At 72.4% G+C, this 56,143-nt stretch carries 55 protein-coding genes (1 of these 55 running past the window's edge); 38 read left to right on the forward strand and 17 right to left on the reverse strand.

Going from position 1 to position 56,143, the window contains the following annotated elements; translation table 11 throughout:
• The first annotated feature begins 13 nt into the window (after positions 1-13).
• On the forward strand, positions 14-1,435 hold the full coding sequence (locus HGAM_RS09805; protein ID WP_019145312.1) for an aspartate ammonia-lyase: 1,422 nt from the start codon (positions 14-16) through the stop codon (positions 1,433-1,435).
• Positions 1,436-1,439: 4 nt separating this feature from the next.
• Here the strand turns inward: HGAM_RS09805 and HGAM_RS09810 are convergent, their stop codons facing one another.
• Positions 1,440-2,114, reverse strand: a complete 675-nt coding sequence (locus HGAM_RS09810) for a hypothetical protein (RefSeq protein WP_019145313.1) — start codon at positions 2,112-2,114, stop codon at positions 1,440-1,442.
• Positions 2,111-3,157: an NADP-dependent oxidoreductase gene (locus tag HGAM_RS09815; RefSeq protein ID WP_019145314.1), complete on the reverse strand. Its 1,047-nt coding sequence runs from the start codon at positions 3,155-3,157 to the stop codon at positions 2,111-2,113. Before HGAM_RS09815 ends, HGAM_RS09810 begins: the two co-directional genes overlap by 4 nt.
• 172 nt (positions 3,158-3,329) lie before the next feature.
• Here HGAM_RS09815 and cimA point away from each other — a divergent pair, with 172 nt between their 5' ends.
• Positions 3,330-4,892 carry a citramalate synthase gene (gene cimA, locus HGAM_RS09820; RefSeq protein ID WP_019145315.1) on the forward strand — a complete coding sequence of 521 codons (1,563 nt, stop codon included), beginning with the start codon at positions 3,330-3,332 and terminating at the stop codon, positions 4,890-4,892.
• A 22-nt stretch (positions 4,893-4,914) separates the two neighbouring features.
• Here the strand turns inward: cimA and HGAM_RS09825 are convergent, their stop codons facing one another.
• Positions 4,915-5,346, reverse strand: coding sequence for a GNAT family N-acetyltransferase (locus HGAM_RS09825; protein ID WP_019145316.1), 432 nt, complete (start codon positions 5,344-5,346; stop codon positions 4,915-4,917).
• 125 nt (positions 5,347-5,471) lie between these two features.
• Between HGAM_RS09825 and lpdA the strand changes: the two genes are divergently transcribed.
• Entirely contained in the window at positions 5,472-6,875 is a 1,404-nt protein-coding gene (gene lpdA / locus HGAM_RS09830; RefSeq protein ID WP_019145317.1) for a dihydrolipoyl dehydrogenase, read from the forward strand.
• 56 nt (positions 6,876-6,931) lie between these two features.
• On the opposite strand, the gene HGAM_RS09835 is transcribed toward lpdA, so the two are convergent.
• From HGAM_RS09835 to HGAM_RS09855, 5 genes are all read right to left on the reverse strand, one after another.
• A complete protein-coding gene (locus tag HGAM_RS09835) occupies positions 6,932-7,813 on the reverse strand; it encodes a hypothetical protein (RefSeq protein ID WP_020691704.1) in 882 nt (293 codons plus the stop codon).
• A gap of 110 nt (positions 7,814-7,923) precedes the next feature.
• Positions 7,924-8,313: a Fur family transcriptional regulator gene (locus HGAM_RS09840; protein WP_020691703.1), complete on the reverse strand. Its 390-nt coding sequence runs from the start codon at positions 8,311-8,313 to the stop codon at positions 7,924-7,926.
• Entirely contained in the window at positions 8,306-9,148 is an 843-nt protein-coding gene (locus HGAM_RS09845; RefSeq protein ID WP_038951709.1) for a metal ABC transporter permease, read from the reverse strand. The genes HGAM_RS09840 and HGAM_RS09845 overlap by 8 nt, the downstream gene beginning before the upstream one ends.
• Positions 9,148-9,921 carry a metal ABC transporter ATP-binding protein gene (locus HGAM_RS18695; RefSeq protein WP_019145321.1) on the reverse strand — a complete coding sequence of 258 codons (774 nt, stop codon included), beginning with the start codon at positions 9,919-9,921 and terminating at the stop codon, positions 9,148-9,150. Before HGAM_RS18695 ends, HGAM_RS09845 begins: the two co-directional genes overlap by 1 nt.
• Positions 9,918-10,901, reverse strand: coding sequence for a metal ABC transporter substrate-binding protein (locus HGAM_RS09855; protein WP_019145322.1), 984 nt, complete (start codon positions 10,899-10,901; stop codon positions 9,918-9,920). Before HGAM_RS09855 ends, HGAM_RS18695 begins: the two co-directional genes overlap by 4 nt.
• Positions 10,902-11,092: 191 nt before the next feature.
• Between HGAM_RS09855 and HGAM_RS09860 the strand changes: the two genes are divergently transcribed.
• Genes HGAM_RS09860 through dusB form a run of 3 tightly spaced genes read left to right on the forward strand, consistent with a single transcriptional unit; the run spans position 11,093 to position 14,295 of the window.
• Entirely contained in the window at positions 11,093-12,478 is a 1,386-nt protein-coding gene (locus HGAM_RS09860; RefSeq protein ID WP_019145323.1) for a glycine--tRNA ligase, read from the forward strand.
• Between the two features lie 24 nt (positions 12,479-12,502).
• A complete protein-coding gene (locus HGAM_RS09865) occupies positions 12,503-13,108 on the forward strand; it encodes a hypothetical protein (RefSeq protein ID WP_019145324.1) in 606 nt (201 codons plus the stop codon).
• Between the two features lie 41 nt (positions 13,109-13,149).
• The gene (dusB, locus tag HGAM_RS09870; protein WP_019145325.1) at positions 13,150-14,295 is read left to right on the forward strand and encodes a tRNA dihydrouridine synthase DusB; all 1,146 of its coding nucleotides are present in this window, start codon (positions 13,150-13,152) and stop codon (positions 14,293-14,295) included.
• Between the two features lie 12 nt (positions 14,296-14,307).
• On the opposite strand, the gene HGAM_RS09875 is transcribed toward dusB, so the two are convergent.
• Both HGAM_RS09875 and HGAM_RS09880 read right to left on the reverse strand, forming a co-directional pair.
• Positions 14,308-15,687: a PH domain-containing protein gene (locus HGAM_RS09875; protein WP_019145326.1), complete on the reverse strand. Its 1,380-nt coding sequence runs from the start codon at positions 15,685-15,687 to the stop codon at positions 14,308-14,310.
• Positions 15,680-16,177 carry a PH domain-containing protein gene (locus HGAM_RS09880; RefSeq protein WP_019145327.1) on the reverse strand — a complete coding sequence of 166 codons (498 nt, stop codon included), beginning with the start codon at positions 16,175-16,177 and terminating at the stop codon, positions 15,680-15,682. Before HGAM_RS09880 ends, HGAM_RS09875 begins: the two co-directional genes overlap by 8 nt.
• Before the next feature lie 134 nt (positions 16,178-16,311).
• Here HGAM_RS09880 and HGAM_RS09885 point away from each other — a divergent pair, with 134 nt between their 5' ends.
• The 4 genes from HGAM_RS09885 (at position 16,312) to HGAM_RS18700 (ending at position 22,280) form a co-directional block, all read left to right on the forward strand.
• Positions 16,312-16,509: a hypothetical protein gene (locus HGAM_RS09885; protein WP_019145328.1), complete on the forward strand. Its 198-nt coding sequence runs from the start codon at positions 16,312-16,314 to the stop codon at positions 16,507-16,509.
• A 94-nt stretch (positions 16,510-16,603) separates the two neighbouring features.
• On the forward strand, positions 16,604-20,215 hold the full coding sequence (smc, locus tag HGAM_RS09895) for a chromosome segregation protein SMC (protein WP_019145329.1): 3,612 nt from the start codon (positions 16,604-16,606) through the stop codon (positions 20,213-20,215).
• Positions 20,212-20,664, forward strand: a complete 453-nt coding sequence (locus HGAM_RS09900; RefSeq protein WP_019145330.1) for an acyl-CoA thioesterase — start codon at positions 20,212-20,214, stop codon at positions 20,662-20,664. The genes smc and HGAM_RS09900 overlap by 4 nt, the downstream gene beginning before the upstream one ends.
• Before the next feature lie 32 nt (positions 20,665-20,696).
• Complete coding sequence (locus HGAM_RS18700; protein ID WP_020691697.1) at positions 20,697-22,280, forward strand: SIR2 family protein; 1,584 nt, start codon at positions 20,697-20,699, stop codon at positions 22,278-22,280.
• On the opposite strand, the gene HGAM_RS09910 is transcribed toward HGAM_RS18700, so the two are convergent.
• Complete coding sequence (locus HGAM_RS09910) at positions 22,277-22,843, reverse strand: 1-acyl-sn-glycerol-3-phosphate acyltransferase (protein ID WP_019145332.1); 567 nt, start codon at positions 22,841-22,843, stop codon at positions 22,277-22,279. The two genes, HGAM_RS18700 and HGAM_RS09910, sit on opposite strands and share 4 nt — an antisense overlap.
• Before the next feature lie 78 nt (positions 22,844-22,921).
• Positions 22,922-24,232 (reverse strand): HNH endonuclease signature motif containing protein, encoded by a 1,311-nt coding sequence (locus HGAM_RS09915; protein ID WP_019145333.1) that lies wholly within the window; start codon positions 24,230-24,232, stop codon positions 22,922-22,924.
• Between the two features lie 318 nt (positions 24,233-24,550).
• On the opposite strand from HGAM_RS09915, the gene HGAM_RS18705 reads away from it, so the two are divergent.
• Positions 24,551-25,078 (forward strand): ribonuclease H family protein, encoded by a 528-nt coding sequence (locus HGAM_RS18705; protein ID WP_019145334.1) that lies wholly within the window; start codon positions 24,551-24,553, stop codon positions 25,076-25,078.
• 88 nt (positions 25,079-25,166) lie between these two features.
• Here the strand turns inward: HGAM_RS18705 and HGAM_RS09925 are convergent, their stop codons facing one another.
• Positions 25,167-26,057: a M56 family metallopeptidase gene (locus HGAM_RS09925; RefSeq protein ID WP_019145335.1), complete on the reverse strand. Its 891-nt coding sequence runs from the start codon at positions 26,055-26,057 to the stop codon at positions 25,167-25,169.
• On the reverse strand, positions 26,054-26,422 hold the full coding sequence (locus HGAM_RS09930) for a BlaI/MecI/CopY family transcriptional regulator (protein WP_019145336.1): 369 nt from the start codon (positions 26,420-26,422) through the stop codon (positions 26,054-26,056). Before HGAM_RS09930 ends, HGAM_RS09925 begins: the two co-directional genes overlap by 4 nt.
• A gap of 118 nt (positions 26,423-26,540) precedes the next feature.
• Here HGAM_RS09930 and HGAM_RS09935 point away from each other — a divergent pair, with 118 nt between their 5' ends.
• The 4 genes from HGAM_RS09935 to cydC are packed head-to-tail and all read left to right on the forward strand — an operon-like array spanning position 26,541 to position 32,209.
• On the forward strand, positions 26,541-27,953 hold the full coding sequence (locus HGAM_RS09935) for a cytochrome ubiquinol oxidase subunit I (protein WP_019145337.1): 1,413 nt from the start codon (positions 26,541-26,543) through the stop codon (positions 27,951-27,953).
• A gap of 11 nt (positions 27,954-27,964) precedes the next feature.
• On the forward strand, positions 27,965-28,978 hold the full coding sequence (gene cydB / locus HGAM_RS09940) for a cytochrome d ubiquinol oxidase subunit II (RefSeq protein ID WP_019145338.1): 1,014 nt from the start codon (positions 27,965-27,967) through the stop codon (positions 28,976-28,978).
• Between the two features lie 16 nt (positions 28,979-28,994).
• A complete protein-coding gene (cydD, locus tag HGAM_RS09945; RefSeq protein ID WP_019145339.1) occupies positions 28,995-30,620 on the forward strand; it encodes a thiol reductant ABC exporter subunit CydD in 1,626 nt (541 codons plus the stop codon).
• Positions 30,617-32,209, forward strand: coding sequence for a thiol reductant ABC exporter subunit CydC (gene cydC, locus HGAM_RS18710; RefSeq protein ID WP_019145340.1), 1,593 nt, complete (start codon positions 30,617-30,619; stop codon positions 32,207-32,209). The genes cydD and cydC overlap by 4 nt, the downstream gene beginning before the upstream one ends.
• A 46-nt stretch (positions 32,210-32,255) precedes the next feature.
• Here cydC and HGAM_RS18715 read toward each other — a convergent pair whose 3' ends face one another.
• Complete coding sequence (locus tag HGAM_RS18715; protein WP_081591909.1) at positions 32,256-32,846, reverse strand: phosphatase PAP2 family protein; 591 nt, start codon at positions 32,844-32,846, stop codon at positions 32,256-32,258.
• Positions 32,847-32,999: 153 nt separating this feature from the next.
• Here HGAM_RS18715 and ftsY point away from each other — a divergent pair, with 153 nt between their 5' ends.
• From ftsY to HGAM_RS09995, 8 genes are all read left to right on the forward strand, one after another.
• The gene (gene ftsY, locus HGAM_RS09960) at positions 33,000-34,175 is read left to right on the forward strand and encodes a signal recognition particle-docking protein FtsY (protein WP_019145342.1); all 1,176 of its coding nucleotides are present in this window, start codon (positions 33,000-33,002) and stop codon (positions 34,173-34,175) included.
• Positions 34,176-34,319: 144 nt separating this feature from the next.
• The gene (locus HGAM_RS18720; protein WP_019145343.1) at positions 34,320-35,549 is read left to right on the forward strand and encodes an ammonium transporter; all 1,230 of its coding nucleotides are present in this window, start codon (positions 34,320-34,322) and stop codon (positions 35,547-35,549) included.
• Position 35,550: 1 nt separating this feature from the next.
• The gene (locus tag HGAM_RS20620) at positions 35,551-35,889 is read left to right on the forward strand and encodes a P-II family nitrogen regulator (protein WP_019145344.1); all 339 of its coding nucleotides are present in this window, start codon (positions 35,551-35,553) and stop codon (positions 35,887-35,889) included.
• Positions 35,886-38,156 carry a [protein-PII] uridylyltransferase gene (locus HGAM_RS18725; RefSeq protein WP_261794760.1) on the forward strand — a complete coding sequence of 757 codons (2,271 nt, stop codon included), beginning with the start codon at positions 35,886-35,888 and terminating at the stop codon, positions 38,154-38,156. Before HGAM_RS20620 ends, HGAM_RS18725 begins: the two co-directional genes overlap by 4 nt.
• Before the next feature lie 46 nt (positions 38,157-38,202).
• Entirely contained in the window at positions 38,203-39,756 is a 1,554-nt protein-coding gene (gene ffh / locus HGAM_RS09980) for a signal recognition particle protein (RefSeq protein ID WP_019145346.1), read from the forward strand.
• A gap of 9 nt (positions 39,757-39,765) precedes the next feature.
• Positions 39,766-40,590, forward strand: a complete 825-nt coding sequence (locus HGAM_RS09985; RefSeq protein ID WP_019145347.1) for an MBL fold metallo-hydrolase — start codon at positions 39,766-39,768, stop codon at positions 40,588-40,590.
• A gap of 13 nt (positions 40,591-40,603) precedes the next feature.
• Positions 40,604-41,113 carry a gluconokinase gene (locus HGAM_RS09990; protein WP_019145348.1) on the forward strand — a complete coding sequence of 170 codons (510 nt, stop codon included), beginning with the start codon at positions 40,604-40,606 and terminating at the stop codon, positions 41,111-41,113.
• Positions 41,110-42,504 carry a GntP family permease gene (locus tag HGAM_RS09995; RefSeq protein ID WP_019145349.1) on the forward strand — a complete coding sequence of 465 codons (1,395 nt, stop codon included), beginning with the start codon at positions 41,110-41,112 and terminating at the stop codon, positions 42,502-42,504. The genes HGAM_RS09990 and HGAM_RS09995 overlap by 4 nt, the downstream gene beginning before the upstream one ends.
• Here HGAM_RS09995 and HGAM_RS18730 read toward each other — a convergent pair.
• A complete protein-coding gene (locus HGAM_RS18730) occupies positions 42,501-43,616 on the reverse strand; it encodes a VanZ family protein (protein WP_019145350.1) in 1,116 nt (371 codons plus the stop codon). The genes HGAM_RS09995 and HGAM_RS18730 overlap by 4 nt on opposite strands.
• A gap of 201 nt (positions 43,617-43,817) precedes the next feature.
• Between HGAM_RS18730 and rpsP the strand changes: the two genes are divergently transcribed.
• The 14 genes from rpsP to HGAM_RS10070 all read left to right on the forward strand — a co-directional run bounded on the left by rpsP (position 43,818) and on the right by HGAM_RS10070 (position 54,793).
• Positions 43,818-44,282: a 30S ribosomal protein S16 gene (gene rpsP, locus HGAM_RS10005; protein WP_020691690.1), complete on the forward strand. Its 465-nt coding sequence runs from the start codon at positions 43,818-43,820 to the stop codon at positions 44,280-44,282.
• A 2-nt stretch (positions 44,283-44,284) separates the two neighbouring features.
• Positions 44,285-44,536: an RNA-binding protein gene (locus tag HGAM_RS10010; RefSeq protein WP_019145352.1), complete on the forward strand. Its 252-nt coding sequence runs from the start codon at positions 44,285-44,287 to the stop codon at positions 44,534-44,536.
• 4 nt (positions 44,537-44,540) lie between these two features.
• Positions 44,541-45,068 (forward strand): ribosome maturation factor RimM, encoded by a 528-nt coding sequence (gene rimM, locus HGAM_RS10015; RefSeq protein ID WP_019145353.1) that lies wholly within the window; start codon positions 44,541-44,543, stop codon positions 45,066-45,068.
• A 1-nt stretch (position 45,069) separates the two neighbouring features.
• Positions 45,070-45,765, forward strand: a complete 696-nt coding sequence (trmD, locus tag HGAM_RS10020; RefSeq protein ID WP_019145354.1) for a tRNA (guanosine(37)-N1)-methyltransferase TrmD — start codon at positions 45,070-45,072, stop codon at positions 45,763-45,765.
• A 138-nt stretch (positions 45,766-45,903) separates the two neighbouring features.
• Positions 45,904-47,121, forward strand: coding sequence for an ammonium transporter (locus tag HGAM_RS10025; RefSeq protein WP_020691689.1), 1,218 nt, complete (start codon positions 45,904-45,906; stop codon positions 47,119-47,121).
• 211 nt (positions 47,122-47,332) lie between these two features.
• Positions 47,333-47,683: a 50S ribosomal protein L19 gene (gene rplS / locus HGAM_RS10030; protein ID WP_019145356.1), complete on the forward strand. Its 351-nt coding sequence runs from the start codon at positions 47,333-47,335 to the stop codon at positions 47,681-47,683.
• A 33-nt stretch (positions 47,684-47,716) separates the two neighbouring features.
• A complete protein-coding gene (gene lepB, locus HGAM_RS10035) occupies positions 47,717-48,391 on the forward strand; it encodes a signal peptidase I (RefSeq protein WP_019145357.1) in 675 nt (224 codons plus the stop codon).
• Positions 48,388-49,128 (forward strand): ribonuclease HII, encoded by a 741-nt coding sequence (locus HGAM_RS10040; protein WP_019145358.1) that lies wholly within the window; start codon positions 48,388-48,390, stop codon positions 49,126-49,128. The genes lepB and HGAM_RS10040 overlap by 4 nt, the downstream gene beginning before the upstream one ends.
• A gap of 54 nt (positions 49,129-49,182) precedes the next feature.
• Entirely contained in the window at positions 49,183-49,491 is a 309-nt protein-coding gene (locus HGAM_RS10045; RefSeq protein ID WP_019145359.1) for a DUF2469 domain-containing protein, read from the forward strand.
• A gap of 1 nt (position 49,492) precedes the next feature.
• The gene (locus HGAM_RS10050; protein ID WP_019145360.1) at positions 49,493-50,644 is read left to right on the forward strand and encodes an acyl-CoA dehydrogenase family protein; all 1,152 of its coding nucleotides are present in this window, start codon (positions 49,493-49,495) and stop codon (positions 50,642-50,644) included.
• Between the two features lie 90 nt (positions 50,645-50,734).
• Positions 50,735-51,097, forward strand: coding sequence for a YraN family protein (locus HGAM_RS10055; RefSeq protein ID WP_038951717.1), 363 nt, complete (start codon positions 50,735-50,737; stop codon positions 51,095-51,097).
• The gene (locus tag HGAM_RS10060) at positions 51,097-52,668 is read left to right on the forward strand and encodes a YifB family Mg chelatase-like AAA ATPase (RefSeq protein ID WP_019145362.1); all 1,572 of its coding nucleotides are present in this window, start codon (positions 51,097-51,099) and stop codon (positions 52,666-52,668) included. The genes HGAM_RS10055 and HGAM_RS10060 overlap by 1 nt, the downstream gene beginning before the upstream one ends.
• Complete coding sequence (locus tag HGAM_RS10065; RefSeq protein WP_019145363.1) at positions 52,665-53,822, forward strand: DNA-processing protein DprA; 1,158 nt, start codon at positions 52,665-52,667, stop codon at positions 53,820-53,822. The genes HGAM_RS10060 and HGAM_RS10065 overlap by 4 nt, the downstream gene beginning before the upstream one ends.
• Before the next feature lie 47 nt (positions 53,823-53,869).
• Positions 53,870-54,793 carry a tyrosine recombinase XerC gene (locus HGAM_RS10070; RefSeq protein WP_019145364.1) on the forward strand — a complete coding sequence of 308 codons (924 nt, stop codon included), beginning with the start codon at positions 53,870-53,872 and terminating at the stop codon, positions 54,791-54,793.
• 1 nt (position 54,794) lies between these two features.
• On the opposite strand, the gene HGAM_RS18735 is transcribed toward HGAM_RS10070, so the two are convergent.
• Entirely contained in the window at positions 54,795-55,676 is an 882-nt protein-coding gene (locus HGAM_RS18735) for a M23 family metallopeptidase (protein WP_049798231.1), read from the reverse strand.
• Positions 55,677-55,978: 302 nt separating this feature from the next.
• Here HGAM_RS18735 and rpsB point away from each other — a divergent pair, with 302 nt between their 5' ends.
• On the forward strand, positions 55,979-56,143 hold the start of the coding sequence (gene rpsB / locus HGAM_RS10085; protein WP_019145365.1) for a 30S ribosomal protein S2. It continues 756 nt past the right edge of the window; 165 of the gene's 921 nt are visible here — the first part of the coding sequence; its start codon is at positions 55,979-55,981; its stop codon lies beyond the right edge, outside the window.

Raw genomic sequence — 56,143 nt, forward strand, 5'->3', positions numbered from 1 at the left:
GGGAGATCCCGCGATGGACTCGGCCGTCCGCCTCGAGCACGACCTGATCGGTGACCGGGAGGTCCCCGCCGGCGCGTACTGGGGGGTGCACACGCTCCGGGCGCTGGAGAACTTCCCGATCACCGGCATCCCGATCGGCATCAGCCCGTACCTGGTCGAGGCGCTCGCGGCGGTGAAGCAGGCGGCCGCGGAGACCAACCACGACCTGGGCCTGCTCGACGACCAGCGGCACGCCGCGATCGTCCAGGCGTGCGAGGAGATCCGCGCCGGGGAGCTGCGCGACGAGTTCGTCGTCGACGTCATCCAGGGCGGCGCGGGCACGTCCTCGAACATGAACGCCAACGAGGTCATCGCCAACCGGGCGCTGGAGATCCTCGGCCACCCGCGCGGGGCGTACGAGCACGTGCACCCCAACGAGCACGTCAACCTCAGTCAGTCGACCAACGACGTCTACCCGACGGCGGTCAAGATCGCCGTCATCATGGCGGCGCGGTCGCTGCTCGAGGCCATGGAGATCCTCCAGGACAGCTTCGCGCGCAAGGCCGACGAGTTCCACGACGTGCTCAAGATGGGCCGCACCCAGCTGCAGGACGCCGTCCCGATGACCCTCGGGCAGGAGTTCGGCGCCTTCGCGGTGATGATCGGCGAGGACCGCAGCCGCCTGCAGGAGGCGGTGATGATGCTGCACGAGATCAACCTCGGCGCCACGGCCATCGGCACGCAGCTCAACGCCCCGACCGGCTACGTGCCCACGGCGTGCGCGCACCTGGCCCGCATCACCGGCCTGCCGCTGGTCAGTGCCGTCGACCTCATCGAGGCCACGCAGGACTGCGGCGCGTTCGTGCACGTCAGCGGCGTGCTCAAGCGGGTCGCGGTCAAGCTCAGCAAGATCTGCAACGACCTGCGGCTTCTGTCGTCCGGCCCGCGCGCCGGGCTCAACGAGATCAACCTGCCCGCCGTCCAGGCGGGGTCGAGCATCATGCCGGGCAAGGTCAACCCGGTCATCCCCGAGGTCGTCAACCAGGTCGCGTTCCAGATCGTCGGGCACGACGTGACGGTCTCGATGGCCGCCGAGGCCGGGCAGCTGCAGCTGAACGCCTTCGAGCCGATCATCTGCTACTCGCTGTCGTCGGGCCTGTCGCGGCTGCGCGAGGCCGTGCTGGTGCTGGCCGAGCGCTGCGTCGACGGGATCACCGCCAACGCCGAGCTGCTCGCCCGCGAGGTGGCCGACTCGATCGGCCTGGTCACCGCGCTCAACCCCTACATCGGCTACGCGGCCGCGACCGAGGTCGCCAAGGAGGCGCTGCTCACCGGCCGCGGCGTCGCCGAGCTCGTGCTCGAGATGGGCCTCATGGACGCCGATCGCCTCGCCGAGGTGCTGCGTCCGGAGGTGCTGGCCAACCTGGCCCCGCGCGAGAGCGCGCGCAAGGGCTGAGCGGCTAGCCGAACAGCGCCGTCGCGGGGTCGTCCGCGAGCTCGACCACGAGCTCGTGGGCGTCCTCGGCGTAGTCGATCAGCAGCGCGACGCGTCGCTCGGACGTCGTGCTCGCGGCGTCGGGCTCGGCGTAGCCCTCGGCGATGTCGCGCAGGGTGACCGCCGCCGGGCCGACCGGGTCGTGCGCCGGCCACTCGGTGAGCAGCCGGCTGACCAGCCCCACCACCACGGCGTCGAACATCGGCCGGCGGGCGTCGTCGACCCCGACCAGGCGCAGCTCGGGCAGGCCGAAGGCCTCCAGCCCGTGCGTGGCCACGTCGTCCGGACGCGTGGGGTCGACGTCGAAGGCGAACCACTGGGTGACGGCGCCCGGCCGCGCCTGCGCCTGGACGACGCGCGGCACCTGCAGGTCGAGCACGAGGCCGTCGTGCGCCTCGGCCAGCGCCAGCGCCTCGGCCCGCAGGCGTCCGGTCTCGCGCCGGGCGTCGGTCGGGGAGTACGTGCCGCTGACCAGCATCCGCGCCGGCCGCGCCCGCAGCTGCTCGACGAGCGCCTCGGACGTGCCGCGCAGCCGCAGCAGCCCCTCGTCGGGCAGCGGCAGGTCGTCGACGCGGTCGAGCGGCCGCTCGGTCAGGACCACGTAGGCCGCGCGGACCCGTTCGGGGACGGGGACCGTCACGCGGTGGGGTCCTGGCCGACGCGCACGAGCTGCTTGCCCAGGTTGCGCCCGCGCAGCATGCCGGCGAACGCCTCGGGCGCGCTGGCCAGACCCTCGGCGACGTCCTCGCGGTAGCGGACGCTGCCGTCGCCGATCCACTGCGTCATGTCGCGGCGGAACGCCTCGGTGTGGGTCTTGACGAACTCGTCCTGGATGAATCCGCGCAGGGTCAGGCTGCGGGTCAGGACCGCATTCATGAGCGCCGGCGCACGGTCCGGGCCGTCGGGGCGCTCGGTCAGGTTGTACTGCGACACCAGGCCGCACACGGGCACGCGGGCGTAGGTGTTGAGCCGGCGCAGCACGGCGTCCCACACCGGGCCGCCGACGTTCTCGAAGTAGACGTCGATGCCGTCGGGCGTGGCGGCGGCGAGCTGGTCGCGGAAGTCGTCGGCGCGGTGGTCGATCGCCGCGTCGAAGCCGAGCTCGAGCAGGTGCTCGACCTTGCGCTGGCCGCCGGCGATGCCCACGGCGCGGGCGCCCTTGACCTTCGCGACCTGGCCGACGGCCGAGCCGACCGGTCCGGCGGCCGCGGCCACGACGACCGTCTCGCCCGGCTGCGGACGGCCGATCTCGAGCAGGCCGGCGTAGGCGGTGAAGCCAGGCATGCCGAGCACGCCAAGGGCGGTCGAGACCGGCGCGGTGGCCGGGTCGAGCCGGCGCGTGTGGCGCGCCGGCACCACGCCGTACTCGCTCCAGCCGGTGTAGGCCAGGACGACGTCGCCGACCTGGCGCGAGTCGTCGCTCGAGGCGACGACCTCGCACACCGTGCCGCCGACGACGACGTCGCCGACCTGCATCGGCGCGGCGTAGGACTTGGCGTCGCTCATGCGTCCGCGCACGTACGGGTCGAGCGAGAGGTAGATGGTGCGCAGCAGCACCTCGCCCTCGGCGGGCTCGGGCAGCGGGAGCGTCTGGGTCTCGAAGTCGTCGGCCACGGGCTCGCCGTGCGGGCGCCGGGCCAGGACGATGCGGTCGAAGGACGTGGGCAGGGTGGTGGCATCCATGGTGCCGCCGAGTCTAGACTCGGAGCCATGCAGCAGATCACGCTCATTATCGACGGGCGCGCCGGAGTCTGACCTCGACTCCAGCGCGCAGCCTCCCGCACCTCCGGGGGGCTTTTTTGTTGCACCGACCCGCGTACCCGGACGCGGGCAGACCCCCGAACGAGGACGACCAGTGACCAGCGACGACTTCCACGTCTACGACACGACGATGCGCGACGGCGCGCAGCAGGAGGGGCTCAACCTCTCGGTGCAGGACAAGCTGCACATCGCGCGCCACCTCGACGAGCTCGGCGTGGGCTTCATCGAGGGCGGCTGGCCCGGCTCGAACCCCAAGGACACCGAGTTCTTCGCCCTCGCGGCCAAGGAGCTCGACCTCAAGAACGCGACCCTCGCCGCGTTCGGTGCGACCCGGCGGGCGGGGGCCGTCGCGGCCGACGACGTGCTGGTCGGCGCGCTGCGCGACTCCGGCGCGCCCGTCGTGACGCTCGTGGCCAAGAGCCACGACCGGCACGTCACCGACGCGCTGCGCACCACGCTCGAGGAGAACCTTGCGATGATCCGCGACACCGTCGCGCATCTGCGCGGCGAGGGGCAGCGGGTCTTCGTCGACTGCGAGCACTTCTTCGACGGCTACCGGGCCAACCGCGACTACGCGCTGGAGGTCGTCCGCACCATCGGCGAGTCCGGCGCCGACGTCGCCGTCCTGTGCGACACCAACGGCGGCATGCTGCCGCACTGGGTGGGCGAGGTCGTCACCGACGTGCTGGACGCGACCGGCGTCCGGCTGGGCATCCACGCGCACAACGACACGGGCTGCGCCGTCGCCAACAGCATCGCCGCGGTGCAGGCCGGCGCCACCCACCTGCAGGGCTGCGTCAACGGGTACGGCGAGCGCACCGGCAACGCCGACCTGGTCGCGTCCGTCGCGAACCTCGAGCTCAAGCTCGGCATGGACGTCGTCCCGGCCGGGTCGCTGGCCGAGGCGACGCGCATCGCGCACGCGATCAGCGAGGTCACCAACTACCCGCCGGCCGCCCGCCAGCCGTACACCGGCGTCTCGGCGTTCGCGCACAAGGCGGGCCTGCACGCCAGCGCCATCCGGGTCGACCCCGACCTGTACCAGCACATCGACCCCGCGCTCGTCGGCAACGACATGCGGCTGCTCGTCTCGGAGATGGCCGGCCGCGCCACGATCGAGCTCAAGGGCAAGGAGCTGGGCTACGACCTGGCCGGTGACACCGAGCGGCTGACCCGGGTGACCGAGCGGGTCAAGACGCTCGAGCAGTCCGGCTACACGTTCGAGGCCGCCGACGCGTCCTTCGAGCTGCTGCTCGCGGAGGAGATGGAGGGCGTGCGCCCGTCCTACTTCGAGGTCGAGTCGTGGCGCGTCCTCACCGACAGCGCGGGCGCGGAGGCCACCGTCAAGCTCGTCGCCGGTGGCCAGCGCGTCGTGGTGGTGGGGGAGGGCAACGGCCCGGTCAACGCCCTCGACCACGCGATGCGCCAGATCATCGAGCAGGTGTACCCGCAGGTCGGGCGCTTCCACCTGATCGACTACCGGGTGCGCATCCTGGACTCCAGCCACGGCACGGACGCCGTCACGCGCGTGCTCATCGAGACCACCGACGGGCAGGACTCGTGGGTGACCGTCGGTGTCGGCGCGAACATGGTCGAGGCGTCCTGGCAGGCGCTCGTGGACGCGGTGACGTACGGCCTGCGCAAGCACGTCGCCTAGGCGACGGCGATCCCGCGTCCCTCTACGAGGCGGGGCGGTCCATGGGGACGTGGGGGATGCCGCCGTCGTCGTACTCGTCGCCGCTGACCGCGAAGCCGAAGCCGCCGTACCAGTGCTCGAGGTACTTCTGCGCGCCCAGGTGCAGCGGCCGGTCGCCCCAGCCGGCCAGCACCTCGCGCAGCAGCGTCCCGGACAGGCCCCGCCCCCGGACGTCCTTGCGCGTGCAGACGCGGCCGACCGCGACCGGGTCGACGTGCTCCAGCACGCGCAGGTAGCTGGTGAGCCCGGCGTCGTCGGACAGCCACAGGTGCGTCGTGGTGGGCAGCAGGTCGAACCCGTCGACGTCCACGTCGTCGACGTGCTGCTCGAAGGCGAACACCGCGTCGCGGAGACGCCACACCTCGTACACCTGGGCCGCGGACAGCCGGTCGCCGCGGACGATCTCGATGGCCATGGGGCAGACGCTATCCGGCGGGTGCCGTGGTGGGCCTGCGTGGGAGCATGGGTAGCGTGGGGGCGCGCGCCACGAGCGCGCACACGGCAGCCGCGCGCGACCGGCGCGCAGAGGAGGAGTGCTTGATGTCCAACCGCTTTGACGTCGTCGTGCTGGGCGCCGGACCCGGCGGGTACGTCGCCGCCATCCGTGCCGCGCAGCTGGGCAAGAGCGTCGCGATCATCGAGGAGAAGTACTGGGGCGGCGTGTGCCTCAACGTCGGCTGCATCCCCTCGAAGGCGCTGCTGCGCAACGCCGAGCTCGCGAACATCTACGCGCACGACGCGAAGAAGTTCGGCATCAGCGGCGAGGTCTCGTTCGACTACGGCGTGGCCCACAGCCGCTCGCGCGACGTGGCCAACGGCCGCGTCCAGGGCATCCACTACCTCACCAAGAAGAACAAGATCACCGAATTCGAGGGCCGCGGCACCTTCACCGGCCCGAACGCCATCGAGGTCACCCTGAGCAAGGGCGGCACCGAGACGATCGAGTTCGAGAACGTCATCATCGCGACCGGTTCGCGCGTGCGCATGCTGCCCGGCGTCGAGAAGAGCCAGAACGTCGTGACGTACGAGGAGCAGATCCTCGATGCGGACCTGCCCGGCTCGATGGTCATCGTCGGCGCCGGCGCGATCGGCATGGAGTTCGGCTACGTCCTCAACGCGTACGGCGTCGACGTGACGATCATCGAGTTCCTCGACCGCGCGCTCCCCAACGAGGACGCCGAGGTCTCCAAGGAGATCGCCAAGGCGTACAAGAAGCTCGGCATCAAGGTGCTCACCGGCACCGGCGTCAAGACGGTCACCGACAACGGCTCGGACGTCACGGTCACCTACGCGGCCAACAACGGGGGCGACGAGCAGTCGCTCACCGTCGACCGCGTCATGGTCTCGGTCGGCTTCGCGCCGAACGTCGAGGGCTTCGGCCTGGAGAAGACCGGCGTCGAGCTGACCGACCGCGGCGCGATCGCGATCGACGACCACATGCGCACCAACGTCGAGCACATCTACGCGATCGGCGACGTCACGTCCAAGCTGCAGCTGGCGCACGTCGCCGAGGCGCAGGGCGTCGTCGCGGCCGAGACGCTGGCCGGCGCCGAGACCATGACGCTCGGCGACTACCGCATGATGCCGCGCGCCACGTTCTGCTCGCCGCAGGTCGCCTCGTTCGGCCTCACCGAGCAGCAGGCCAAGGACGAGGGCTACGACGTCAAGGTCACCAAGTTTCCGTTCACCGCGAACGGCAAGGCCCACGGCCTCGGCGACGCGGTCGGCTTCGTCAAGATCATCGCCGACGCCAAGCACCTGGAGCTGCTCGGCGCCCACATGATCGGCCCGGACGTCTCGGAGCTGCTGCCCGAGATGACGCTGGCCCAGAAGTGGGACCTCGGCGCGCTCGAGCTGGCCCGCAACGTCCACACCCACCCGACGCTGAGCGAGGCCCTGCAGGAGGGCTTCCACGGCCTCGCGGGACACATGATCAACTTCTGATCCCCGTCACGAGGGCCCCGCGACCGACCCGGTCGCGGGGCCCTCGTGCGTCCGGCTCACACCCGGGCGAGGAGGGCGTCGACGTCGGCGAGCAGGCGCTCGCGCAGGACGTTGGCCCGCTCGCTGAAGCCGCGCTGCCGGCGGACGTACTCGGCCTTGCCCTCAGGGGTCTCGACCGGCAGCGGCTCGTAGCCGAACGCGGTGAGGTCGTAGGGGGAGGCCTCCATGTCGGTCGTCCGGATCTCGCGCGCCAGCTCGAAGCAGTCCAGCACGACGGTCGCCTCGACGAACGGCAGCAGCCGGTGGGCGACCTTGTACAGGTCCATGTTGGCGTGCAGGCAGCCCGGCTGCTCGTGCTCGAGCTGGTTCTCGCGCGTGAGCTGCACGGGGTTGCGCGGCGCCGCGGCGGAGGTGAAGAAGCGGAACGCGTCGGTGTGCGTGCAGGCGAGCTGGTGGGACTCCACGACGTCCGCCGTGCCGTCGGCGCCGAGTCGCAGCGGGTGCGGGTGCCGCGGGGCGTCGGTGCGGTAGACCATCGCCCACTCGTGCATCCCGAAGCAGCCGAAGCGTCCCGGACGTGACGCGGTGCGCGACAGCAGCTCGCGCGTCCAGGTGAGTCCGCGCAGGCGCTTGGCCAGGCGGGCCGGGTCAGCCGTGACGCGCCCGTCGCCGAGGTCGAGGTAGGCACCCAGCGCCGCATACTCCGCGGTGGCCGGCCCCTCAAGGACGACGTCGAGCCCCGGGTGCCAGCGGGCGAGCTTGGACGGCGCGAGGTCGTAGTAGTCGAACAGGAAGTCCTCGACCGGGTGCTTCTCGCCCCGGTCGCGCCGCTCGAGGTGGGGGAGCGTCCACCGCTCGGCCCGTTCGCGGTGCGCCTGCGCACGGGGCAGCCACACGTCCTGCGGCAGCACGGTCAGCGTCTCGGGCACGTGCTCCATGGTCCCACGTCCGGCGAGCCGCTCACCCACCCGCTGAGCGTGACGTTCTGTACGCGACACGCCGTGCGAGGCGTGCACAACGTCACTCCCAGCGCGAACCGGAACCGACGTCAGGCGCGGCAGGTGGAGCAGGTGCCGAAGATCTCCAGCGTGTGGGAGACGTCGGCGTAGCCGTGCGCGGCGGCGACCGAGTCGGCCCAGCGCTCGACGGTCGGGCCCTCGACCTCGACGGTGCGACCGCACTGGCGGCACACCAGGTGGTGGTGGTGCCCGGTGCTGCAGCGGCGGAACCGGGTCTCGCCGTCGTCGGCGCGCAGGGCGTCGAGCTCCTCGGCGTCCACGAGTGCCTGCAGCGTGCGGTAGACGGTCGACAGGCCGACCGACTCGCCGCGCTGCGACAGGACGTCGTGGATCTCGCGGGCGCTCGCGAAGCCGTCCAGGTCGTCCAGGATGGCGGTCACAGCGCGACGCTGGCGGGTGTTGCGGGGGATCTCAGGCATCGGCCACCTCCGGGGTGCGACGGCCCCGGACGAGCAGCACGCCGGTGCGCAGCAGCGCGGCGACGAGGAAGCTGGCCAGGGCGAGCAGGACGATCGTGGGTCCGGGCTGGGTGTCGACCTCGTAGCTGACGACGACGCCGGAGACGGCCGCGAGCAGGCCGAGGCCCATCGCGGCGACGTGGGTCGAGCGGAAGCTGCGGGTCAGCTGCTGGGCGGTCGCGACGGGCACGACCATGAGCGCGGAGACGAGCAGCAGGCCGACCGTGCGCATCGCGACCGTGATGGTCACGGCGGCCAGCACGGCGATGAGGATGCTGTAGAAGCGCACCGGCAGGCCGCTGACCCGGGCGTGCGCCTCGTCCTGGCAGACCGCGAACAGCTGCGGGCGCAGCCCCACGGCGAGCACCAGGACGACGACGCCGAGCGCGGCGACCAGCCACAGGTCGGACTCCGAGATCGTCACGATCGAGCCGAACAGGTAGGAGTTGAGCGCGGCGCCGCTCTCGCCGGCCAGGCCGGCGAGCAGCACGCCACCGGCGATGCCGCCGTAGAACAGCAGCGCCAGCACGACGTCGCCGGGCGTCTTGCTCCAGGCGCGCAGCGCCTCGACCAGGATCGCGCCCAGCACGGCCACGACCACGGCCGTGACGAGCGGGGCGACGTTGGTCAGCAGGCCGAGCGCGACGCCGGTCAGGGCGACGTGGCCGAGGCCGTCACCGAGCAGCGAGAGCCGCCGCTGCACCAGGTAGGTGCCGATGGCCGGCGCGGTGAGGCCGGTGAACAGCGCGGCGACGAGGGCCATGCGCATGAACGGGTAGTCGAGCAGCTCGAGCATCACCAGACCCCCTTCGTGGGCACGACGTCGGCCGGGTCGACCACCTTGGGGTGGGCGTGGTGCGCGTGGTCGTGGTGCATGTCGTCGCGGACGCCCCCGCAGGACCCGTCGTAGACGACGTGGCCGTCACGCAGGACGACGGCCCGGTCGACGTACGGCTCGACCGGGCCGAGGTCGTGGGCGACCAGCAGCACCGCGGTGCCGGACGCCGTGAGCTCGCCGACGAGCTCGGCGATCGCGGCGGTGTGGTGCCGGTCGACGCCTGCGGTGGGCTCGTCCATGACCAGCAGCTCGGGCTCGCCGGCCAGGGCGCGTGCGATGAGGACGCGCTGGTGCTGGCCGCCGGAGAGCTCGGCCACCGGACGCCGGCTGAGCTCGGCCATGCCGACCTGCTCGATGGCCCGCTGGGCCGCCGCGCGGTCGGTGCGTCCCGGACGGGTCATGAGCCGGCGCCGCGAGAGGCGTCCGCTCAGCACGACCTCGGTGACGGTGGCCGGGACGCCGGGCGCCGCGCCGGAGCGCTGCGGGACGTAGCCGAGGCGCGCGTGGTCGTGGAAGCGCGACAGCGGCGTGCCGAACAGCTCGACCGAGCCGCCGGAGGCGGGCAGCAGGCCGACCGCGGTCTTGACCAGGGTCGACTTGCCCGAGCCGTTCGCGCCCAGGAGCGCGACGAGCTCGCCGGAGCCGACCGTGAGGTCGACGCCGGCGAGCACCGGGCGGCCGTCGAGGCGGACGTCGAGCCCGCGGACGACGAGGGGTTCGGCAGTGGTCATGCGCACCCGTTGGCGGTGGCCAGTGCGTCGAGGTTGGCATCCATGATGGTCAGGTACGTCTCCTGGGAGGTCTCGTCCGACAGCCCCTCGAGCGGGTCGAGCACGGCCGTCTCGGCACCAGTCTGCCGTGCCACCGTCTCGGCCACGGCAGGGCTCACCAGTCGCTCGGTGAAGATCGTCGTCACGCCCTCCTCCTTGACCTCGTCGGAGATGGCCGCGAGCTGGGCCGCGCTCGGCTCGTTGGAGGGGTCGATGCCGGCGATCGAGATCTGCTCCAGGTCGTACTTGTGGGCCAGGTAGGCGAAGGCCGCGTGGCTGGTGACGATGGTGCGGCGCTCGCACTTCGCGAGGGTGGTGGTGAACCGCTGGTCGAGGTCGGTCAGCTGACCGGTGACGGCCTCGGCGTTGGCCGCGTACGCGTCGGCGTGGTCGGGATCGACCTCCGACAGGTGGTCGGCGACCGCCGCGACGACCTTCTCCATGTTGGTCGGGTCGAGCCACAGGTGCGGGTCGGTGTCGCCGTGGTCGTGGCCCTCGTGCCCCTCCTCGGCGTGGTCGTGGCCCTCTTCCTCCTCGTGGGCGTGCTCGTCGCCCTCCTCGGCGTGCGAGTGGGTGTGCGCACCCTCCGGGGCGTCGAGCATCTCGACGGTCTCGGCGACGTCCAGCGTCGTGCCCTCGTCGCGGCCGGCACGCTCGACGGCGTCGTCGACGGCGGCCTGGAACTGGCGCTGGTAGATCACCAGGTCCGCGTCCTGCACGGAGGCGACCTGCTTGGCCGTGAGCTCCAGGTCGTGGGCCTCGACGCCGGGGGAGGTGAGGCTGGAGACGTCCACCAGGTCGCCGCCGACCTGCTCGGCCGCCCAGGCGTACGGGTAGAAGGCCGCCACGACCTCGGGCTTGCCGCTGTCGGAGCCGGAGCCGCCGCACGCGGTCAGGACGAGGGCGAGGGCGGGCACGGCCAGGAGGGCGGAACGTCTCATGAGAACCATTCTCACTCGTTCTGGGAACGGTTGTCAAAAAGCCCGCGGGTGGCGCCGGTCACGCGGCGCTCCCCGGGTCCGCTCGCCGGGGCGTGCCGAGTATCGTGAGGCTTCCTCGGGCGCGGGACGTCACGACGTCCCGCCGGGCAGCCGCCCACCCGCCGACACCCAGCCGGAACGGAGCTCCACCCATGGCCTCGACCATCGACACCGTCATCTCCCTCGCGAAGCGACGCGGGTTCGTCTACCAGTGCGGCGAGATCTACGGCGGCACCAAGAGCGCCTGGGACTACGGGCCGCTGGGTGTCGAGCTCAAGGACAACATCAAGCGTCAGTGGTGGCGCACGATGGTCCAGAGCCGCGAGGACGTCGTGGGCCTGGACTCCTCGGTCATCCTGCCGACCGCCGTGTGGGAGGCCTCGGGCCACCTCGCCGCGTTCGTCGACCCGCTCGTCGAGTGCCTCAACTGCCACAAGCGCTACCGCCAGGACCACCTGCAGGAGGCCTACGCGGAGAAGAAGGGCATCGACGACCCCGACTCCGTCTCGATGGACCTCATCGTCTGCGCCGCCTGCGGCACCAAGGGCGCCTGGACCGAGCCGCGCATGTTCAACGGGCTGCTCAAGACCTTCCTCGGCCCGGTCGAGAGCGAGGAGGGCCTGCACTTCCTGCGTCCGGAGACCGCCCAGGGCATCTTCGTGAACTTCGCCCAGGTCATGACGTCCTCGCGCAAGAAGCCGCCGTTCGGCATCGGCCAGATCGGCAAGAGCTTCCGCAACGAGATCACGCCGGGCAACTTCATCTTCCGCACCCGTGAGTTCGAGCAGATGGAGATGGAGTTCTTCGTCGAGCCGGGCACCGACGAGGAGTGGCAGGAGTACTGGATGAAGGCCCGCATGGACTGGTACACAAACCTGGGCATCCAGGCCGACAACCTGCGCTTCTACGAGCACCCGGCCGAGAAGCTGTCGCACTACTCCAAGCGCACCGTCGACATCGAGTACCGCTTCCAGTTCGCCGGCTCGGAGTGGGGCGAGCTCGAGGGCATCGCGAACCGCACCGACTTCGACCTGAGCACGCACAGCAAGCACTCCGGCTCGGACCTGTCGTACTTCGACCAGGAGAAGAACGAGCGCTGGACGCCGTATGTCATCGAGCCCGCGGCCGGCGTGAACCGGTCGATGATGGCCTTCCTGGTCGACGCGTACGCCGAGGACGAGGCGCCGAACGCCAAGGGCGGCGTCGACAAGCGCACCGTGCTCAAGCTCGACCCGCGCCTGGCGCCGTACAAGGCCGCCGTGCTCCCGCTGTCGCGCAACGAGAAGCTCACGCCGGCCGCGAAGGACCTCGCCGCCGAGCTGCGCGGCCTGTGGAGCGTCGACTTCGACGACGCCGGCGCGATCGGCCGTCGCTACCGCCGCCAGGACGAGGTCGGCACCCCGTTCTGCATCACCGTCGACTTCGACACGCTGGACGACCAGGCGGTCACCATCCGCGAGCGCGACACGATGGTGCAGGAGCGCGTCGCCCTCTCGCAGGTGACCCAGTGGCTCGGCGCGCGCCTGGTCGGGTGCTGAGCAGCGGTCTTGCATACTGACGCCGTGACCACGAAGCTGCTGCGCCTGGCCGGCGCCGTCCTCGCCGGAACGCTCCTGCTGGGGGCGTGCACCGGCGACGACGAGCCCGCCGAGCCGACGGCGTCCGCCACGACGGCCGGCGTGCCGGAGGGCTTCGCCGTCCCGGACGGCGTCACGATCACCGAGCCCGGCACGACGCTCGCGCCGGGCACGGCGGCGGACGTCGTCTGGGAGCGACCCGAGGCCGATCCCACCGTGCTGAACGTGACCATCAACCGCGTTCGGACGGGCACGATCAAGGACCTGCGCTCGTTCTCGCTAGACGCCCAGACCAAGGCGTCGACGCCGTACTACGTCGACGTCACGGCGACCAACCGCGGGCCCGCGGCGCTGCAGAACGTCCAGGTGCCGCTGCTGGCGCGCGACTCGGGGAACGTGCTGACGCAGCCCAGCCGCATCGTCGGACAGGTGAAGCCGTGCCGCACGAACGCGCTCCCGGCGTCCCTGGCCGTGGGCCAGTCGGCCAAGGCGTGCCTGGTGTACCTGGTGCCGAAGGGCGCCACCCTGCAGTCGGTCGACCTGGTCACCGGCGCGCAGGCCGACGCCGTGCGCTGGCGTCCCGCCGCCTGACGGATTTCGGCCACCGGGCCTCGCCTGGGACAATGGGCGTCATGTCCAGCACGTCGACGCTCCCCGGTCCGCTGCGGCTCGGCGACCTCGAGGTGGAGGTCCCGGTCGTCCTCGCGCCGATGGCGGGGGTCACGAACGTCGCCTTCCGCCAGCTCTGCGCCGAGCAGGGCGCCGGGCTGTACGTGTGCGAGATGATCACGTCCCGCGGCCTGGTCGAGGGTGACCGCACGAGCCGCGCGATGCTCGGCTTCGCCGAGAACGAGAAGTTCCGCTCGGTGCAGCTGTACGGCACCGACCCGCTCTACATCGGCAAGGCCGTGGAGATCCTCTGCGCCGAGCACGGCGTCGACCACGTCGACCTGAACTTCGGCTGCCCCGTCCCCAAGATCACCCGCAAGGGCGGGGGAGCGGCGCTGCCCTGGAAGGACAAGCTGCTCGGCCAGATCCTCACCGCCGCCGTGTCCGCCGCCGCGCCCTACGGCGTCCCGGTGACGATGAAGACCCGCAAGGGTCTGGACGACGAGCACCTGACGTTCCTGGACGCCGGCCGCATCGCGCAGGACACCGGCACCGCCGCCATCGCCCTGCACGGGCGCACCGCGGTGCAGCACTACTCCGGCCACGCCGACTGGAGCGCGATCGCGGAGCTCAAGGCCGCCGTCGACATCCCGGTGCTCGGCAACGGCGACATCTGGGAGGCGTCCGACGCGATCCGTATGGTCGAGGAGACCGGCTGCGACGGCGTCGTCGTCGGGCGCGGCTGCCTCGGACGTCCGTGGCTGTTCCGCGACCTGGCCGCCTCGTTCGCCGGCGAGCAGGTGCGCGCGCTCCCCACGCTGGGCGAGGTCGCCGCCGTCATGCGCCGGCACGCCCAGCTGCTCGGCGACATCATGGGCGAGGAGCGCGGCTGCATCGAGTTCCGCAAGCACGTGGCCTGGTACCTCAAGGGCTTCCGCGCCGGCTCGGACGTGCGCACCCGCCTAGGCACGGTGTCGTCGTACGCCGCCCTCGACGCGCTGCTGGACGAGCTCGACCCGGACGAGGAGTTCCCGGTCGAGGTGCTCGGCACGCCGCGCGGCCGGCAGGGCTCGCCGCGCAAGGTGGTCGTCCCGGACGGCTGGATGGACAGCCGCGAGCTGCGCGGCGAGATCGCGCTCGAGTCCGCCGACGAGGCGTCGGGTGGCTGACGCCGCCGCCGGCTAGACCGGCGGACCGACCACGGGAGCGGGGCGGTCGAGCAGCGGACGCAGGCGCTCGAGCGCCGCGCGGACGTCGGAAGAGTCGAGGTTCTCGGCGTCGGCGAGCAGCGGCCCGGGCGGGGCGTGGACGACGAGCGTCGCCAGCCCGAGCCGGCGCTGCAGCGGTCCCTGGGTGAGGCCGGCCGACTGGATCTTGCGCACCGGTGCCACGTGCGTGACCAGCCGGAAGCGTCCACGCCGGGAGACCAGGACGTGGTCGTCCAGACCGAGCCAGCGGCGCTTCCACTGGAGCGGGTCGAGCGTGCGGGCCTTGCGCGTCGCGGACGTGCGGGGCACGGCCTCGACGTCGACGCCGCCGAGCATGCGCGTCACGAGCGCGAGGGCGTCCGCGCGGGACGCCACGGGGAGCAGCGTGGCGCGGTCCTCGAGCCCGTCGTCGCCGGCCGAGCCCGCCCCGTACCCGGCGACGTCGACCTCCAGGTGGGCCCAGCCGAGCCGGCGCCAGACCATCGGCTCGGCGACGATCAGCCCCTGCACGCGGTCGAGCGGCACGGTCTGCGAGACCCGCGAGAGCAGCCCGCGCTCGATGCGCAACGTGCGTCCGCGGCGCTCCAGCGTGAAGCCCCAGTTCTGCACGATGCGGGTCGTCAGCATCTGGCCGAGCCCCAGCACGACCGGCACGGCGAAGAACACGAACGCCCAGTCCTGCGCCAGGATGCCGCCGACCACGCCGACCGCGAACAGGACGACGGCCGCGAACGTCGTCAGGGCGACGTCCAGCCGGACCAGGGTGCCGAGCACGAGCTGCTTGAGCGGCACGACGATTCGGTCGGTCGCCTCAGCCAGTGCGGGAACGGCCTCGGCGGCGTCGGGGACGTCGGCATGATCGCTCGCGTCCGGCGTGGTGTGGTCCGCCGCGTCGGCGCCGCCGGCGCGCTCGAGCAGCCACGCCCGCATGTGCTGGGCCTCGTGCAGCGGCAGGTACTTCAGGCTCGTGGTCGAGTCCGCGCCGCCGGCGCTCTCGACGTCGAGCTGGGCCAGACCGAGGACGCGGGCCAGGAACGGCTCGGTGACGTCGACGGACTGGATGCGCTCGTACGGCACCCGACGCGACGTGTGCACGAGGATGCCGCTGGTCTGGCGCAGCTCGGTCGTGTCCAGGACGTACCGGGTGAACCACCATCCGGCGGCGGTACCGCCTCCCGCGAGCAGGCCCAGGCCGAGCACGCCGAGCACGGCGGCCCACCACGGCACGTGCCGCACCCACGACTCACCGGTCACGAGCCCGACGATCACGATGCCGGCGAGCCAACGCGCGGCGGTGACTCCCTCGGCGAGCGGGGTCAGCGGGTGGGTCCGGGTGCCCTCGCGCTCAGACACCGGCGCCCCGCTCGCGGACCCGCTCGGTGAGGACGCCGCGCAGCCGCGCCGCCTCGTCCGCCGGCAGGCCCGGCAGCTCGGCCGCGGTGCGCGGGCTGGCGGTGTGGACGGTGAGGGTCGCGATGCCCAGCCGGCGCTGCAGCGGCCCGGCCTCGACGTCGACGTACTGCAGCCGGCCGTAGGGGACGACGGTCATCGAGCGGAACATCACGCCCTCGGTCAGCAGGACCTCGTCGTCGGTCTCCAGGTAGCCGCGGCGGGCGCGACGGCGCTCGGCCAGCGACCAGTCGACGGCCAGGCCGACGAGCGCCACCACGGCGACGGCCCCGCCCAGGACGCGGGCCCAGACCGGCAGCGGGAGCACGGCGACGACGACGCCGGCGACGGCGAACGGAAGCCAGAAGGCCGCAGCCACGACGCGGTCGCGCGTCGCGAGGGCGGGGGAGACGCGCTGCCAGGCGTCCTGGGGCGCGGCGAAGAGGTCGGTCACGCGCTCGACCGTACCGGGCGCGAGCCCGACGCCGTCCAGGTTGACCCTCCGGGCCCTGCGGGGTGATACTGGCAGACGGAGATCGCGCGACCCGCGGCTCCGTCCCACCCCAGGATCCTGCGGAGAAACCACCCATGGCCAAGGCCCTGCTCGGCGCCGTCGGCGCCCCGGCGCACCACCAGTACGAGCTCGCGACCCTGCGTCGCCGCGTCGCCGACCTCCAGGCCGAGGTCGCCCGCCTGCAGTCCGAGAACGACGCGCTCAACGCCGCCCTCAGCGAGCGGGTCGACGCGCTCAACCCCGACGACCTGCTCGAGTCCGTCTCGCACTGACCTCGTCACCGGCCACGACGCGTGGCCGGACCTGCCACGCCCGTCGTTCCGGGGCCACTAGGGTGAACCCACCACCGCCTGGCAGGAGCGTCCGTTGTACTTGAAGAGCCTCACGATCCGTGGGTTCAAGTCGTTCGCGTCCTCGACGACCCTGCAGCTCGAGCCCGGCATCACGGCCGTGGTGGGCCCCAACGGCTCGGGCAAGTCCAACGTCGTCGACGCCCTCGCCTGGGTCATGGGCGAGCAGGGGGCCAAGAGCCTGCGCGGCGGCAAGATGGAGGACGTCATCTTCGCCGGCACGTCCGGGCGCCCGCCGCTGGGCCGCGCCGAGGTCGTGCTCACCATCGACAACACCGACGGCGCGCTGCCGATCGAGTACTCCGAGGTCACGATCTCGCGCACGCTGTTCCGCAACGGCGGCAGCGAGTACGCGATCAACGGCAGCTCGTGCCGTCTGCTGGACGTCCAGGAGCTGCTCAGCGACTCCGGCATCGGCCGCGAGATGCACGTCGTCGTCGGGCAGGGCCAGCTCGACAGCGTCCTGCGCGCCACGCCCGAGGAGCGCCGCGGCTTCGTCGAGGAGGCCGCGGGCGTCCTCAAGCACCGCAAGCGCAAGGAGAAGGCGCTGCGCAAGCTGGAGGCGACCCAGGGCAACCTGACCCGCCTGCAGGACCTGCTCACCGAGCTGCGCCGCCAGCTCAAGCCGCTGGGCCGCCAGGCCGAGGTGGCCCGTCGCGCCGTCGTCATCCAGGCCGACGTCCGCGACGCCCGCGCCCGTCTGCTCGCCGACGACCTGGCCACCGCGCTGGAGCAGCTGCAGACCGAGCTGGCCGACGAGACCGCGCTGCGCGAGCGGCGCAAGGCCGTCGAGGCGGCGATCTCGCAGGCGCGACAGTCCGAGTCCGAGGTCGAGGAGCGGCTCGCCGCCGACTCGCCGGCGCTCTCGGCCGCCCAGGAGACCTGGTACCAGCTGTCCGGCCTGCGCGAGCGCATCCGCGGCACGCTGAACCTGGCTCAGGAGCGCGTCCGCATGGCCACGTCGCAGGCCGAGGACCGGCCGCAGGGTCGCGACCCCGAGGACATCGAGGCCGACGCCGACGAGGTGCAGGCCCGCCTGGACGCGCTGCGCGAGGCGGTCGAGGCCGCGTCCGCCGAGCTCGAGACCGCCGTCTCCGCCCGGGGCGAAGCCGAGACGGCGTACTCGACCGAGGAGCGGCGCATCGCCGGCCTGCTGCGCGCCGCCGCCGACCGGCGCGAGGGCCTGGCCCGGCTGCACGGCCAGGTCAACGCCGCGCAGAGCCGGGTCGACGCGGCCGGTCAGGAGATCGAGCGGCTGGAGGCGGCCCGCGACGAGGCCGCTCAGCGCTCGCGCTCGGCCCAGCAGGAGTACACCGCGCTGGAGTCGACGATCGCCGGGCTGTTCGACGGCGAGGGCGGACTCGACCGCGAGCACGAGGAGGCCGAGACGGCCGCCACCGAGCTGGCCGCCCGGCTGGACGACGTCCGGGCCCGCATCGCCGAGGCCGAGCGCTCGCAGGCCGCACTCACCGCGCGCAAGGACGCGCTGGAGTCCGGCCTCGCCCGCAAGGACGGCGCCGGTGCGCTGCTGGCGGTCAGCGAGCAGGTCGACGGCCTGCTCGGCTCGGTCGCGGCGCTGCTGACGGTGCAGCCCGGGTACGAGAAGGCGGTCGCCGAGGCGCTCGGCACGGCGGCCGACGCGATCGCGGTCGAGGGCGTCGACGGCGCGCTCGGCGCCATGGCCCGGCTCAAGGACGAGGACCTCGGCCGCGCGGGCATGCTGCTCGCCGGCGGTCCGGTCGACGACGCGGCCTGGCCCGGCCTGCCCGACGGCGCGGTCTACGCGCTCGACGTCGTCGAGGCCCCCGAGACGCTGCGCGGCTCGCTGGCCCGGCTGCTGTTCAAGGTCGCCGTGGTCGACGACCTCGACGCCGCCCGCGCGCTCGTCCACGCCGAGGCCGACGTCACCGCCGTCACCCGCGAGGGCGACGTGCTCGGGGCCCACTTCGCGCACGGCGGCTCGGGCAAGCAGCAGAGCCTGCTCGAGGTGCAGGCCGCGATCGAGAAGACGTCCGGCGAGCTCACCGAGGTCACTGCGTCTCTGGAGCGGATGCGCTTCGAGCTCAGCAGCGTCCAGGCCGAGCACGCCGAGGCCGTCGACCGGGTCGAGGCCGCGCTGTCGCGCCTGCACGAGTCCGACGCCGAGGTCGCGGCCGTCGCGTCCAAGCTGGAGCAGCTCGGGGCGACGGTCACGGCGGCGAAGGCGGAGGCCGAGCGGCTCGAGGCCTCGCGCACGCGTGCCGCCGAGGCTCGCGAGAAGGACGAGACGTCGCTCGCCGAGCTGGCCGACCGGCTCGAGCAGGCCGAGTCGGCGCCCGAGGAGGAGCCCGACACCGCCGAGATGGAGCGGCTCGCCGAGCAGGCGTCCACCGCCCGCAAGGCCGAGATGGACGCCCGGCTCGCGCTGCGCACGAACGAGGAGCGGGCCACGTCGCTCGCCAGCCAGGTGACGAGCCTGCGCAAGGCCGCCCAGGCCGAGCGCGAGGCGCGGGCCAAGGCGGCCGAGCGACGCGAGCGGCTGCGCCGGGAGGCGGAGGCCGCCGGTGCCGTCGTCGCGGCGGGGGAGCCGGTGCTGGAGCGGCTGGGCACGTCGATCGACGCGGCGGCCGCCGTCCGGGCCGAGATCGAGGAGGGCCGCCGCGGGCGCGAGCACGAGCTGCGCGACGTCCGGGCCCGCCTGCGCGAGCTCAGCACCGAGCTGGAGACGCTCACGAACGCCGCCCACAAGGACGAGCTGGCCCGCGCCGAGAAGCGGCTGCGCATCGAGGCGCTCAGCCAGCGCGCGCAGGACGAGCTCGGCATCGAGCCCGAGACGCTGATCGCCGAGCTGGGCCCGGACGTCCCGGTGCCGGTGCTCGACGACCCGTCCACCTGGGCGCCGCCGGCCGACCCCGACGCCGAGCCGTCCGCGCCGGCGGACCCCGACGACCCGGAGTCCGAGCCGGCGCCGCGCACCGTGCCGTACGTGCGGGCCGAGCAGGAGAAGCGCCTGCGCCAGGCCGAGAAGAACCTCGCGATGCTGGGCAAGGTGAACCCGCTCGCGCTGGAGGAGTTCAGCGCGCTGGAGGAGCGGCACCAGTTCCTGTCCGACCAGCTCGACGACCTGCGCCGCACCCGCCAGGACCTCATGGAGATCGTCCAGGACGTCGACGTGAAGGTCGAGGAGGTCTTCACCGCCGCCTGGCATGACGTGGAGCGCGAGTTCACCCACGTGTTCAGCCGGCTGTTCCCCGGCGGCGAGGGACGCATCCTGCTGACCGACCCAGACAACATGCTCACCACCGGCATCGACGTCGAGGCGCGCCCGCCGGGCAAGAAGGTGAAGCGGCTCTCGCTGCTGTCGGGCGGCGAGCGCTCGCTCGTGGCCGTGGCGTTCCTGGTGGCGCTGTTCAAGGCGCGGCCGAGCCCGTTCTACATCCTCGACGAGGTCGAAGCGGCGCTCGACGACACCAACCTGGGCCGCCTGCTCGAGATCTACGAGGAGCTGCGCGAGAGCAGCCAGCTGATCGTCATCACGCACCAGAAGCGCACGATGGAGGTCGCGGACGCGCTCTACGGCGTCTCGATGCGCGGCGACGGCGTCTCGGCCGTCATCAGCCAGCGCCTGCGCGAGGAGGAGCCCGCATGAGCGAGCAGAGGACGACGGAGCGACGCCGGGGCGACTACCCGGTGCTGCGCACCATCACGACACGGTGGGAGGACGAGGACGTCTACGGCCACGTCAACAACGTCGTCTACTACTCCTACTTCGACACCGCCGTGAACGGCTACCTGATCGAGGCGACGGGCACCGACACGCGCGAGCTCGACGCGTACGGCGTCGTCGCCGAGACCGGCTGCCGCTACCTGCGCGAGCTGCGCTTCCCCGGCGACGTCCAGGCGGGCCTGGCAGTGACGAAGCTCGGACGTTCGAGCGTCGTCTACGAGATCGGCCTGTTCCAGGGCGACTCGGACGAGCCCGCCGCCGTGGGGAAGTTCGTCCACGTCTACGTCGCCGGCGCCGAGCGCACCGTGACGCCGGTCCCGGACGTCGTCCGCGCCGTGCTCGAGAAGCTGGCGGTCTCGCCAGATTCCTGAACAGGTTGCGGCAGGGCGACTAGTCTGCCGATATGCGAATTCCAGAGGAACTATTCCTGCTGACCCAGCAACGGCGGGTCATCCCATTCGTTGGTGCGGGACTTTCGGTCGCGGTCGGTCTTCCTGACTGGGAAACCATGCTGCGGAACGTGGCGGCTGAGATGGACAAGGACCTCCCAGAATTTGACTCGATCCTCGAGTTCGCGAATGATGATCTGCTTCAGGTCGCTGAGTACCTTTACCTCAAGTCAGATCGTCATATCGGCCCGATCCGTCACCTCTTGGAGCGCGGTCTCGCTGCGGACGTCGATCCAACCGTTTCCGGATCGCATGTGGAGTTGGTGAATTTGGGGGCGCCGCAGATATACACCACGAACTACGACGATATCCTCGAGCGCACCTACAAACAGCTAGGTGTTCCGGCGTCGTCGGTCGTTCTGCCCAAAGATGTGGCGCTGGCGGACACGACGAAGACTCAAATCGTCAAGTATCATGGCGACTTGAAGCACGAAGACTCACTGGTGCTGACTGAGTCCTCGTACTACAGAAGGCTCGATTTCGAGTCGCCGATGGACCTGAAATTTCGCTCGGATCTACTCGGGCGATCAGTGCTGTTTATGGGTTACAGTTTCCGAGATATCAATATCCGCGTAATCTGGTTCAAACTGCTCGAAATGATGAAGGATGTTCCAGAAGCCGATCGGACGCCTTCATATATCGTGCGAACGCAACCAAACCCGGTCCTCGAAGAGTTGTATCGCGCTGTGGGCTTGCGGACTATCGTGCTTTCTGATTCTACGGAGGAGCTCTCACCGGACGAGATCTCATCCCTGCATGGTGAGTTTCTTATGCGCCTAGTGGATGGGCCCTCGCCGGACGCCTCTCGCAACAAGCACTTTGTGTCCGCGGCTCGCTTGGACCGAATTGAGCGGTCGTTGGAGGAAATTGAAATTCGCCACGCGCGCGTCTTTCGCGCCCATGCTGGCCCTGGACGTCGCGCGCTCATCACTGATATGACCTCTCAGATCGAACTTGAGAACATTCCTGCGGGTCTGCTGCCACGTGCGCGAAAGACCTATCTCCGACTACTTGCTACTGGATACGTGGGGCTTGACCAGTGGGAGAAGGTCACAGGGATGCTGCAGCGTCTGGGTCCTGCGCGCGAAATCACAGAGTTCTTCGCATTCGCCGTTGCCAGCGGCGGCCAGCCAAAATATCGCGATGAGATGCTGAACAGTGGAGTGCACTGGCCTGCTGTGTGGTCGCGCAAAATCTCGGATTCTGCGGCGAAGGAGCTTGCGGAGCGCCTTCAGGAGGAGGTGGAATACAACCTCCGGGGATCTGCTGACGAAGACGTCGCCTATGCAGTAGACGTAGCCAAGCGAGTACTGAGTGGCGAGATTTACAACGGGACGCAGAAGGAAGCGGTTAGGGAATCGATCAATGATGCGTTGCAGGCGATTGTGAAAATTTACCCAGCGGTGGCCGACTATCATCCGAAGGAAGGCGCCCGGCCTGATCCGCAGCCGATTCTGGCTCAGGTTGAACGTCGCGTGAAAAGCGGTGACGTCCGAACGGTGAGGGGCAATGGCTCCACGCAGTTCCGGCTCGGCTAGGCGCGCTCCTCCTCGCGGAGGCGGGGAAGCGTGGCGTTCTTCGGTCGGATGCCCACCTTGTCGGCGTAGAACTCGCGGACGAGGTCCATGTCGGCCTTGACGTCGCCGGACGCCACGAAGCTCGGTCCGAAGCCCATCGTCTTCGTCTTGGGCTCGAAGAACGCGAGCGTCACGGGCAGACCGGTCTGCTGCGAGAGGCGGTAGAAGCCGGACTTCCAGTACTCGCCCTTGCTGCGGGTGCCCTCGGCGGCGAAGACGAGCCGGAAGTGCTCGCCCTCCTTGGCCTCGTCGACGAGCTCGGCGACGATCGTGCTCGCGTTCTCGCGGTCGATCGGGATGCCGCCGAACAGCCGCAGGATCGGCCCGAGCGGGAAGAAGAACAGCTGCTTCTTGACCAGCACCCGCGGGTGCTCGCCGCCGTGCCACATGACCAGCAGCATCGTGACGAAGTCCCAGTTGGACGTGTGCGGCGCACCCACGAGGATGCCGTTCGGCGGCACCTCGCCGACCATCTTGTAGCCCATGACACGAGTGACGGCTCTGGCGAATCGCTGACGCAGCATGGGGAGAGCGTAGAGGGGCAGGGCGGCGCGGTCGCGCGCAGGCGCGCGGGGGCCTTCGACAGGCTCGGGCAACGGTAGTCAGGCGGGTTCGAGGACGCGGGGTCGGTGCTTGACGTGGCGGGCGTGGCGGAGGGGTCGCTGCTGTGGATCGATGCGTGGTGGTGGGATGACTTCGACGACGCCGTCCTGACTCAACCGGGCGGTCCAATCGCTGTCGTGGAGCAGGTGGTGGTGGAAGAAGCAGAAGAGCGCGCCGTTGTCGATCGAGGTCTCGCCGCCGTGGCTGAACGGGACCAAGTGGTGGGCCTCGCACCAGCCCGGTGGCCGGTCGCAGCCCTTCCACGAGCAGCCCTTGTCGCGGGTGGCGAGGGCGATGCGCTGGTAGCGGTCGTGCAGTCGCTTGCTGGTTCCGAGGTCGAGCACCCGGGAGTCGCCGTCGAGCACCACCGGGATCAGGCTGGCGCTGCAAGCGAGCCGTCGGGCCTGCGATGCGCTCATGCTCGCGCCCGTGGAAAGCGTGGCCCGGGAGACCCGCTCGCGCAGGTCGTCGTAGTCGATGTTGATCGTCACCGTGGCGGCGACGCCGCCGGCCTGCGGGAACGCGTCCTGCGGGAGGTGCTCGACCAGCTCGCACAGGGCCAAGCCCATCCGGCGGGCGTGGTCGAGGCGGCCGATCTCGGCGTCGGAGTGGTCGCCGTCGACGTCGCGGAAGATCGCGCCATCGCGGCGGGGTGAGGCGAGCCCTTCGAGGACGGTCTTGAGCATGTCGGCCTGCACGTCCGGGAGCACGCCTCGGATGCTGCTGCGACCTCGTCCCATCCTGGTGATGGAGAGGTGGGTCTCGTCCCAGGCCTGCTTCTCCTGGCGCTCGAGCTGGGCGCCGATGATCTCGTCGGCCGAGTCGGGATCCACGACCTCGACGATCCGGTTCGCGAGCCGGCGCAGGTCGTCCGCCCCGAACTCGCGGGCGTGTTCGAGGAGGGTGGCTTCAGCGTCGTCGTGCTGCTCGTCCACGAACCACTCCGGCAGGGCGTCGAGCGCCTTGAGGATGATGTGCGCCTGCTCGGTCGTCAGCCGGCCGGTGGCCCACCGTTCGCGGGTGAGGGTGCCGCGCGTCGGGTCGAGCCGCGTGAGCGAGACGAGCTTCGACGCCTCGCGCTTCGACACGTTCGTGGTGTTGGCCAGCCAGACGGCGGGGGAGGTGCAGCCGTCCTCACGGGGGAGGCCACGATCCTCGGCGGCCGCGGTGAGCCGAACGGTCAGCGCCTGCAACGCGGCGGCTGCCCGGGCTGCGGCTTTGAGTTCGGCCCGGATCTCGCGGTCGGTCAGCGTCCACGGCTCGAGCGTGCTGGACTCCTCCAGCAGTGCCTGAACCTGGTCGCTGATCATCCGTAACCCCCGTGTCGAACGTTTGTTCTAGTCTACCTCGACGGGGTGACAGGAGCAACGCGATATCCCCGGAATTCCAGCCTTTCTCGACGCTTCGACAAGCTCAGCGAGCGGGCTCGGGCGAGTCGACGAACTCACTGCGCCGAGCGCCTGACTCCTACGTCATCAGCCCTCGGGCGACCACGCACCGAGGGCTCGACGAACCCACCCTGCCGAGCACCCAGCCGCGCCGTCATCAGCCCCTCGGGCGACCGTGCGGCGACGTGCGCCCGATAGGGTCGCCGAGCCTCACCCCCCAACCCCCTCGCAGGAGCCTTCATGACGCTGACCCGCTCGCACACCGACGTCCTCGCGCTGCCCGGCGCGATCGTGGTCGGGACGGACGGGTCGAGCGTGCGCAACCCCGGTCCGACCGGCTGGGCGTACGTCGCCGACGACGGCACCTCGGCGTGCGGGGGGCTGGTCGAGGGCACCAACAACATCGGCGAGCTGCTGGCGGTGGAGAACGCGCTGCGCGACTTCGCCGGACGTCCGCTCGTGCTGCAGGCCGACTCGGCGTACACGATCGGCTGCTCGACGACGTGGGCCGCGGGCTGGGCGCGCAACGGGTGGCGCAACTCCAAGAAGGAGGTCGTGGCCAACGTGGAGATCGTCCAGGCGATCTACGCGCTCATGCAGGAGCGCCGCGACAGCCGCACCCCGGTGTTCTTCCAGAAGGTCAAGGCGCACCTGACCGACCGCACGGTGTGGCCGCTCAACGTGGCCGCCGACGAGCTGGCCGGTCAGGCGTCGGCGCGGGCCGCCCGCGGCGACGTCGCCGAGCTGCGCACCGCCGCGCGCGCCTAGTCCTCCGACCGGTTCTGGGAGCGGGCGACAGGCTCAGGGACCGGACGGCAGGCTCGGGTCCCTTCGACAGGCTCAGGGACCGGAAGGCCTAGCGCTCGAGCAGGACGCTCCAGGCGTGCACCATCCACGGGATCGCGATCGCGACCGTGGGGACCACGACGACGGCGGCCGAGAACAGGTAGAGCGACGCGGCGGCGAGCCGGTTGCTCGGGTCGGGGTCGCGCAGGCGGTCCAGCCGGACGGCCGCGGCCGAGCCGAGACCGAGCGCACCGGCCGGCGTCGGTGCGTCGGCCAGGGTGACCAGCGCCTTCGCGACCGGCTTCACCCCGCCCACGCGGCGCGCGGCGTCGTCGGCGAGCAGCTCGACCATGACCTGGCTCTGGTGCAGCGGCGCGTCGGTGCGCAGGAACCGCGGGTAGGCGGCACGCAGGAACTCGAACCCCTCGAGCACCAGGTCGTGGCGGGAGCGGACGTGCGAGCGCTCGTGCTCCAGCACCGCCTGCAGGCCGTCGTCGTCGAGCAGGTCGATCGTGCCGCTGGAGACCACGACGCGGGCCTTCGTGCGGTCCGGCAGGCAGTAGGCGATCGGCGTCTCGTGGCGCAGCACGCGCAGCGCGGGCTCGGCGCCGTCGGGCTCGCCGAGCAGGTCGACGAGGTGGCGCTGGCGGCGACGGCGCTCGCCGGTGCGGCGCCACACCGTCCAGGCCGCCCACCAGAACCGGGCCCAGACGAGCACGCCGATGCCGAGCACGGCGACGTGCAGCGCGACGCGCCAGGGGGAGGGGTCGTCGACCGACACCAGCCACAGCGCGGTCGACAGGCCGGCGCCGGACGTCGCGAGGATGGCCGCCACGGCCAGCGACTGCCACATGACGATGCCCGCGCGGGGCGCGCGGAGCGGCCAGGTGCTGCGGGCGAGCAGGGCCGGGATGGGGAGCGCGAGCGCCAGCCCGAGCAGGCCCAGCCAGATCGGGGTCACCGGTCGTCCATCGCCAGGATCTCGTCGAGCGCGCTGCGCAGGGCGGCCGCCTCGGACGGGTCGACGGTGCGGGCGAAGTGGACGAGCGCCGCGGTGCGGTCGTCGCCGGCGCTGTCGAGCACGGCGTGCAGCAGCTCGGACGTCGCGGCGTCGCGGGAGACGGCCGGGCCGTAGCGGTAGGCGCGTCCGTCGCGCTCGCGCACGACCATGTCCTTCTTGTCCAGGCGGTCCAGCACGGTCATGACGGTCGTGTAGGCCAGGTCGCGCTCGTCGAGCTTCTCCTGCACCTCGCGCACCGTCATCGGTGCGGGCGCGTCCCAGAGCGCGTTCATGACCGAGCGCTCCAGCTCCCCGAGCCGCGGCATGTGACCATCCTCTCTACTACGTGAGGTAGTACTTCGTTGAGACCGTGCGCTCCAGCGTACTACGCTCCGTAGTAGTTACTACGACTCGTAGTAGTTCGGACCTTCCCTAGGACCTCGCATGGAAGCACTCGAGATCGCGCGGTGGCAGTTCGGCATCACCACCGTCTACCACTTCTTCTTCGTCCCGATCACGATCGGACTGTCGTTCCTGGTCGCCGGCCTGCAGACCGCGTGGTTCCGCACGCAGGACGAGAAGTACCTGCGGCTCACCAAGTTCTTCGGCAAGCTCTTCCTGATCAACTTCGCGATGGGCATCGTCACCGGCATCGTGCAGGAGTTCCAGTTCGGGATGAACTGGAGCGACTACTCCCGCTTCGTCGGCGACATCTTCGGCGCCCCGCTGGCCATCGAGGGCCTGCTCGCGTTCTTCCTGGAGTCGACCTTCCTGGGCCTGTGGATCTTCGGCTGGGAGAAGCTGCGGCCGGGCGTCCACCTCGCGACGATCTGGATCGCCGCGATCGGCACGGTGCTCAGTGCCTACTTCATCCTCGCCGCGAACTCGTTCATGCAGAACCCGGTCGGCTTCACCTTCAACGAGACGCTGAACCGCGCCGAGCTCACCGACTTCTGGGCGGTCATGACCAACCCGGTCGTCCTCGTGACCTTCCCGCACCAGATCACCGCCTGCTTCCTGGTCGGCGGCGGCTTCGTCGCCGGCGTCGCGCTGTGGCGGCTGGTGCGCCGCTCGGACGACGGCCACGCCGACACCTGGCGCACCGCGATGCGCCTGGGCGCCGTCACCCTCGTCATCTCCGGCCTCGGCGTCGCCATCACCGGCGACATGCAGTCGAAGGTGATGATGGACGTCCAGCCCATGAAGATGGCCGCCGCCGAGGGCCTGTACGAGGACGAGCAGCCGGCGTCCTTCTCGATCCTGACCGTCGGCACGCCCGACGGGAAGCACGAGCTGTGGTCGATCAAGGTGCCGCACCTGCTGTCGTACCTGGCCAACGGCGACTTCGACTCCGAGGTGCGCGGCATCAACAGCCTGCAGGCCGAGTACGAGGCGAAGTACGGCGAGGGCGTGAAGTACTCGCCGAACATCCCGGTCACCTACTGGGCGTTCCGCTGGATGATCGCCCTCGGCATGGCCGCGGCCGCCGCCGGCGCGTGGCTGCTGTGGGTCACGCGCAAGGGCCGCACGCTCACCCACCGGCGCTGGGCCTGGCTCGGCGTGGCGCTGCCGTTCCTGCCCCTGTTCGGCAACTCCTTCGGCTGGATCTTCACCGAGATGGGCCGCCAGCCGTGGTTGGTGTTCGGGATGCTGCCGACTGCGGCGGGCGTCTCGCCCGGGGTCAGCGCCGGCACCGTCCTGACGTCGCTCATCGGCTTCACCGCGCTGTACGGCGTGCTCGCGGTCATCGAGGTCAAGCTCCTGCTGGCCTACATCAACAAGGGCCTGCCGGACGAGGCCGCGCCCCGCCACCCCGACGACGTCGACGACGACACGCCCCTGGCGTTCGCGTACTGAGAGGCATCCTCATGGAGCTCACCACCGTCTGGTTCATCCTCATCGCCGTCCTGTGGGTCGGCTACCTCACCCTCGAGGGGTTCGACTTCGGGGTCGGCATGCTCATGGCCGTCATGGGCCGCAGCGAGACCGAGCGGCGCGTGCTGCTCAACACCATCGGCCCGGTCTGGGACGGCAACGAGGTCTGGCTCATCGTCGCCGGCGGAGCCACCTTCGCGGCGTTCCCCGAGTGGTACGCGACGTTGTTCAGCGGCTTCTACCTGCCGCTGTTCGCGATCCTCGTGGCGCTCATCGTGCGCGCCGTGGGCTTCGAGTACCGGCACAAGCGTGAGGGCGCCGCCTGGAAGAAGGGCTGGGACCGGGCGATCATGGTCGGCTCGTTCCTGCCCGCGTTCGTGTGGGGCGTGGCGCTGAGCAACATCGTGCGCGGCGTGCCGATCGACGCCGACAAGGAGTTCGTCGGCACCCTGCTCGACCTGCTCAACCCGTACGCGCTGCTCGGCGGCCTGGTGACGCTGTCGGTCTTCCTCGTGCACGGCGCGATGTTCGTGTCGCTCAAGACGGTCGGCGACATCCGCACCCGGGCGAACGCGCTCGCGGTCAAGGCCGGGCTCGGCGCGGCGCTGCTGGCCGTGGTCTTCATCTTCTGGACCGGCATGGACCAGGACCAGACGGCGGTGTGGGTGCTCGGCGCGCTGGCCGCCCTCGCCCTCGTCGGCGGCCTGCTCGCCGCGGTGGCGCAGCGTGACGGCTGGGCGTTCACCGGCACCTTCCTGGCGATCGCCCTGGTCACGGTGATGCTCTTCACCGGGCTGTTCCCCGACGTCATGCCCAGCTCGCTGGACCCGGCGTGGAACCTGACGGTCGAGAACGCGTCGTCGACGGACTACACGCTCACGATCATGACCTGGGTCGCCGGGCTGTTCACCCCGATCGTCCTGGGCTACCAGGCCTGGTCGTACTGGGTCTTCCGCAAGCGGATCGGGACGCACCACATCCCGACCGAGACCCTCGCCGCGTCCTGAGCGGGAAGGACCGACCGTGAAGCCGCTCGACCCCCGCCTGGTGCGCCGCTCGCGCGCGGTGCGCCGCTACCTCGCCGCGAGCATCGCGGTGGGCGTGGCGACCGCCGTGGTCGTCGTCGCGCAGGCCGCGCTGCTGGCCTGGCTGATCGCGCGGGGGTTCGAGGGACGCTCGGCCACCGCAGCGATGCTGACCGGCGTGGCGCTGTGCTTCACCGCCCGCGCCGGCCTGGCCTGGGTGCACGCGCTGCTGTCGGAGCGGGCGTCCGTCGCGGTCAAGAGCGGGCTGCGCGACGAGGTGACCGCGGCGGTGCTCGACCCGCGCCGGATCGGCGACCGGCCCGAGTCGGCGCGCGTGGTCAGCCTCCTGGGGCCGGGCCTGGACGCCCTGGACCCGTACTTCGGCAAGTTCCTGCCGCAGCTCGTGCTCACCGCGCTCGTCCCCGCCACCGTGGTGGTGGCGATCGCGACGACCGACCTGGTCGCCGCGTTCACCGTCGCGATCACGCTGCCGCTGGTCGTGATGTTCCTGGTGCTCGTGGGCAAGCTGACCCGCGACAAGGTCGACCGTCGCTACGAGGCGCTGCAGCGCCTGGGCGCCCACTTCGGCGACGTGCTCGATGGCCTGCGGGTGCTCAAGGTCCACGGACGCCGTCAGGACCGCGGCCTGCGCAAGGTCGGTGACCAGCACCGGCGCGAGTCGGTCAAGGCGCTGCGCATGGCCTTCCTGTCGTCGTTCACGCTCGAGCTGTTCTCGACCATCTGCGTCGCGCTGGTCGCCGTGAGCATCGGCCTGCGCGTCGTCGAGGGACACATGGCGCTCGGGCCGGGCCTGTTCGTCCTGCTCCTCGCGCCCGAGGCGTTCCTGCCGGTGAAGCAGATGGGCTCGCACTTCCACGCGAGCCAGGAGGGCGTGGCCGCCGCCGGCGACGCGCTCGACCTGCTCGACCACGAGCGCGCGGCAGGCACCGCCGCCGTCCCGTCCGTAGCGACCGCCCCCGTCGTCCTGGACGCGGTCGGCGTCACCCGCCCGGGCCGCGACGTGCCCGTGCTCGCGCCGGTCACCGCGACGATCGAGCCGGGCTCGTTCGTCGCGCTCACCGGCCCGTCCGGGTCGGGCAAGTCGACCCTGCTGGACGTCCTGCTCGGCTTCCTGCGCCCCACGACCGGCCGCGTGCTCGTCGGTGGCGTCGACCTGGCCACCGCCGATCCCGCCGCCTGGCGCCGCCAGGTCGCCTGGGTGCCGCAGGTGCCCGGGCTGCTGCGCGACACCGTCGCCGCGAACGTCCGCCTGGGTGCCCGCGACGCGTCCGACGACGAGGTCGCCCGGGCGCTGGTCGGCGCCGGCGCGCCCGACCTTCCGCTCGACCGCGTGCTCGAGGACCAGGGCCGCGACCTGTCGGCGGGGGAGCGGCGGCGCGTCGGCATCGCGCGCGCCCTGCTCGCCGTCCGCTGCGGCGAGGCGCGGCTCGTCCTCATGGACGAGCCGACGGCCGGGCTCGACGCGGCCGCGGAGGCCACGGTGCTGCGCAGCCTGCGCGACCTCGGCGCCACCGTGGTCGTGGTGGCCCACCACCGCGACGTGGTCGCGGCGGCCGACACGACGATCGCCGTCGGTGGACGGCAGGAGGTGACGGTCCGATGAGGAGGCGTCTCGCCCTCGGCACCCTGCTCGGCGCGCTGTCCCAGCTGGCCGCGATCGGCCTGCTGCTGGTCTCGGCCTGGCTCATCTCGCGCGCGGCCGAGCAGCCGCCGGTCATGTACCTGATGGTCGCCATCGTCGGCGTCCGGTTCTTCGGCATCGCCCGGGCGGCGCTGCGCTACGGCGAGCGGCTGCTGACCCACGACGCCGCCTTCGAGCTGGCCACCCGCCGACGCCTGGCGGTGTACGACGACCTCGAGCGGCTCGCGCCGGGCGGGCTCGGCGACACCCGCCGCGGCGACCTGGTCAGCCGGGTCGTCGCCGACGTGGAGTCCGGCCAGGACCGGCTGCTGCGCGTCCGCCTGCCGTGGACGATCACGACGGCCAGCGTGCTGGTGGTCGTCTCGCTGCTGGCCTTCCTGGACTGGCGGGCCGCGCTCGTCGTCCTGACGACGGCCGGCGCGACCGCTGCCGGTGTCCACCTGCTCACCCGGTGGGTCGAGTCGAGCCGCCAGGCGCAGGTCGCGCCGCTGCGTGGCGAGCTGGCCGCCGAGGCGTCCGAGCTCGTGCTCAACGCCCCCGACCTGGTCGCCTACGGCGCGGGGGAGCCGGTGCGCGAGCGTCTGCGTGGCGTCGACGCGCGGTTGGCCGCCGCCCAGAACCACCTGGCCTGGACGACCGGCCTGGGCAACGCGCTCGTGCTGGTCGCGACCGGCGTCGCCGTCGTGCTCAGCTCGGTCGTGGCCACCGACGGCAGCCTCGCCCCGGTGCTCGTCGCCGTCCTCGTGCTCGCCCACGTCGCGCTGGTCGACCCCTTCTCGGACGTCGTGGCTGCCGAGGGCTTGCGTGCGGTCACCGACGCCGCCGACCGCCGGCTGCGCGCGTTCCACGAGAAGCCCGCCCCGGTGCCGGACCCCGAGCACCCCGAGCGGCTCCCGGCCGGGCACGACCTGCGGGTGCGCGACCTGGCCGTCGGCTGGGGCGACACCCCCGTCGCGAGCGGCATCGACCTCGACCTGCCCGAGGGCGGGCTCGTCGCCGTCGCCGGACGCAGCGGCGGCGGCAAGAGCACGCTGGCGCTGACGCTGCTGCGCCTGCTGCCGGCCCGCGCCGGCACGGTCGAGCTCGGCGGCGTCGTCGTCGATCGTCTGCGCGGCGCGGACGTCCGCTCGGTCGTCGGCTACCTCGGCCAGGACGAGCACGTCTTCGACACGACGATCCGCGAGAACCTGCGCGTGGGCGACCCGGCCGCAGGCGACGCCCGGCTGTGGGAGGCGCTGGAGTCCGCCGGCCTGGCCGACTTCGTCGCGACCCTGCCCGACGGCCTCGACACCCGCACCGGCGAGCGCGGCGGACGCCTCTCGGGCGGCGAGCGCCAGCGTCTGGCCCTCGCGCGGCTGCTGCTCGGCGGGCACCGGGTGCTCGTGCTGGACGAGCCGACCGAGCACCTGGACGAGCAGACCGCCGACGCGCTCGTCGACGACCTGCTGGCCCTGCGTCCCGGACGCAGCCTGCTGCTCGTCTCCCACGACCCGCGGGTGCTGGCCCGCGCCGACGTCGTGGTGCACCTGGACGCGGTCGCGTCCGTCTAGACCACCGTCGCGGGACGGCACGGCCATGCCGTCCCGCGGCGGTCCCTCAGGAGAGAAGTCGCGCGACGCCCCAGCGCAGCCCGGCGGCGACGCCCAGCCCCAGGAACGTCCCGGTCACCACGTCGCTCGGCCAGTGCGCCCCCTGGTTGACCCGGACGTACGAGGCGGCCGCGGTCGCGGCGGCGAGCCCGCCGGCGACCGCGGGCGGGACGGCCGGCGCGACCAGGTAGGTGGCGGCCGCGGCGATCGCGGTGTGGCCGGACGGCTGCGACGGGCCCTCGACGGGTGCGTCGTCGCGGAGCGCGGTCGGCGTGACCATGAGCGGGCGGGGCCGGTCCCAGGCCTTCTTCGTCGCCACCTCCAGGCCCTTCACCAGCGGCAGTGCCGCCACGGCGGCCAGCGCGTCCGCCCGACGGCCCCGGGCGAGCAGCACGGCGCTCGCGACGGGCAGGGCCCAGGGCGTCCCCAGCTGCTGGGGGACGCGCAGCCAGGGTCCGTGGGGTCCGTCGTTGAGCGCCGTGAACAGGCGCCGCTCACGGGGGCCGGGCTCGCGGGCGAACCGGGCCGTCAGGACGCAGTACGCCGCCACGGAGACGACCGCCACGGCACCGTCGTGGTGGGATGCTCGACGCGTCATCGCTCCCGTCCTCCCGGCGGGCCACGCGGCCCGCGTGCCCGGCCGAGCCTAGGCACGCCGAGCGGTGGCGGCACGGCGGAGCGGGCGGGACGCGGGCCGACGCGCCCCGTCACCGGCCGCGGTCGCCCGAGCGGCTGCGCATAGGATCGCGGGGTGGACGTGACTCTCGAGATCCTCATCGTCGCCCTGGTCGCCCTCGTCGCCCTGGTGGGTGTCGGGGCCGGCCTGTTCGTCTCCCGCGGACGCAAGGAGCTGCCGCCGCCGGAGGTGCTCGACGAGATCACCACCGAGACGATCGAGCACCCCGAGCACCCCGAGCCGCACCTGGCCTCCGAGGACGAGGAGCCGCCGTTCGAGGAGGTGCCGGCCGACGAGAAGGCCGCGCCCACCACGACCATCGAGCGTCCCGAGGCGCCCGGGGGCCGGCTCGCCCGGCTGCGCGCTCGGCTGTCGCGCTCCAACTCGTCCCTGGGCAAGGGCCTGCTCGCGCTGATCGGTCGCGAGAAGCTCGACGACGACGTCTGGGAGGAGATCGAGGACACGCTGCTCGCCGCCGACGTCGGCGTCCAGCCGACCCAGGACCTGGTCGAGAGCCTGCGCACCCGCCTGCGCGTCGAGGGCGTCGCCGACCCCGAGCGCGCCCGCCAGGTGCTGCGCGACGAGCTCGTCGCCGCCGTCGGCCCTGAGCTCGACCGCACGCTGCACACCGTCGGCGACGACGGCAAGCCCGGCGTCGTGCTCGTCGTCGGCGTGAACGGCACCGGCAAGACCACCACCGTCGGCCGCCTGGCCCGCGTCCTGGTGGCCGAGGACCGCAGCGTCCTGCTCGGTGCCGCCGACACCTTTCGCGCCGCCGCCGCCGACCAGCTGCAGACCTGGGGCGAGCGCGTCGGCGTCCCGACCGTCCGCGGCCCCGAGGGCGGCGACCCGGCGAGCGTCGGCTTCGACGCGGTCAAGCAGGGCATCGCCGACGGCGTCGACGTCGTCCTGGTCGACACCGCCGGCCGCCTGCACACGAAGGCCGGCCTCATGGACGAGCTCGGCAAGGTCAAGCGGGTCATCGAGAAGCAGGCCCCGGTCACCGAGGTGCTGCTGGTCATCGACGCCACCACCGGCCAGAACGGCATGACCCAGGCCAAGATCTTCAGCGAGGTCGTCGACGTCTCGGGCGTCGTGCTGACCAAGCTCGACGGCACGGCCAAGGGCGGCATCGTCATCGGCGTGCAGCGCACGCTCGGCGTGCCGGTGAAGTTCGTCGGCCTCGGCGAGGGCGCCGACGACCTGGCGCCGTTCGACCCGGCCGAGTTCGTGGACGCGCTGCTGTCCTGACCCGGGCCGTGTAACGCGCTGTTCACACGCAGCGCGGTTTCGTGACCTGCGCGCAACGTGCGTGGCCGGGAACCGAAATCGGGGCCGACGAGTCTGTGACGCGGCGGGGACGTCCTCCCGCCCGACTCACACCTCGGAGGTCACATGGATACCGGCGACACCGCGTGGATCCTGGCCAGCTCGGCGCTGGTCCTGCTCATGACGCCAGGGCTGGCGTTCTTCTACGGCGGCATGGTGCGCGCGAAGAGCGTGCTCAACATGATGATGATGAGCTTCGCCGCGCTCGCGATCGTCCCGGTCCTGTGGGTGCTGTACGGCTACTCGCTGGCCTTCAGCCCCGGCGGCAGCGGTGTCCTGGGCGGCTTCGACCGCCTGGGCCTGTCGAACATCGCGGTCGACACCGCCTACGGCACCATCCCCGAGTACGTCTTCGCCGGCTTCCAGATGATGTTCGCCATCATCACCGTCGCGCTGATCAGCGGCGCGGTCGCCGACCGGACCAAGTTCGCCGGTTGGATCGTCTTCACCGTCGTGTGGGTCTCGGTCGTCTACTTCCCGGTCGCGCACTGGGTCTTCGACTTCGGCGACGACGGCGGCTGGATCGCCACGAAGCTGGAGGCGATCGACTTCGCCGGCGGCACCGCCGTCCACATCAACGCCGGCGCCGCGGGCCTCGCGCTCGTGCTCGTGCTGGGCAAGCGGGTCGGCTGGAAGCGCGACCCGATGCGCCCGCACAACCTGCCCTTCGTCCTGCTCGGCGCCGGCCTGCTGTGGTTCGGCTGGTTCGGCTTCAACGCCGGCTCCGCGGTCGGCGCCAACGGCCTGGCCGGCCTGGCCTTCGTCAACACCGCCGTGGCCACCGCCGCCGCGATCATCGGCTGGATCGCCGTCGAGCTCGTCCGTGAGGGCAAGGGCACCAGCCTCGGCGCCGCGTCCGGCGCGATCGCCGGCCTGGTCGCGATCACCCCGGCCGCCGGGGCCGCGTCGCCGCTCGGTTCGATCGCCATCGGCGCCGTCGCGGGCGTGCTGTGCGCCTTCGCCGTCGGTCTCAAGTACCGCCTCGGCTACGACGACTCGCTGGACGTCGTCGGCGTCCACCTCGTCGGCGGCCTGGTCGGTACCCTGCTGATCGGCCTGCTCGCCACCGAGGGAGCCGGGCTGGAGCAGCTGGGCAAGCAGACGCTCGCCGCGGTCGTCGTGCTCGCGTACTCCTTCGTCCTCACCTACGTGATCGGCCTGCTGATCGACCGCACGATCGGCTTCCGCCTGGACGAGGAGCTCGAGGTGACCGGCATCGACCAGGTCGAGCACCTGGAGAGCGCCTACGACTTCGCCGGTGGCGGCGGCGGTTCCATCCTCAAGACGGGAGCATGAGATGAAGCTCGTGACCGCGGTGATCAAGCCGCACAAGTGGGAAGAGGTCCGCGAGGCCCTCGCCGGGGCCGGCGTGGCGGGCATGACCGTCACCGAGGCCAGCGGCTACGGCCAGCAGAAGGGCCACACCGAGGTCTACCGCGGCGCCGAGTACGACGTGTCGCTCGTGCCCAAGATCCGGCTCGAGGTCGTCGTGGACGACGCCGACGCCGAGTCGGTCGTCTCGACGATCGCCGCCGCCGCGCAGACCGGCAAGATCGGCGACGGCAAGGTCTGGGTCGTCCCGGTGGACTCCGTGGTGCGCGTGCGCACCGGCGAGACGGACGAGGCGGCGCTCTGACCCAGCCCGACCTCGCGGCCCGTCGCGCGGAGCTCACCGCCCGCGCCGACGCGACCGTGCGCGACCTCGTGGCCGCGGCCCTGCCTGCTGACGTCGAGCAGGCGGGTCGCGGCCTCGCCGTCGTCGCGACCGGCGGCTACGGACGCCGCGAGCTGTCCGGCCGCAACGACCTCGACCTGCTCGTCCTGCACGACGACTCGTGGGGGAGCGACCAGGTCGCGACGCTCATGGAGGGGCTGACCGTCCCGCTGTGGGAGGCCGGCTGGAAGCCCGACGCCTCGGTGCGCACACCGGCCGAGACCCGCGAGCTCGCTGCGCGCGACTTCCGGGTCACGTTCGCGCTCATGGATGCCCGCCCGGTCGCCGGCGACGCCGCGCTGGTCGTGGAGGCGCGCTCGGCGGTGATGGCCGACTGGCGCCGCACCGCCCGTGCCCGGCTCCAGGACGTCCGCGCCGACCGCGACACCCGCATCCAGCGCTCGGGGTGGGTGGCGCACAGCGCCGTGCCCGACCTCAAGGCGTCCGCGGGCGGCCTGCGCGACGCGGTGCTGCTGCGGGCGGCGGTGGCCTCGTGGCTCGTCGACGTCCCGCTGCCCGAGGTCGAGCACCTCGCGCACGCGCTGCTGGACGTCCGCGACGCGCTGCACGACGTGACCGGACGGCACACCGAGAAGCTGCTGCCCGAGCTCGTCCCCGACGTCGCCCGGCTGCTCGGCCGCGACCCCGAGGAGCTCGACCTCGGCGTGCGCGCGGTGGGCCGCCGGCTCGACCACCTCGTGACCACGACCTGGCGGCGCTACGACGACGCGCTCGACACCGCCGGCCGCCGGCGCCGTGTGACGCCGCGCGGACCGGCCGTCACCCCACTGGCTGACGGGGTGGTTCTGCTCGGTGGCGAGGTCGTGCTGACCCGTGATGCCGACCCCGCGGGCGACCCGGAGGTGGCGCTGCGGCTGGCCGTGCAGGCGGCCCGCCGGGGCTACCCGATCGACGCCGGCAGCGCCGCCCGCCTGGCCCGCGAGCTCCCGGGGTGGCCGGGCGGCCCGTGGCCCGAGTCGTCGACGCGGCTCCTGCTCGACCTGCTCGCCAGTGGCGAGGGCCTGGTGCCGGTGTGGGACGAGCTCGACCACGCCGGGGTCGTCGACCACTGGCTCCCGGAGTGGGCGGCCGTCCGGTTGCGCGGCTCGAGCTCGCCGGTGCACACCTGGACCGTCGACCGGCACAGCGTCGAGGCGGTCGTGGTCGCGTCGAGCCTGCGGCGCGACGTCGCCCGCCCGGACCTGCTGCTCGTCGCCGCGCTGCTGCACGACGTCGGCAAGGGCCTGCCCGGCGACCACAGCGTCGTCGGCGCGCCGGTGGCCGAGCAGGTCGCCCGCCGTTGGGGTCTGTCCGAGCCGGACGCCGCCACCGTCGGGCTCCTCGTCCGTCACCACCTGCTGCTGCCCGGCCTGGCCGTGCGCCGTGACATCGAGGATCCGGCCACGGCCGCGGAGGTGGCCGCCGAGGTCGGCTCGGTCGAGGTGCTCGACCTGCTGGCCGCGCTCACCGAGGCCGACGCCCGCGCCACCGGGCCGAGCGCCTGGACGGCGTGGCGCGCCGGGCTCGTGCGCGGGCTGGTCGCCAAGACCCGGGCCGCGCTGCAGGCCGACGTGCCCGCGGACGCCGACGAGTACGCGGGCTGGCCCGCGGACGTCCCGGTGCCGTCCCTGGAGGCGCTGGACGCGGAGGACGCCGAGGTGCACGTCCAGGAGCGGGGCGCCGCCGGCGCGCTCGTCACCGTCGTGAGCCGCGACCGGCCCGGCCTCATGGCGCTCGTCGCCGGGGCCCTGGCCACCAGCGGCCTGCAGGTGCGCTCGGTGCGCCTGCACACCCAGGACGGGCTGGCCGCCTCGCTGTGGGAGGTCACCCGCGAGCAGGTCGAGGCCGTCCGCGTCGGCACCCGCGTGCGCCAGGCGCTGGCCGGCGGGCTCGACCTGGGTGCCCGGCTCGCCTGGGAGCCGTCGTCCGGCCCGGCGCCGCGGGTCGAGATCCTCGAGAGCCGGGCCTCGGCCACCCTCGTCGGGCTGCGGACGACCGACCGGCGGGGACTGGTCTGGGCCATCTGTCGCACGATCGCCGAGGCCGGGCACTCGATCCGCTCGGCGCACCTGACGACGTACGGGGACGAGGTGCGCGACGTGTTCTACGTCGTCACCGCCGACGGCGAGGCGCTCGACGCGGACGCCGCGGGGGCGCTGCGCGACCGGCTCGTGCAGGCCCTCCGTTAGGCTGGGACGGTTCCCGAAGCTCTCGACTCAAGGACGTCCCGCGCCCATGTTCGACTCCCTGCAAGACCGCCTGCAGTCCGCGTTCAAGAACCTGCGCGGCAAGGGTCGGCTCTCCGAGGCCGACATCGACGCCACCGCGCGCGAGATCCGCGTCGCGCTGCTCGACGCGGACGTGGCGCTGCCGGTCGTCAAGGAGTTCGTCGCGCACGTCAAGGAGCGCGCCCGTGGCTCCGAGGTGAGCCAGGCGCTCAACCCGGCCCAGCAGGTCATCAAGATCGTCAACGACGAGCTCGTCGCGACCCTTGGCGGCGAGACCCGCCGGGTCCGCTTCGCCAAGACCGCCCCGACCGTGATCATGCTCGCCGGCCTCCAGGGCGCCGGAAAGACGACGCTCGCCGGCAAGCTCGCCCGCTGGTTCAAGGACAACGGCCACTCGCCGATGCTCGTGGCCGCCGACCTCCAGCGTCCGAACGCCGTCACCCAGCTGCAGGTCGTCGGCGAGCAGGCCGGCGCCACCGTCTACGCGCCCGCTCCCGGCAACGGCGTCGGCGACCCGGTGCAGGTCGCGCGCGACTCGATCGTCGAGGCCCGCCGCACCCTGCACGACGTCGTCATCGTCGACACCGCCGGACGCCTGGGCATCGACGCCGAGCTCATGCAGCAGGCCGCCGACATCCGCGCCGCGGTGAACCCCGACGAGGTCCTGTTCGTCATCGACGCGATGATCGGCCAGGACGCCGTCGCCACGGCGCAGGCCTTCCTCGAGGGCGTCGACTTCACCGGTGTCGTCCTCACCAAGCTCGACGGCGACGCCCGCGGCGGTGCCGCGCTGTCGGTCCGCGCGCTCACCGGCCGGCCGATCATGTTCGCCTCCACCGGCGAGAAGCTGACCGACTTCGACGTCTTCCACCCCGACCGCATGGCCTCGCGCATCCTCGACATGGGCGACGTCATGACGCTCATCGAGCAGGCCGAGAAGGCCTTCGACGCCGAGCAGGCCGAGAAGGACGCGGCCAAGATCGTCCAGGGCTCGTTCACGCTCGACGACTTCCTCAAGCAGATGGAAGCCATGAGCAAGATGGGCTCGATGACGAAGCTGCTGGGCATGCTCCCCGGCATGGGCCAGTACAAGGAGCAGCTCGCCAACTTCGACGAGAGCCAGGTCGTGCGCATCAAGGCGGTCATCCAGTCGATGACCCCGGCCGAGCGCGACAACCCCAAGCTGATCGACGGCTCGCGCCGCCTGCGCATCTCCAAGGGCTCCGGCACCCAGGTCAAGGACGTCAACGAGCTCGTCGACCGCTTCTACGAGGCGCGCAAGATGATGCAGGCGATGGCCAAGGGCGGCGGCATGCCCGGGATGCCCGGCATGCCCGGCGCGGGGATGCCCGGCATGCCCGGCAAGCGTGCGGGCGCCAAGCAGAAGCCGCAGAACAAGGGCAAGAAGGGCAAGCGTGTGTCGGGCAACCCGGCCAAGCGCGCCGCCGCGTCGCAGGGCAAGCCCGAGCAGAAGCCCGACGGCGCCGCGGCGTTCGGCTTCGGCGCCCAGCCCGGCGCCGAGGACTTCGAGCTGCCCAAGGAGCTCAAGGACCTCCTGTAGGGCACGTCCGTGGACGTCGTCCTGCTCGGCAGCGGTGCGGCCGACGGCTGGCCCAACCCGTTCTGCGCGTGCGGCTCGTGCCGTGACGCGGCCGAGCGTGGCGTGGTCCGCGGGCAGTCGTCCGCGCTGGTCGACGGCACGCTGCTGCTCGACTGCGGGTCCGGCGTGCCGGCGCAGGCGGTCCGGCTCGGCCACTCGCTGGCCGGGGTGCGTCACGTCCTGGTGACCCACGCCCACGTCGACCACCTCGGTCCGCAGGCGCTGCTGTTCCGCTCGTGGGCGTCCGCCGGGCCGCTCGACGTCGTGGGCCCCGCCGCCGCGCTCGAGGAGTGCCGCGACTGGATCGGGCCGGACGACCCGGTGCGGCTCGTGCCGGTCGAGGCCGGTGACGAGCTGGCGGTGGGGGAGCACCTGGTGCGCGTCCTGCCCGCCGCCCACCGGGTGATGGCCGACGGCGACGCGGTGCTCTACGACGTCACCGCCCCCGACGGCGCCCGGCTGCTCTGGGCCTGCGACACCGGTCCGTGGCCGTCCGACTGGTACGTCGCGGTCGCCGAGGCCCGCTACGACCTCGTCCTGATCGAGCAGACCCACGGCCGGCGCACCGACCTCGGCGACGGCCACCTGCACCTGGGCACGTTCGGCGACGTCCTGGCCGGCCTGCGCGAGGCCGGGGCCGTGGACGAGCGGACGCGGGTGCGCGCCGTGCACCTGGGACACCACAACCCGCCCGAGCCCGAGCTGGTCGCCGCGCTGGTCGCGCTGGGCGCCGAGCCGGGACGCGACGGCGAGCGGCTCGCCGTGCCCCCGCGCGCCGCGGGGCACCGGCGCTAGTACGGTCGAGCGCATGGGGAACGCACCGCTCGTGGTCGTGATGGGCATCTCCGGCGTCGGGAAGTCCGCGGTGGGCCACGAGGTGGCCGACCGCCTGGACGTGCCCTACGCCGACGGCGACGACTACCACCCGCCGGCCAACATCGAGAAGATGTCCGCGGGCACCCCGCTGGACGACGACGACCGCTGGCCCTGGCTGCGTGCGGTGGGGCAGTGGCTCGCCGACCGCTCCGACACCGGCGGCGTCATCAGCTGCTCGGCGCTGAAGCGGGCCTACCGCGACGTGCTGCGCGACGCGGCCCCGGACGTGCTGTTCCTGCACCTCGTGGGCGACCACGACCTCATCGCCGATCGCATGTCGCACCGCGAGCACTTCATGCCGGTGTCGCTGCTGGAGTCCCAGGAGCGCACGCTCGAGCCGCTCGCCGACGACGAGCGCGGCTGGGTCTACGACATCACGCCGCCCCCGGACGAGATCGCCCGACACTTCCTCGCCGACGCCGGACTGGAGAACCCCGCATGACCGTGCCGACCCTGCTCCTGCCCGCCGCCACCGACGCGGTCGATCCCGTCGCCGGCGACGGCCAGCTCATCACCGCCGCCCTCGTGGGCATCGCGGTGCTCGTCCTGCTCATCACGGTGGTCAAGCTCCACCCGTTCCTGAGCCTCACGATCGGCTCGCTCGTCGTCGGCCTGGTCGCGACCATGCCGATGGTCGACACCGTCGCCGCCTTCACGAAGGGCTTCGGCGAGACGTCCGCCAACGTCGGCATCCTGGTCGCCCTCGGCGCCATGTTCGGCAAGCTGCTGGCCGACTCCGGGGGAGCGGACGCCGTCGTGGACGCCATCGTCGGTCGGTCGAGCCCCCGCGTGCTGCCGTGGGCGATGGCCGGCATCGGCGCGCTCATCGGCCTGCCGATGTTCTTCGAGATCGGCCTGGTCCTGCTGCTGCCGATCGTCTTCCTGGTCGCCAGGCGCTCGGAGCAGAACGTCGTCGCGCTCGGCATCCCGGCCCTGGCCGGCCTGTCGGCCATGCACGCGTTCGTGCCGCCGCACCCCGGTCCGCTGATCGCGATCGACGCGGTCGGCGCCGACCTGGGCACCACGCTCGGCCTGGGCATCCTCGTCGCGCTGCCGACGATCGTCGTCGCCGGTCCTCTGTTCGGCATGCTTGCGGCTCGCTGGGTCCGCATTCCCGCGCCCACGACGTTCGAGCGCACCAACGTGCCCGAGCACGGAGCCCGTCCGTCCTTCGGCGCCACCGTCGCGACCATCCTGCTGCCGATCGTGCTCATGATGGCCAAGGCCGTCGTGGACGTGCTCGAGGTGGACAACTGGGTGGGCACCGCGCTCGACTTCCTCGGCACCCCGATCATCGCGCTGCTCATCTCGGTGCTGGTGGCCATGGTCGTGTTCGGCCGCGGCGCGCGCATGAGCCGCGACGAGGTCATGAAGATCGTCGAGGGGTCGCTGCCCGGCGTCGCCGGCATCATCCTCATCGTCGGCGCCGGCGGCGGCTTCAAGGAGACGCTCATCGAGACCGGCATCGCGCAGGTCGTCGCCGACTGGGTCAGCGAGTCCGGCTTCTCCGTGCTGGTCGTCGCCTGGCTGGTCGCCGTCGGCATCCGCCTGGCCACGGGCTCGGCCACGGTCGCCACCGTCACGGCGGCGGGCATCATGGCCCCGATCGCCGAGGGACTGGGCTCGGTGGAGACCTCGCTGCTCGTGCTGGCCATCGGCGCCGGCTCGGTCTTCTTCTCGCACGTCAACGACGCGGGCTTCTGGCTGGTCAAGGAGTACTTCCGCATGGACGTCCCGCAGACCATCAAGACCTGGTCGCTCATGGAGACCGTCCTGTCGGTCACCGGCCTGGGCGTCGTGCTGCTCGCCGACCTCGTCGTCGGGCTGCTCTAGCCGCCCGCGCGGACGTCGCGGTAGACCACGCCTGCGGCGAGGCCGGACAGGCCGCGCCGGTCGCGGGTGCAGGGCACCGCGACGAACGCGACCAGGAGCGCCAGCTGGGTGAGCGCCGTCAGCGCCTCGCCGGTCGCCATCGGGACGCCGGGCGCGGTGGCGGCGGCGTGCAGCACCGCCAGCGTGCCGCTCGTGCCCAGGACGCGCCGCACCCGCCGCGACGGCCGCGGAGGTCCGTCCCAGGACGGGGCGAGCCACATCGCTCGCTGCCCCAGGGACGCACCCGAGCGGCTCAGCGCCGGCAGCAGGGCGACCACGAGGGCAGGCAGCACGGCCGTCGCCGTCCACTCCGGCCAGCCGGTCTCGAGCGGGACGTCCCGGCCCGCCGCCAGCCGGGCCAGGCGGTAGAGCACCACGAGCACCCCGCCGAGGAACGAGTACGCGGCCAGGTCCACGACCATGCCGCTCCACCGCCGCCACGTGGTGACCGGGCGGGCGAGGTCGCGCTCCCGCCGCAGCGCGCGGGCGTCAGGCATCCAGCCGAGCAGCAGCGGCGCGAGCGCCGCGCCGACCAGGGTGCCGGCCGTGTTGGTGAGCACGTCGTCGACGTCGCCCACGCGGTAGCTGCAGCCGACCAGCCCGAACCAGCCGGTGTACTGGGTCGTCTCGATCAGCAGCGACAGAAGGAACCCGCTGGCGGTGGCGCGCAGCAGGCTGAGGCCCGCGAAGCGCCGGGCCAGGACGCCCCACGGCACGAACAGCGCCACGTTCAGCACGACCTGCAGGACGACGGTCGAGGTCAACGTCGCGCGCGGCCCGAGCCCGGCGGTCTGCTCGCGGACGTCCGCCAGGCTGTGCAGCGGCACCAGCTCCGCACCCACCGCGTGCTCGGCGCACCACTGGGTCAGGTCGCCGCTGGGCAGGGGGAGCAGCGTGTAGGCCGCCAGGGTGAGCAGGTACACCACCAGCGCGGCCGACCCCAGCAGCCGCAGGAGCGACAGGCGTCCGTACCGGCGGACCTGGACGACCAGGATGGGTACCAGGAGCGCCAGGAAGGCCCCGGACCCGAGTACGACGCCGATCCAGGCGGGCCAGGTCCAGGCGTCGTCCACGCCGCGAGCGTAGGCGGGCCCGAGGCGCCGCGCGCGCCGGGTTGGAGACCGCCGGGCGTCTCTGGCAGAATGATCCCTTGTGTCCGCTGGGCACGGGACCCTCTCAGCCCGTGCTCGCCGGTCCCACGACCTTCCCCGGGTCCGCGTCCCCACACGGCACCGGCGGTCATCACACTCGAGCTCCAAGGAGACACCACAACCGTGGCAGTCAAGATTCGCCTCAAGCGCATGGGCAAGATCCGTGCTCCGTTCTACCGCATCGTCGTCGCCGACTCGCGCACCAAGCGCGACGGCCGCGTGATCGAGGAGATCGGTACGTACAACCCCAAGACCGAGCCCTCGACGATCTCGGTCGACTCCGAGCGCGCCAAGCACTGGCTCTCGGTCGGCGCGCAGCCCACCGAGGCCGTCGCCGCGATCCTCAAGATCACCGGCGACCTGGGCGACGGCAAGAGCACCCTCAAGACCCCCACGGCCAAGCGCGACAAGGCCGAGGCGTTCAACGAGGCGCTCAGCGAGATCCACGCCGAGCCGAAGGCCGAGGCCACCACGGCCAAGAAGCCGGCCAAGAAGAAGGCCGACGAGCCCAAGGCCGACGAGCCCAAGGCCGACGAGCCCAAGGCTGACGAGGCTCCCGCCGCCGAGACCCCGGCGGACGAGTCCTGACGATGGGCGCCCCGCTCGACGAGGTCATCGAGCACCTCGTGGCCGGCATCGTCGATCATCCCGACGACGTCGACGTGCGTGCGAAGTCGACCCAGCGCGGTGAGCTGTTCGAGGTCCGGGTCAACCCCGCCGACCTCGGCAAGGTGATCGGCCGTCAGGGCCGCACCGCCACCGCCATCCGCACGGTCGCGAGCGCGCTCGCCGGCCGCGGCGGTGCGCGTATCGACTTCGTCGACGTCGACCGCCGGAGGTAGCGACGTGCGTGTCGTGGTCGGCCGCATCGGCCGCGCCCATGGCATCCGTGGCGAGGTCAGCGTCGAGCCCCGCACCGACGAGCCCGAGCGCAGGTTTGCGCCGGGCTCGTCGGTCGTCTCGGGCTCGCGGACGCTGACGATCGTCACGGCTCGCCACCACTCGGGTCGTCTGCTCGTCCGGTTCACCGGCGTCGACGACCGCAACGCCGCCGAGGCGCTCCGCGGGCTCCTGCTCGAGGTCGACATCGACCCCGACGAGCTCCCCGACGACCCGGACGAGTTCTACGACCACCAGCTCGAGGGCCTCGAGGTCCGCAGCGCCGGCGAGGTCGTCGGCACCGTGACCCAGGTGGTCCACCTGCCTGCGCAGGACCTGCTGCTCGTGAAGCTCGAGGGACGCGAGGTCTACGTCCCGTTCGTGACCGAGATCGTGCCCGTCGTGGACGTCCGCGGCGGCTTCGTCGAGGTCGCCGACGTGCCGGGCCTGCTCGACCCCGACGGCGCCGACGTCGTCCCCACCGACGAGGGCTGACGTGCGCATCGACGTCGTCTCGATCTTCCCGGCCTACCTCGACGCGCTCGACCTCTCGCTGGCCGGCAAGGCGCGGGCCGCGGGCCTGCTGACCGTCCAGGCGCACGACCTGCGCGACTGGACCCGCGACCGGCACCGCACGGTCGACGACACCCCGTACGGCGGGGGAGCGGGCATGGTCATGAAGCCCGAGCCGTGGGGCGAGGCGCTCGACGCGACGATGACCGACGACGGCGTGCTCGTCGTGCCCACGCCGTCCGGTCAGCCGTTCACCCAGGCCGTCGCCCACGAGCTGGCTGCCGAGCAGCACCTCGTCTTCGCCTGCGGGCGCTACGAGGGCATCGACCAGCGCGTCCTCGACCACGCCGCGTCGCGCTGGCGCGTGCGCGAGCTCTCGCTCGGCGACTTCGTGCTCAACGGCGGCGAGGTCGCCGCGCTGGCCATCATCGAGGCCACCGTCCGGCTCGTGCCCGGCTTCATGGGCAACCCGCAGTCGCTCGCCGAGGAGTCCCACGGCGAGGACGGCTTGCTGGAGTACCCCGTCTACACCAAGCCCTCGTCGTGGCGTGAGCTCGACGTCCCGGACGTGCTGCTGTCGGGCAACCACGGCGCGATCGCCGCGTGGCGCCGCGAGCAGTCGCTCGAGCGCACCCGCACGCGCCGCCCCGACCTCCTCGCTCCCGAAACGGACTCGTAACACCGCTGCCGTTCATGTAACGACGCCGACACCGCACGGCAAACGCCTGCGAACAGGCAGGGACCACGCTGACGCCAGGTCCGCGGAGCAACGACGCACTCGTGGACGTCCCCTTGTTCACCAGTGAAGAGGTTTGAGATGGAAGCGGGAACTATCTGGCTGCTGCTCTGCGCAGCCCTGGTCTTGTTCATGACCCCCGGCCTGGCGTTCTTCTACGGCGGCCTGGTCAAGGCCAAGAGCGTCGTCTCGATGATGATGCTCAGCTTCGGCGCCATGGGCCTGGTCTTCGTCCTGTGGGTGCTCTACGGCTTCAACATGGGCTCCAACGGCAGCGACCTGATCGACGGCTGGCTGGCCAACCCGTTCTCGGACTTCGCGCTGTCGGACATGGCCAAGAACGACCCGGCCAGCCTGGCCGGCGTGGCGTTCGGCTCGACCTTCGCGGTCATCACCACCGCGCTGATCTCCGGCGCCGTGGCCGACCGGGCGCGGTTCCTGCCGTGGATGGTCTTCGCCGGCATCTGGGCGACGCTCGTCTACTTCCCCTCGCAGGGCTGGGTCTGGGGCTTCGACGACGAGGGCCTGACCGGCTGGATCGGCACCTTCACCGTCGGTGACGCGACCCCGATCGACTGGGCCGGCGGCACGGTCGTCCACATCAGCGCCGGCGCGGCGGCCCTGGCCCTCGCGCTCGTCCTGGGCAAGCGTGTCACGGGCTTCACCAAGGAGGACGCCGTCCCGCACAACGTCCCGCTCGTGCTCATCGGCGCCGCGATCCTGTGGTTCGGCTGGTTCGGCTTCAACACCGGTGCCGCGGTCGAGAACGGCCAGGGCGCGCTGATCTTCCTCAACACGATCGTCGCCCCGGCCGCCGGCCTGCTCGGCTTCGTGGTCATCGAGCACCTCAAGGAGGGCAAGGCCACCGCGGTCGGCGCCGCCTCGGGCGTCGTCGCCGGCCTCGTCGCCATCACCCCGGCCTGCGCCAACCTGACGCCGTTCTGGTCGATCGTCCTCGGCCTGCTCGCCGGCATCGCGTGCGCCTTCGCCATCGACCTCAAGTACAAGCTCGGCTACGACGACTCGCTCGACGTGGTCGGCCTGCACCTGGTCGCCGGCGTGCTGGGCTGCCTGTACCTGGGCTTCTTCGCCACCGACACCGGCCTGTTCGTCGGCGGCAACATCGACCAGCTGGTCGCGCAGGTCGTCCCCGTCGTGGTCGTCATGGCCTACTCGTTCGCGGTGGCCTTCGCCGTCGCGACCGTCCTGGACAAGACGATCGGCTTCCGCGTGAAGGAGGAGGACGAGGTCGCCGGCATCGACACCGCGCTGCACGGCGCGGGTTACGCCTTCGACTGACCGGCTCGCTGACGGGCCCCGCCGGACACGCTCCGGCGGGGCCCCGTCACGTCCGGCCCGACTTCTCCGGCCCGGACGCGCTGTGGCAGACTTGTCCCTCGGTGTCGCACCACGCTGCCGCAGGGGCACGGTGCATCACGACGCCACCTCAGACTCAGCACCACCGAACCCACCGTGGCCGACCTGCGGCTGCTGCGAGAGAAGAGAAGACATGACCAACGTCATCGACCAGGTTGCCGCTCAGTCGCTGCGCGACGACATCCCCGCGTTCCGCGCCGGCGACACCCTCAAGGTCCACGTCAAGGTCGTCGAGGGCAACCGCTCCCGCGTCCAGGTCTTCCAGGGCGTCTGCATCAAGGTGCAGGGCTCGGGCATCGGCCGCACCTTCACGGTCCGCAAGGTCAGCTTCGGCGTCGGTGTCGAGCGCACCTTCCCGCTGCACACCCCGGTCATCGAGAAGATCGAGATCGCGACCCGTGGCGACGTGCGTCGCGCCAAGCTGTACTACCTGCGCAACCTGCGCGGCAAGGCGGCCAAGATCAAGGAGAAGCGGGACGTCTGAGTCCCTCGTCCGACGAGGGGCTAGGCTCACCGCGTGACGCAGCAGGCCGACAAGAGGCACCTCCCCATCTGGCAGGAGACGATCCTGCTGGTGGTCACCGCGGTGGTCATCGCGGTCGTCGTCAAGACGTTCTTCCTCCAGGCGTTCTACATCCCGTCCGGCTCCATGGAGCCGACGATGGTCGAGAACGACCGCCTGCTCGTGCAGAAGGTCTCGTACTGGTCCGGTGACCCGGACCGCGGCGACATCGTGGTGTTCGATGACCCCGGGGGCTGGCTGGCCGAGGACGAGTCGCGTGCCGCGACGAACCCGGTCCAGAAGGCCCTCGAGGTCGTCGGCCTGTACCCGACCGGCGGGCACCTGATCAAGCGCGTCGTGGGCGTCGGCGGCGACACCGTCCGGTGCTGCACCGACGACGGACGCCTGACGGTGAACGGCACGCCGATCACCGAGGAGTACCCGCTCGACCCGTCGGTCACGGCCGACACCCCGTTCGAGGTGAAGGTGCCCCAGGGCTACCTGTGGGTGATGGGCGACAACCGCGACAACTCCGCCGACTCGCGCGCCCACATGGGCGAGCCCGGCGGCGGCTTCGTGCCCGTCTCCGACGTCGTCGGCAAGGCCTGGCTGCGCGTGTGGCCGTTCGACCGCGGCGGGTTCGTGGACGGCACCGACGCCTTCGACGACGTGGCGGAACCGAAGAAGTGACCGCCACGGTCGAGACGCCCCGGCGCGCGTCCCGTCCCCGCTCGGCGGCGCCGAGCCTGCGGGTCGAGCGCCGCATGCTGCGCGAGGGCGGCACGACCCTGGCCTGCTTCGACGAGGTGGGCCGCGGTGCCCTGTGCGGCCCGGTCACCATCGGCGCCGTGCTCATCACGGCCGAGACGCCCACGGCACCGCAGGGCGTCCGCGACAGCAAGCTGCTCACCGCCGACGCCCGTGAGCGCCTGGCGCCGCGCATCCGGCGCTGGGCCACCGCCCACGCCGTGGGCCACGCGTCGTCGGCCGAGATCGACGAGCACGGCATCATCGCCGGCCTCCGGCTCGCCGGGCACCGGGCGCTGGCCGGCCTCGGCGTCGTGCCGGACGCCGTCCTGCTCGACGGCAACCACGACTACCTCACGACGCCGGCCCAGACCGGACTGTTCGCCCCGCCGTTCGAGGTCGACCACGTCCCGCCGGTCACCACGATGATCAAGGCCGACATGCAGTGCGCCGCCGTGGCCGCCGCCAGCATCCTGGCCAAGACGGCCCGCGACGCGATCATGGTCGCGCTGGCCGACGACCACCCGCAGTACGGCTGGCACGAGAACAAGGGCTACTCCGCGCCCGGCCACGTCGCCGCGCTCGCCGAGCACGGCCCCAGCCCGCACCACCGCGTGTCGTGGCGCCTGCCCGGGCTCGGCGGCGCGCACGACGTGCCGCCCGAGGCTCTGCTCGACTGAGGCGTCCCGCCCGTACAGTTGTCGCCACCTGCCACCCGAAGGAGCGCTTGACGCATGAGTGCCGAGGACCTGGAGCGGTACGAGTCGGAGATGGAGCTCGCGCTCTACCGCGAGTACCGCGACGTCGTCGAGATCTTCAAGTACGTCGTCGAGACCGACCGGCGCTTCTACCTGTGCAACGCCGTCGACGTGAAGGTGCGCTCCGAGACCGGTGACGCGTACTTCGAGGTCACCATGAGCGACGCCTGGGTGTGGGACATCTACCGCCCCGCGCGGTTCGCCAAGAACGTCAAGGTGCTCACCTTCAAGGACGTCAACGTCGAGGAGCTGAGCAAGTCCGACTTCAAGGTCCCGACGACCTGACATGGACCTGCGCCCCACTCCCGAGCAGGAGTCCTTCCGCGACGTCACCCGTGCCTTCCTGGAGCGCGAGGTCGTCCCGTTCCGCCGCGACTGGGACCGGGCGGAGTCGATCGACACGTCGCTGATCGGACGGTTGGGGGAGCAGGGCTTCTTCGGCGTCACCATCCCCGAGGAGCTCGGCGGCGTCGGCTTCGACTACGTCACGTACGCGCTGATGATGGAGGAGCTCGGCCGCGCGGACTCGTCCGTGCGCGGCATCGTCTCGGTCTCGTCCGGGCTCGTCGGCAAGCCGGTCCTCGAGCATGGCACGCCCGAGCAGCAGGAGGAGTGGCTGCGCCCGATCGCCCGCGGCGAGAAGCTCGGCTGCTTCGGCCTCACCGAGCCCGGCACCGGCTCGGACGCCGGCAGCCTGACCACGCGGGCGGCGCGCGACGGCGACGACTACGTCATCGACGGCGCCAAGATCTTCATCACCAACGGCACGTGGGCAGACGTGTGCCTGGTCTTCGCCCGCACCGGCGGCCCCGGGCCGAAGGGCATCAGCGCCTTCCTCGTGCCCACCGACACGCCGGGGTTCGAGCGGCGCGAGATCAAGGGCAAGCTCGGCCTGCGCGGCCAGGCCACCGCCGAGCTGTCCTTCCAGGGCGTCCGGGTGCCGGCGTCGGCGCGGCTCGGCGAGGAGGGGCAGGGCTTCAAGATCGCCATGTCCACCCTCGACAAGGGGCGGCTCGGCATCGCCGCGTCCTGCGTGGGCATCGTCCAGGGCTGCCTCGAGGCGGTCGTGGAGTACACCACCCAGCGCGAGCAGTTCGGCCGTCCGATCGCCGGCTTCCAGCTCGTGCAGGAGATCATCGCCGACCTCAGCGTCGACGCCGACGCGGCCCGGCTGCTCGTGTGGCGCTGCGCCGACCTGGTCGACCGCGGCGAGCCGTTCGGCGTGGCCGCGTCCAAGGCCAAGTACTTCGCCAGCGAGGCGGCCGTCCGCGCGTCCAACCAGGCGATCCAGGCCTTCGGCGGCTACGGCTACGTCGACGAGTACCCGGTGCAGAAGTACCTGCGCGACGCGCGGGTGATGACGCTGTACGAGGGCACGAGCCAGGTGCAGAAGCTGCTCATCGGCCGCGCCGAGACCGGCATCAACGCCTTCACCTGATCGTCCACAGGGCCGCACGCCGGTCCGCCCGTCCACAGCCGAGGGTGACGGTGCCGCCCGGGGTCGGTGACCGCCACGAGCGTGGACGCCATGACCTACGCACGCAACAAGGCGCTCGGCGGGTACGGCGAGCGGGTGGCGGCCGACCACCTGGTGGCCCAGGGCATGGTGATCCTGGCCCGCAACTGGACCTGCCGGTACGGCGAGATCGATCTCGTCGCCCGTGACGGCTCGACGCTCGTCGTGTGCGAGGTCAAGACCCGCACGTCCGAGACCCACGGGTCGCCGTTCGAGGCCGTGTCGGCGGTGAAGGCCGCTCGGCTGCGCCGGCTCGCCTCGCACTGGCTGGAGGTGCACGACCTGCACCCGCCGGCCGTCCGCATCGACGTCGTCTCGGTGCGTCTGCCCCGCCGCGGCGCGCCGGTGGTCGAGCGCGTGACAGGAGTGGCCTGATGGCGTCCGCGACGCGGTCGGTCGCGCTCGACGGGCTGTCCGGCCGGCTGATCGAGGTCGAGGTCGACGTGAGCAGCGGGCTGCCGACCACGGTGGTCGTCGGCCTCGCCGACACCATGGTGAGCGAGGCCCGCGACCGGGTCCGCGCCGCGGTGGTCAACTCCGGCACGTCCTGGCCCGACCAGCGGGTGACGATCAACCTGGCGCCCAGCACGCTCCCCAAGACCGGCAGCCACTACGACCTGGCGATCGCGGTGGCCGTCCTCGGGGCCAAGGACGTGCTGCCGCTCGACGCGCTGCGTGACGCCGTGCTGCTCGGCGAGCTGGCCCTCGACGGACGCTTGCGCGCGGTGCGCGGCGTCCTGCCAGCGGCGCTCGCCGCGGCGGAGGCCGGGGCCGACCACGTGGTCGTGCCGGAGTCCAACGTCGCCGAGGCGTCGCTCGTGCCGGGACTGCGGGTCGTGGGCGTCCGCTCCCTGCGCCATCTCGTCGCGCTGCTGACCGGCGAGGACGAGCCCGACGACCCCCCGGTGCCGCCGCTCGAGCCGTCGCGCGAGACCCGGTGGGACGCGTGCGCGGGTCTCGACCTCGCCGACGTCGCCGGCCAGGACGAGTCGCGGCTGTCGGTGGTCGTGGCGGCTGCCGGCGGGCACCACCTGCTCATGACCGGCCCGCCGGGCATCGGCAAGACGATGCTCGCCCAGCGACTGCCCGGCCTGCTCCCGGACCTCGAGCGTGACCAGTCGCTGTCGGTCAGCGCCGTCCACTCGGTCGCCGGGGTGCTGTCGGCCGACGAGCCGCTGCTGGTGCGTCCGCCGTTCCTCGACCCGCACCACACGGCCAGCGCGGTGTCGATCGTCGGTGGGGGCACGCGCGGCGTCCGTCCGGGAGCGATGAGCCTGGCGCACCACGGGGTCCTGTTCATGGACGAGGCGCCGGAGTTCGCGTCCAACGTGCTCGACGCGCTGCGCCAGCCGCTCGAGTCCGGACGCGTCGTCGTCTCCCGGGCGGCCCAGACCGCCGTGTACCCGGCGCGGTTCCAGCTCGTCCTGGCCGCGAACCCGTGTCCGTGCGGCCGGGCGGGCAGCACGGTCGACCGGTGCGAGTGCACCCCGCTCATGCGCCGGCGCTACTCCGACCGCATCTCCGGCCCGATCCGCGACCGCATCGACATCCACCGCACGCTGGTGGCCCAGTCGCGGCCCGAGCTGGCGGGGGCCCTCGGCGACGCCCGCAGCACCCGCGAGGTCGCCGAGCGGGTGGCCGAGGCTCGCGTCCGGCAGCGCCGGCGGTACGCCGACACGCCGTGGCGCACGAACGCCGACGTCCCGGGTGCCGAGCTGCGCCGGCGGTGGCCGCTGGCCGACGACGGGCATGCACTGGTCGACGCCCAGCTGCGAGCCCAGCGGCTCAACGCCCGCTCCGCCGACCGGGTCCTGCGGCTGGCGTGGAGCGTGGCCGACCTCGTGGGCCACGACCGCCCCGGCGCGAGCGACGTCGAGGCCGCCCTGGCGCTGCGTGGCTCGTTGCCGTTGCCGGGCCACCTCCGCACCTTGGTGGCGAGCGCGTGAACCGGACCGTGAGCCGGGAGTCGGACGTCCGTCGCCGGCTGAGCCTGGTGGCCGAGCCGGGCGACCCGCGCCTGCGCGACCTGCTGCAGCAGCACGAGCCCGGCGCCGTGCTGGCCGCGGCCGGCGGACGCGGGGTGCTCGACGGGCGCCCGCTGCCCGCGGCCTGGCAGGAGCGCGCGGCCGGGGTCGACGACGCCGACGGCGCCGCCCTGGCCCGGGCGCGGACCTGCGGGCTGCGCTGGGTGGTTCCCGGTGACGACGAGTGGCCGGACGGGGTGGACGACCTCGACCACGTCGAGCCGCTCGGGGGCACCGCCGGTGCGCCGCTCGGGCTGTGGGTCCGAGGCGCGGTGAGGCTCGACGAGGTGCTGGGCGCCGCGGTCGCGATCGTGGGTGCTCGCGCGGCCACGACCTACGGGCTCGGCCTGGCCGGCGAGCTCGGTGCCGGGCTGGGCGACGCGGGGGCCACCGTCGTCAGCGGCGCGGCGTTCGGCATCGACGCCGCCGCGCACCGCGGGGCCCTGGCCGCGGGCGGCGCCACTGTCGCGGTGCTGGCCGGGGGAGCGGACCTGCCGTACCCGCGGGCCCACGCGTCGCTGCTCGACCTCGTCGCCGCCGGCGGCGCGGTGGTGAGCGAGCAGCCGCCGGGCCAGGTCGCGATCCGAGCGAGGTTCCTGACCCGCAACCGGCTCATCGCCGCCCTGGCCGGTGGCACCGTCGTGGTGGAGGCCGCCGCCCGGAGCGGCTCGTTGAACACGCTGCGCTGGGCCGACCGGCTCGGCCGCACGACGATGGGCACGCCGGGCCCGGTCACCTCGCAGATGTCCGAGGGCGTCCACCTCGCGCTGCGCTCCGGCGAGGCCGAGCTGGTCACGCGGGCCGAGGACGTCCTGGAGTCGCTCGGCGGCATCGGGGCCGAGCCTGCTCCCGACGTGGTGCGTCGGACCACCGCCTACGACCGGCTCGGGCCCGACGCGGCGCGGACGCTTGACGGCCTGCGCTGGAACGAGTCCCTGACGACCGAGCAGGTGGCCGGGCGGGTCGGCCTCGCGGCCGCCCAGGCACAGGAGCACCTGACCACGCTCGCCGACGCCGGCTACGCCGAGCGGCTCGGCGACGGTTGGACCCTCGTGCGGCGCGCCGACCTGGCCTGACCTCGGCGCGTCGCGGGGGAGCGGCGAGCCTGCGGGGCGAGACTGGGATGGTGACGGAGCCGCGCGACGCCTGGGACGAGGTGCTGGACGTCTACGCCCACCACCTGCGTCACGAACGCGGGCTGTCCGAGCACTCGGTCCGGGCCTACGTCACGGACCTGCAGGCGCTGGCCGAGAACGCCCGGCTGCTGCACGTCCTCGACCCCGCCCACCTCACCCTGCGCACGCTGCGCAGCCACCTGGCCAACCAGCAGACCCGCGGCCGCGCCCGCACCACGCTCGCGCGTCGGGCGACCTCGGCCCGTGTGTTCACCGCGTGGCTCGTGCGCACGGGGCGGGCGACCCAGGACGCGGGCGCGCTGCTCGCCAGCCCGCGTCCGCACCGGCCCCTGCCGCCGACGCTGCGCCGCGACGAGGTCGAGACGATGCTCGAGCGGGTCACGGACGGCCTGCCGGACGAGGGGCCGCTGGGCCTGCGCGACCTGGCGATCCTGGAGCTGCTGTACGCCACCGGCATCCGCGTGGCCGAGCTCGCCGGGCTGGACGTCGACGACGTCGACCGTGAGCGCCACGTCGTCCGGGTGCTGGGCAAGGGCAGCAAGGAGCGGGTCGTCCCGTTCGGCGGTCCGGCCGCCGACGCGGTCGAGGAGTGGGCCCGCCGCGGACGCCCCGCGCTGGCGACGGCCGCCTCCGGGCACGCGCTGTTCCTGGGTGCCCGTGGCGGACGCATCGACGTGCGGGCGGTGCGCCGGATCGTGCACGAGCGGCTCCGGCTCGTCGACGACGCGCCGGACCTTGGTCCGCACGGCCTGCGGCACAGCGCCGCCACGCACCTGCTCGAGGGCGGCGCGGACCTGCGCAGCGTCCAGGAGATGCTCGGCCACTCGTCCATGGCCACCACGCAGATCTACACCCACGTCAGCACCGACCGGCTGCGCCAGGCCTACCGCCAGGCGCACCCGCGCGCCTGACTCAGCCCAGCGGGTCCACGGGCGTGCCGCCCACCACGAGCATGAGGTGCAGGTGGCAGCCGGTCGACGAACCGGTCGACCCGACGCGGCCGACGACGTCGCCCGCCGCGACGCTCTGGCCGGGCCGGACGTCCATCGCCGACAGGTGGGCGTAGCCGGTCACCGCGTCCCCGTGCCCGACGTCGACCCGGTTGCCGTAGGCCCCGGCGAACGACGCCGACGAGACGGTGCCGGCCGCGGCCGCGCGCACCGGGGTGCCGCACGGGGCCGCGATGTCCGTGCCGTCGTGCAGCTTGCGCGCGCCGGTCACCGGATGGACCCGCATGCCGAACGCGGACGTGACCGGGCCGGCCACGGGCCGCTCCAGCTCGCCGGACCACTCGCCGGCCGGCGGCTGGGGGAGCGGGCCGTCCGGGTCGACCAGCCGGAAGCGGCCGGCGCCGAGAGCCGCCAGGGGATCGAGGTACTCGTCACCGGCCAGGCGGCCCAGGTGCAGGCAGGCCCTCGGCGCGCAATGGCTGTGCTCGACCACGAGCCGGCCGACCGGCTCGCCGGCACGGACGGCGTCGCCGACCCGGACCCCGGCCGTGACCGGCTGGTAGGTCGAGCGCTCGGCGCCGTGGTCGACCACCACCACGGGCACCCCGCCCACCTGGCCCGCGAACGTCACCCGCCCGGCCGCCACGGCGCGCACGGCCTCGCCGGCCTCCCCGCGCAGGTCGACGCCGCGGTTGCCCGCGCCGTACTCGCTCGCCGGCGGCTCGAAGCCGCGCTCCACCGCGGTGTCGGACAGCGGCCAGGTCCACCGGGGCGGAGCGGCGTGGGCCGGAGTCGCGGCGAGCAGCAGGAGGGCGGCGAGCAGGAGGCGGGCGAGGGTGCGCATGTCCCCAGCGAACGCCCGCGAGGGACGCGGCGCGACGCCCCACGCGCCGCCTGTGGACGTCGTCCGGGGACCCCGGCGGTGTGGACCGAGCCGATTTCCAGCACCGCGAGCCGGCGAGGTAGGATGTCCCCATCACCTCACCGGAGGTGAAATTCGCGCGCCTGCACCACCCTGCGAGGGGTGGACCGGGTCCTGGTCTCCTCGGAGCCCTTCCCGCTCGGCAGGCGCCAGGGTGTCGGCGGAGGTCGCCGGCACGTCAACCAGGACCGGCACGCGCGAGCGTGCCACAAGGAGGAACGGCCATGGCCGTCGTCACCATGCGTCAGCTGCTCGAGAGCGGCGTCCACTTCGGGCACCAGACCCGTCGCTGGAACCCCAAGATGAAGCGCTTCATCCTGACCGAGCGCAACGGCATCTACATCATCGACCTGCAGCAGTCGCTGGCCTACATCGACTCCGCGTTCGAG

Origin of the sequence: Aeromicrobium massiliense JC14 (assembly GCF_000312105.1) — a bacterium.
GTDB lineage: Bacteria > Actinomycetota > Actinomycetes > Propionibacteriales > Nocardioidaceae > Aeromicrobium > Aeromicrobium massiliense.

Coding starts and splice junctions, on each gene's coding strand:
- HGAM_RS09805 (WP_019145312.1), top strand. CDS start 14: ATGGACTCGGCCGTCCGCCTCGAGCACGACCTGATCGGTGACCGGGAG.
- HGAM_RS09815 (WP_019145314.1), bottom strand. CDS start 3,157: ATGGATGCCACCACCCTGCCCACGTCCTTCGACCGCATCGTCCTGGCC.
- HGAM_RS09825 (WP_019145316.1), bottom strand. CDS start 5,346: ATGGCCATCGAGATCGTCCGCGGCGACCGGCTGTCCGCGGCCCAGGTG.
- lpdA (WP_019145317.1), top strand. CDS start 5,472: ATGTCCAACCGCTTTGACGTCGTCGTGCTGGGCGCCGGACCCGGCGGG.
- HGAM_RS09835 (WP_020691704.1), bottom strand. CDS start 7,813: ATGGAGCACGTGCCCGAGACGCTGACCGTGCTGCCGCAGGACGTGTGG.
- HGAM_RS09840 (WP_020691703.1), bottom strand. CDS start 8,313: ATGCCTGAGATCCCCCGCAACACCCGCCAGCGTCGCGCTGTGACCGCC.
- HGAM_RS09845 (WP_038951709.1), bottom strand. CDS start 9,148: ATGCTCGAGCTGCTCGACTACCCGTTCATGCGCATGGCCCTCGTCGCC.
- HGAM_RS18695 (WP_019145321.1), bottom strand. CDS start 9,921: ATGACCACTGCCGAACCCCTCGTCGTCCGCGGGCTCGACGTCCGCCTC.
- HGAM_RS09855 (WP_019145322.1), bottom strand. CDS start 10,901: ATGAGACGTTCCGCCCTCCTGGCCGTGCCCGCCCTCGCCCTCGTCCTG.
- HGAM_RS09860 (WP_019145323.1), top strand. CDS start 11,093: ATGGCCTCGACCATCGACACCGTCATCTCCCTCGCGAAGCGACGCGGG.
- dusB (WP_019145325.1), top strand. CDS start 13,150: ATGTCCAGCACGTCGACGCTCCCCGGTCCGCTGCGGCTCGGCGACCTC.
- HGAM_RS09885 (WP_019145328.1), top strand. CDS start 16,312: ATGGCCAAGGCCCTGCTCGGCGCCGTCGGCGCCCCGGCGCACCACCAG.
- HGAM_RS09900 (WP_019145330.1), top strand. CDS start 20,212: ATGAGCGAGCAGAGGACGACGGAGCGACGCCGGGGCGACTACCCGGTG.
- HGAM_RS18700 (WP_020691697.1), top strand. CDS start 20,697: ATGCGAATTCCAGAGGAACTATTCCTGCTGACCCAGCAACGGCGGGTC.
- HGAM_RS09910 (WP_019145332.1), bottom strand. CDS start 22,843: ATGCTGCGTCAGCGATTCGCCAGAGCCGTCACTCGTGTCATGGGCTAC.
- HGAM_RS09915 (WP_019145333.1), bottom strand. CDS start 24,232: ATGATCAGCGACCAGGTTCAGGCACTGCTGGAGGAGTCCAGCACGCTC.
- HGAM_RS18705 (WP_019145334.1), top strand. CDS start 24,551: ATGACGCTGACCCGCTCGCACACCGACGTCCTCGCGCTGCCCGGCGCG.
- HGAM_RS09930 (WP_019145336.1), bottom strand. CDS start 26,422: ATGCCGCGGCTCGGGGAGCTGGAGCGCTCGGTCATGAACGCGCTCTGG.
- HGAM_RS09935 (WP_019145337.1), top strand. CDS start 26,541: ATGGAAGCACTCGAGATCGCGCGGTGGCAGTTCGGCATCACCACCGTC.
- cydB (WP_019145338.1), top strand. CDS start 27,965: ATGGAGCTCACCACCGTCTGGTTCATCCTCATCGCCGTCCTGTGGGTC.
- cydC (WP_019145340.1), top strand. CDS start 30,617: ATGAGGAGGCGTCTCGCCCTCGGCACCCTGCTCGGCGCGCTGTCCCAG.
- HGAM_RS18715 (WP_081591909.1), bottom strand. CDS start 32,846: ATGACGCGTCGAGCATCCCACCACGACGGTGCCGTGGCGGTCGTCTCC.
- HGAM_RS18720 (WP_019145343.1), top strand. CDS start 34,320: ATGGATACCGGCGACACCGCGTGGATCCTGGCCAGCTCGGCGCTGGTC.
- HGAM_RS20620 (WP_019145344.1), top strand. CDS start 35,551: ATGAAGCTCGTGACCGCGGTGATCAAGCCGCACAAGTGGGAAGAGGTC.
- ffh (WP_019145346.1), top strand. CDS start 38,203: ATGTTCGACTCCCTGCAAGACCGCCTGCAGTCCGCGTTCAAGAACCTG.
- HGAM_RS09990 (WP_019145348.1), top strand. CDS start 40,604: ATGGGGAACGCACCGCTCGTGGTCGTGATGGGCATCTCCGGCGTCGGG.
- HGAM_RS09995 (WP_019145349.1), top strand. CDS start 41,110: ATGACCGTGCCGACCCTGCTCCTGCCCGCCGCCACCGACGCGGTCGAT.
- HGAM_RS10010 (WP_019145352.1), top strand. CDS start 44,285: ATGGGCGCCCCGCTCGACGAGGTCATCGAGCACCTCGTGGCCGGCATC.
- HGAM_RS10025 (WP_020691689.1), top strand. CDS start 45,904: ATGGAAGCGGGAACTATCTGGCTGCTGCTCTGCGCAGCCCTGGTCTTG.
- rplS (WP_019145356.1), top strand. CDS start 47,333: ATGACCAACGTCATCGACCAGGTTGCCGCTCAGTCGCTGCGCGACGAC.
- HGAM_RS10045 (WP_019145359.1), top strand. CDS start 49,183: ATGAGTGCCGAGGACCTGGAGCGGTACGAGTCGGAGATGGAGCTCGCG.
- HGAM_RS10050 (WP_019145360.1), top strand. CDS start 49,493: ATGGACCTGCGCCCCACTCCCGAGCAGGAGTCCTTCCGCGACGTCACC.
- HGAM_RS10055 (WP_038951717.1), top strand. CDS start 50,735: ATGACCTACGCACGCAACAAGGCGCTCGGCGGGTACGGCGAGCGGGTG.
- HGAM_RS10060 (WP_019145362.1), top strand. CDS start 51,097: ATGGCGTCCGCGACGCGGTCGGTCGCGCTCGACGGGCTGTCCGGCCGG.
- HGAM_RS10070 (WP_019145364.1), top strand. CDS start 53,870: ATGGTGACGGAGCCGCGCGACGCCTGGGACGAGGTGCTGGACGTCTAC.
- HGAM_RS18735 (WP_049798231.1), bottom strand. CDS start 55,676: ATGCGCACCCTCGCCCGCCTCCTGCTCGCCGCCCTCCTGCTGCTCGCC.